Origin of the sequence: Proteus sp. PR00224, from assembly GCF_016238105.1 — a bacterium.
GTDB lineage: Bacteria > Pseudomonadota > Gammaproteobacteria > Enterobacterales > Enterobacteriaceae > Proteus.
In genome coordinates this window covers 519043-576713 of the sequence record NZ_JAEHQU010000001.1, presented here as the reverse complement: position 1 = coordinate 576713, position 57671 = coordinate 519043, and the positions used below count along the sequence as shown (strand labels likewise).

Sequence of the window (57671 nt, the reverse complement as noted above, 5' to 3'; positions counted from 1 at the left end):
ACTGTCTTTCTTTTTGGGCACTTTCTCAAGTGGTAAGAGTTATGCCATTAGGTATTGCTTATGCAATATGGAGTGGATTAGGGATAGTTTTAGTCTCTGTTGCAGCAGTATTTCTTTATCAACAAAAACTCGATTTACCTGCCATTGTTGGTATGACTTTAATTATTGCTGGTGTTTTAGTTATAAATCTACTTTCAAAAAGTGCTTCACACTAATAGGAATAACTGGAATAAATTAGGGTGTCTTTGATGCAAAAGAAATTTAAAACAGCTTGTTATCTTATTATGTTGACTAGCTTTGCTTTTATTGCAGGATGCAGTAATTCAGCGCAGACACAATATTCATCTACACAAATGGTTAGTAAAAGTCGAACGATACCGACAACCAGCCTTGATATTCCCTTAGAAGAATCAGCCAAGGCAACCTGTGTCTTTTCAGGTGGTGTGCCTTCTTTAAACTATGAATTGCATGGCGGTCAAACGCCAGTGTGTCAATTTGCTAATGGTAAGCGTTGTAGTGAACAAGCTTTAATAGAAGGGGCTTGCATTCCAGGTTAAAGCTTATTTGGGGTTGAATGCTGAATCACCATTTCTCTATTATAAAAATAGCCTTTAGTTTATCGCTAAAGGCTATTTTCTTTTTTATTCTTTTGTCTTAAAAGAACTTGTTATTTGGCTCATTAATACTAATAAACCTACAACAAAATAAGCAGAGAAAATAATAAGCATCCATTGTGGCATTTCTAAAGTTAAGAATTGCCATTGGCTGACAGAGCAATCACCGGTTGCTTGGAATACAGAAGGGAACCAATCTTGCAGGGCAAACCAAGAAGGTAAAGTGACAAAGAAATCACAGGTTGCAAAAGGTGATGGATTCAGAATAAGTTGTGTATGCTCCCAAGCTAGTTCAATTCCTCGGTATGCAGAATAAATCCATAAGAAACTACCCGCCATACGCATAAGAGCCATTTTAGGTGCAGATGCCCCAATCAATGCAGCAACTAAGATCCCTAATACTGCGATACGTTGATAGACGCACATTACGCAAGGCATTAATTCCATTCCGTACTGAAAATACAATGCAGCACCTTCAAGACCTATTGCTGTTAATGCAAGCAACAGCCATGAAAAACGGCTTTGTGACCAGTGACGAAGAGAAGTCAGCATAATAATATCCATTTAAATATTAAATAAAATAAGTGCCTATTCTGCCCAAAAATCAAGCGCAAAAAAAGTTAAAACCTGTTATTTCACAAATATTTACATTCAAGCTTATTTTAATGAAAAAAATAGGACTTTTATCAAATAAAAGTCCTATTTATGTGGTGTAACTGTGGATCTATTGTTATGGAATAGCAACTAAACCAATTTCATAAAACCAGTGTGTTGCAGGAACAAGCCAAAATTCAACAGCCAGTAAACCAAGCAATGTCATTACAATTGTATATGGCAGTGCCATTATCACCATACGGCCATATGATAAACGGATAAGTGGTGATAATGCCGATGTTAATAAGAACAGGAATGCGGCTTGACCATTTGGCGTCGCAACAGAAGGTAAGTTTGTACCTGTATTAATAGCAACACCAATATGTTCATATTGTGATTGGCTAATTAATCCATTTTGCAATGCTGTTAAAGCTTCACTGATATAAACCGTACCCACAAACACGTTATCTGAAATAGCAGATAGTAGACCATTAAAGAGGTAAAAAAGAGACAGTTGTGAGGATTCTGAAGCTTGAAGAACAAACTGAATAATAGGGCCAAATAATTGTTGATCAATAATAACAGCAACAATAGAGAAGAAAACAGTCAATAACGCAGTGAAAGGTAAGGCTTCTTCAAATGCTTTACCAAGAGCGTGTTCTTCTGTGATCCCACAAAATGCAGTGGCAAGAATAATAACAGATAAACCGATAATACCGACTTCTGCTAAATGGAGCGCTAAAGCAACAATCAACCAAATACCAATTAATGCTTGGATCATCAGTTGTGCTTTTTCTTGAGAAGTGCGTTTTTCACTGTTTTTCTTATCGTATTCAGTGAGAACTTTACGAACTAAATCAGGTAATTCAGCACCATAACCAAAGAGCTTAAAGCGTTCTACAAGGTAGCACACTGCAAGGCCAGCAAAGAAAACAGGAATAGTGACAGGTGACATTCTGATAAAGAAGGTCACAAAATCCCACTCTAAATGTTTTGCAATAATAAGGTTTTGTGGTTCACCAACCATGGTCATTACGCCACCTAATGCAGTACCAACACCCGCATGCATCATTAAGCTACGTAAAAAAGCACGGAATTGTTCTAAAGTTTGTTTTTTTTCTGCGGTATCAATAAATCCATCATTATTTAATTCTGCACCTGATTGGTTAGAAGCGAAATTATGATAAATAGAATAGAAACCGAGAGAGACACTGATTACAACCGCGATAACGGTTAAAGCATCTAAAAAGGCAGATAAAAATGCACTTGCGAAGCAAAAGGCAATAGACAACATTCGTTTAGAGCGAATGGATAACAGCAGTTTAGTAAAAGCAAACAGTAATAATTGCTTCATAAAATAGATACCTGCAACCATAAAGACAAGAAGCAAAATCACTTCAAGGTTGTTGGCAATTTCATGACCAATCTGTTTTGGGCTAGTCATACCAATGATGACGGCCTCAATAGCAAGTAATCCTCCGGGTTGTAACGGGTAACACTTTAGCGCCATAGCCAGTGTAAAAATAAATTCTACAACTAATAGCCAACCGGCGACAAAAGGGTCAACAAAGAAAAAAATCAGTGGGTTGATAATTAAAAAAGTAAGAATAGCAAGCTTATACCAATCTGGGGAATTCCCCATAAAGTTCTTTAGTAGTGCTTGTCTTATACTCATATCCATTAGGTTTCTCATCCTCCAAATAGAGATTTTAAGCGCAATGATGCGCAATTTAACCATAGTACGCGCTAATCGCTGTGAAATTAAGCGCCTCAGTAATAATAAATTGATAAAGCTACATCAAGTTTTATGATGCCATTCACTATTTAATGATGGTTGAGCTATATCAAAATTACGCATTCTGATATTATCTTTTCCATTATTAGCAGAAAAATCGCTTCGGAAGAAATAAAAATATGGTTATTAAGGCTCAAAGCCCCGCAGGTTTTGCGGAAGAGTATATTGTTGAAAGCATCTGGAATAATCGTTTTCCTCCTGGATCTATTCTTCCAGCGGAACGTGAGCTCTCTGAATTAATCGGTGTTACAAGAACCACATTAAGAGAAGTGTTACAACGCCTTGCTCGTGATGGTTGGTTAACAATTCAACACGGAAAGCCAACGAAGGTAAACAATTTCTGGGAAACATCAGGCCTTAATATCCTTGAAACAGTCGCTCGTCTCGATCATGATCGAGTACCACAGTTAATAGATAACTTATTGGCCGTCAGAACCAATATCTCAGCTATTTTTATACGTACAGCATTTAGAAATAGCCCTGAAAAATGTATTGAAATTTTAAACCATGAGCTTACTACTGAAAATAGCGCTGATGAGTTTAGTGAACTGGATTACAACATTTTCCGTGGATTGGCGTTTGCATCAGGTAACCCAATTTATGGTCTTATCTTAAACGGCTTAAAAGGGCTTTATACGCGCGTAGGTCGTTATTATTTCTCAAATATTCAAGCCAAAGAACTCGCATTAGCATTCTATAAAAAACTGGCTGCATTATGTGAGCAAAAAGATGTCGAGCATGTCATGGAATGTGTCCGTCAATATGGTAAAGACAGTGGTGTTATCTGGCAAAGTTTACAGTCACCATTACCAAGTGACCTAGAAGAAGTAAAACGCTAATTACGTTTGCTGCTTTATCACAATAGAAAAACCAGTATGCATATAATTTGTGATACTGGTTTTTTTATGCTTTTTAAAAAGCCAATGTGTCATTTTTTAGGCAATGCTTTAAATAGGTTATTTTTAGTAAAAAGAGTAACCAAAGTGAGTTAATTTAGGCGTTATCATCTTAAAATAAGCTAATTTTTAGATTTTAATAAAGTTCCAGTTTTCTTTTCCTACACCTTAAAATCCCTTCAATTTAAAATAATTTACTAATCAATATTTTTATAATTTACAGTAAAAATAATATATCATTGATTTTACTGGTTAATTAAATGTTTTTTTTTGAAAATCATCTGTCGAATAACAATCAAATGTGACTTAACTCTAAAATCTATCTTTTTATTGGCTTAGATGATTATTCTATATTGGCTTTTTGTGTATGGAATATTATTCTTATGTTATATCAATGTAAATTATTGGAGTCTTGCCATGAAAGTGATCATCTTAGGTGGCGGCGTTATTGGTGTAACGAGTGCGTGGTATCTTGTGCAACAAGGCCATGAAGTCATTGTTGTTGATAGACAAAATAGTGCAGCTGAAGAGACGAGTGCAGGTAATGCAGGCCAAATATCTCCAGGGTATGCAACGCCTTGGGGCGCGCCAGGTATTCCATTAAAAGCAGTTAAATGGATGTTTCAAAAGCACGCACCATTAGCGATTAAACCCGATGGCTCACTTTTCCAATTACGTTGGATGTGGCAAATGTTACGTAATTGTGATGCGTCACATTACACTATGAATAAAAGCCGCATGGTGCGTATTGCCGAATATAGCCGTGATTGCATTCGTCAGTTACGCCAAGACACTGGCATTGAATATGAAGGTCGCCAAGGCGGCACTCTGCAACTTTTCCGTGATCAAAAGCAATTTGATAATGCAGCCAATGATATTGCTGTATTAAAGCAAGAAGGCGTTGCTTATGAATTGTTAACTGCGGATCAACTAAAATTAGCCGAACCTGCACTTGAGCATGTTAGTCACAAATTGACAGGTGGTTTACGTTTACCAAATGATGAAACGGGTGATTGCCAAACTTTCACGAAAAGACTCGCTAAAATGGCAGAAGATGCAGGTGTTACTTTCTTGTTTAACAAAGAAATCAAACATTTGTTATTTGATGGTGATAAAGTAGCGGGTGTTCAATGTCATGATGGATTATTAACAGCCGATCATTATGTTGTTGCCATGGGCTCTTATTCAACAGAGTTTTTGAAAAACAAAGTCGCTATTCCAGTTTACCCTCTTAAAGGTTATTCACTTACGATGCCGATTATTGATGCTTCAAGAGCACCAACATCCACTATTTTAGATGAAACTTATAAAATCGCAGTAACTCGTTTTGATGAGCGAATTCGTGTTGGCGGAATGGCAGAAGTCGTTGGTTTTAATCTGGATATTTTAAAATCGCGCTGTGAAACATTAAAAATGGTTGTACAAGATCTCTATCAAGGTGGTGGTGATATTGAGAAAGCCACTTTTTGGACAGGTTTAAGACCTATGACACCTGATGGTACACCAATTGTAGGACCTACGGCTTATCGCAATTTATCATTAAATACAGGGCACGGCACATTAGGTTGGACAATGGCATGTGGCTCTGGACAATTATTGGCTGATTTAATTTCAGGGAATAAACCTGCTATTGCCGCTGATGATTTATCTGTGTTTCGGTATATCGATGGCTTTAATACTAAATTGCTCTTACCGGGGCAAAAACTTGATGCAGCTTATTAATTGAGGAAAAAACATGTCCAGACCCACAAAAGTAACCATTAACCTCGATGCATTAAGCCATAATCTATCTGTTATTAAAGAGAGAGTCAGAGGCAGCAAGGTGTGGTCTGTTGTAAAAGCAGATGCTTATGGACATGGATTATCCTGTGTTTGGCCGGCATTAAGTCATACTGATGGTTTTGCATTAATTGAGTTAGACAAAGCTATCATGTTAAGAGAGCAAGGATGGGTTGGTCCCATCCTTTTACTCGAAGGTTTTTTTAAACCAGAAGATGTCTATTTACTCGAGCGCTATTCACTTACCACCGCAGTGCATTCAGATTGGCAATTTGATGCCATAGAAAAAGCACAATTAGAAAGACCTATCAATATTTATCTTAAGCTTAATAGTGGAATGAACCGTTTAGGTTATCGTCCTGATGCTTATCAACAAGCGATTGATCGTGCGAAAAGTATCAAAAATATTGGTTCAATTATCCAAATGTCGCATTTTGCTAATGCAGATACTGGATTGAACATGAATGCACAAAAGGCCGCCATTAATCAGGCAATGGTAAATGAATTACCTCGGTGTTTGGCAAATTCAGCTGCAACGTTATTTGATCCTGAAACTTATCAAGATTGGGTACGCCCAGGTATTATTTTATATGGTGTTTCGCCTTCGGGTGTTTGGCAAGATATTGCTAATTTCGATTTACAACCCGTAATGACATTTAATAGTGAAATATTAGCCATTCAACAAGTCAAAAAAGGTGAGCAGATAGGTTATGGTAGCCGATATACCGCTGAGCGTGATATGCGGATCGGTGTTGTTGCCTGTGGTTATGCTGATGGTTATCCAAGACACGCACCAGACGGTACACCTGTTATTGTTAATGGACATAAAACACAATTGGTAGGGCGCATCTCTATGGATATGCTAACCATTGATGTTACGGATTTTCCTGATGTCAATTACGGTAGTCCAGTTGAATTATGGGGGAAAGAACTTCCTGTTGATGATGTTGCAATGGCATGTGGCACTATTGGTTACGAATTACTGTGTGCAATAGCACCAAGAGTTATTGTTGAAGTGATGATAAATTTACCTAATTCCACTTTTTCTGATCTAAATGAAAGTTGTTGATAATCACTAAACTAGAATAAGATTAAATTTATTTTGATTTGGTGATCCTATGAGTAACGGCATTGCATTGCGTGTGAAAGGAAAGGTTCAAGGCGTTGGATTTCGCCCATTTGTTTGGCAATTAGCTCATCGTTTTGGTTTATTAGGGCAAGTGAGCAATGATAGTTTGGGGGTATTGATACATTTAACGCCTTCACCTAAAAATGCACTCTTTATAGAGGCATTAAAAGCAGAATGCCCACCATTAGCACGTATTGAACGTATAGAAGAATCACCTTATCAATGGGAACAGCTACCTACTGATTTTATTATTGTAAAAAGTGGTGGTGGCGAAATGGATACACAAGTTGTTCCTGATGCAACAACTTGCCAAGCTTGCATTGATGAATTGTTTGACCCACAAAATCGTCGTTATCATTATCCTTTTATTAACTGCACACATTGTGGTCCTCGTTTTACTATTATAAAAAAAATGCCTTATGACAGGCCTTTTACTTCTATGTCTGAATTTCCATTCTGCCCTGAATGTAAACATGAATATGAAGATCCCGCAGATAGACGGTTTCATGCTCAGCCTAATGCATGCCCTGTATGTGGGCCTCATATCTGGCTTGCAGATAATCAGGGTAAAGAGTTAGCAACGAAAGAGCTTGCATTAACCCAAGCTTGTGAAGCATTACTTGCTGGAAAAATTGTTGCAGTTAAAGGTATTGGTGGTTTTCATTTAGTGTGTGATGCACGTAATAATGAGAGCGTTGCATTATTACGCGAACGCAAGTACCGACCCGCAAAGCCATTAGCTGTGATGATCACAGGAATTGATCAAATTAAAGCAGATAAGCAAGATCTCGATTTTCTTCCTACAGCTATCCAAACATTGCAAAGCACCGCAGCCCCAATTGTATTAGTCCCTAAAACTGTTACACCTAAACTTGCGGAGCTTATTGCGCCGGGATTAACTGAAATTGGTGTTATGTTGCCAGCCAATCCACTGCAACATCTATTAGCGCGTGGTACGAACATTCCTCTTGTTATGACATCAGGAAATGCATCAGGCCATACACCAGCATTAAGTAATGAAGATGCCTTAATGCAATTGAAAGATATTGCAGATTTATTCTTAATGCATAATAGAGAAATTATACAAAGGGCGGATGATTCATTAGTTCGTATTGAGGGTAAACAGAGCGTCATGATCCGACGTTCTCGCGGATATGTACCTGATGCGATTTCATTACCTGAAGATTTTGAGGCGCAACCGTCAGTGCTTGCAATGGGGGGCGATCTCAAAAATGTATTTTGCTTATTACGTCAGCATCAAGCCATTATGGGGCCTCATTTAGGGGATCTTGATGATTTAAGCGTGCGACAACAGTTGGTAAAATCGTTGGCTCTCTTCCAACAAATTTATCGCTTCACCCCTAAAGCAATTGCAATAGATGCACATCCTAACTACATCAGTCATCAGTTGGGTAAGCAGTTTGCTCAAGAGCAAAATATTCCGGTTATTGAAGTCTCTCATCATCATGCACATATTGTTTCTTGTCTTGCTGAACATGGTCATACACATCAACAAGGTGCTGTTATTGGTATTGCTCTTGATGGATTAGGTTTGGGACAAGACGGGACTTTATGGGGTGGAGAATGTTTGCTGGTGGATTATCAGAAATCAGAACGGATTGGTGGGCTTCCTGCGGTTGCTATGCCAGGAGGCAATCTTGCCTCAGTTCAACCTTGGCGAAACTGGTTCGCACATTTAGCTACTTTTTCTAAAGATTGGCAAGGTAGTGTTATCGCCAAAATGATACCTAGTAATGATTTGCAAATATTAAGTAAGGCAGTAGAACGTGGTTTAAATTCGCCTAAAGCCTCTTCTTGTGGTCGGTTTTTTGATGCAGTTTCAGCATCATTAGGATTAGCGCCTAAAGAAATAAGTTGGGAAGGTGAAGCTGCATGTTATTTACAAACGGCGGCATTACAGTGTCATCAAGACAAACAAACAGAAATTATTAAGCAATATGGGCATTTGATGCCTGTAAAAAACAACTTGCTTGATCTATCTGTTTTTTGGACACAATGGGAAGATGTTGATCTTAATGTCAGTGAAAAAGCGTGGTTATTTCATTATTTATTAGCTGAAAGTTTAAGCAAAATTGCATTGCAATGTGCGGATGAACATCAGATTGATACCATTGTACTTACGGGGGGTGTGTTAAATAACATGCTACTCAAACACCTGTTTAAGAAAAAATTAAACAATAAAAAAGTATTAACACCTATGATGTTACCTGCTGGTGATGGCGGTATTGCATTAGGGCAAGCATTGATTGCTACACATTTAATGCAAAAATAAAATAATTATAGGTAAAATAATGCCAGTTTTAGTTAGTTGTGACTGAAATAGGTTTTTGGTTGCTACTTTATTAATGATTAATGACAATATGGAAAATCATCGTGAGTAATAAGAAGATTATCGTTTCTTTGGCCGTTATTGCAGGATTAAGCACGCCAGCAGCATTTGCTGGAGAATGGTCAATTGGTGGTTCAGTTTTAGCACAAGTCACTCCTTATAAAGGGGCTAAATCAAAAGATTATTTATTACCAGTACCGCAAGTTAATTACCAATCAGAGAATTTCTATTTCGCAACGTTAGCGGCGGGATATTACCTATGGAATACACCGAAAGATCAACTTTCTGTTGATTTACACTACTATCCTCAAGCCTTTAAACCAAGCGATAGTGACGATGAGCAAATGAAAAAACTGAATCGTCGCCGTGACACTATGATGGGTGGCTTTACTTATAAACACCACGAATCATGGGGTAGCTTAAGAGCGATCGTTTCTGGTGATATGCTAGGCAAAAGTAACGGTATTATCGCTGACGCCGCTTATTTATATCCTTTCGAATTTGGTAACTGGTCTTTACAACCAGGTGCAGGTGTTGTTTGGGAAAACAAAAAGCAAAACCGTTACGCTTATGGTATTACTCACGCAGAATCTCAACGTAGTGGTTTAGCAGAATATACGCCAAATGATAGCTGGAGACCGTATGTAGAGCTATCGGCGAACTATAAGTTTGCTGAAAACTGGAATTTCTTTGCGATGGGACGTGTTGACCATTTGCCAAGTGAAGTGAAAGACAGCCCAATGGTAAATAAATCTGTTACAGCGATTGTGTGGACAGGTGTGACTTACGCATTCTAATTAGCGAAAATCTAACTAGAATTTAGTAAGATTAGCCATAATAAAAAAAGCTTCGATTCAAACTCGAAGCTTTTTTATGGTGGCAAGATATCAGTAATACTTTATTTTTCGGCAATATTTTTGCGAACACGAACTACCAGAGATAAGCGACCAGGATGAACGTTATCTGGTTTTAATGGTTGGTGAATACGAGCGGTTTCTACGCAAGCCATTTTACGATAGCCACCTGTGCTCATATCTTTCATTGAACTTGCGAGTTCTGCACCGGGGTTCCAACATACCACATCACTATGATGGTAATGATGAACCTCAATTGTGCGATCCCAGCCATCATCATGAATAAGATTAAAATCGTCAGGCTCTGTATAAAGCCTGTCAGTGCGTCCATTGAAGCGTAATGAGGTTTCATCAGTGTAAACCTCTTTATCTGCCACGGTGTCAATGTAGTGGCCTCCTAAGCCAGTTACAGAGACATTATCAATGTCACTCACATTAAAATAAGAGTGAAGGGCGGCTGTCGCTTCATAATCACCGTAAGATTCTAATTCAACCTCACAGGTTGCGCCTAATTTAAAGCGAGCAATAACCGTAAACTCATGAGGCCAATATTTCTGCGTCTGCTGGCTCTCTTTTAGTGTCATGGTAATGAGTACGCCATCCTCTTGCTCTGTGTGAGCACTAAATTCCCAAGGAAGAATTCGTGCAAATCCATGGCTTGGTGTACCTGCTGAAGCAAACCAAGGCCAGCAAATAGGAATACCACCACGAATGGCAACACCGGGAGTGAAGAGAGAGGCTTCGCTTACCCAAAATACAGGATGCTCTTGTGCGGGTTGCCAAGCAATTAAATGTGCGCCTTGAAGACTGATAGCTGCGCGTACTTTAGGATGTGAAATAACAAGGATAGGAAGTTCGCCTAATTGCCGACGACTTAAGTAAGGTGATATTTGTTCAATAATCGGCAAAGAAAAAATTTTCTCATTCATTATTTTATGACCTTATGTCACTGACTATTTCAATACAATAAACTGACTGGCTAGAAAATAAAAGAGCCACCGAAAAGGTGGCTCTAAAAGAAATCGTGACTTTCTAAACTCTAATTATTTAGAGATATGAGAAATCAGATCCAGAACTTTGTTTGAATAACCAACTTCGTTATCGTACCAAGCAACTAATTTAACAAAGTTGTCGTTCAGTGCGATACCTGCTTTAGCATCAAATACTGAAGTCAGAACTTCACCGTTGAAGTCAGTTGAAACAACTGCATCTTCAGTGTAGCCCAGAACGCCTTTCAGTTCGCCTTCAGCTGCTGCTTTGATAGCGTCACAGATTTGAGCGTAAGTTGCTGGTTTTTCCAGACGTGCAGTCAGGTCAACAACAGAAACGTTAGGAGTAGGAACACGGAAAGACATACCAGTCAGTTTGCCGTTCAGTTCAGGGATAACTTTACCTACCGCTTTAGCAGCACCAGTTGATGATGGGATGATGTTTTGAGAAGCACCACGACCACCACGCCAGTCTTTTGCAGATGGACCATCAACAGTACGTTGAGTTGCAGTTGTTGCGTGAACAGTAGTCATCAGACCTTCAACGATACCGAAGTTATCGTTGATAACTTTAGCTAAAGGCGCTAAGCAGTTAGTAGTACAAGATGCGTTAGAAACGATATCTTGGCCTGCGTATGATTTATGGTTTACGCCCATTACGAACATTGGTGTGTTGTCTTTTGAAGGACCAGTCAGAACAACTTTTTTCGCACCAGCTTGGATGTGTTTACGAGCGGTTTCATCAGTTAAGAACAGACCAGTTGCTTCTGCAACAACGTCAGCACCGACTTCGTTCCATTTCAGATTTGCTGGATCTCTTTCTGAAGTTACGCGGATGGTTTTACCATTAACAACGAGGTGGCCATCTTTTACTTCAACAGTACCGTTGAAACGGCCATGAGTTGAATCGTATTTCAGCATGTATGCCATGTAGTCTGCGTCTAACAGATCGTTAATACCTACGATTTCGATATCTGAACGTTCTTGAGCAGCACGGAAAACGATGCGGCCGATACGACCAAAACCATTAATACCTACTTTGATAGTCATATGTATTCCACCAGCTTTAATTTAGTGAATTAAAAAGTTGCTTCTAAAGTTACCAAAACCGCGCCAATCGTCAAGCGGAATCGTGTCAATAATTGCAAAAAATCAATTAAAAAAACACTTTTCGCTTAAAGATTGGTCGTTTTAGCCAAATGTTACGCTGTGTATTATCGGGATCAACGCCGATAAATGAAGTTACCTTTGCTCCGTTATGTGAAATTCATCACATTTCAAAAACTAAAGATTACTCTTGATGATTTTAGACCATATTTTCCAGATTTGTTGTTAAATCTTTGTTATTATTCACTGTTGTTTTAAAAAGCATTTTTCTGGGCAAGAGGTCGACATGGCAGATAATGAAAAGAAAGTGAATATTTCAAGTAATAACAATCACCTTGATTTATCAACACTCAACGAAATGCAACGTTATGTAACGCAACAGCAAGGCACAGAACCGCCATTTAGTGGTAAATTATTACACAACCGTCAAACAGGGATTTATCACTGTTTATGTTGTTCTGCTCCTCTGTTTTATTCAGATACAAAATTTGATGCGGGATGTGGTTGGCCAAGCTTTTATCAACCTGTTAGTGATAATGCAATTCGCTATATTGATGATTTTTCTCATAATATGAAAAGAACTGAAATCCGTTGTCAGCAATGTGATGCACATTTAGGTCATGTTTTTAATGATGGCCCAGCTCCAACAGGGGAGCGTTATTGTGTTAATTCAGCATCTCTTTCATTTACGAATAGTGAAACAGGCGAAAAACAAGTCGGTTAACTCAATTAAGTTAACAAAATAATAACAACTGAAAAAACGATTCAGCCATTTCAAATGATTATTTAGCTTATGGAGCAATCAATGGAAGTTAATGAACTTATTTCGATGGTAACCCCTGAAATTTATCAGCGTATTTCAACCGCAGTTGAACTAGGTAAATGGCCTGATGGTGTTGCATTGACCGATGAGCAAAAAGAACATTGCATGCAGATTGTTTTATTATGGCAGGCGAAAAATAACCACACACCTGAGCATATGACGGTAGGCACTAATGGACAAATTACCATGAAGAGCAAACAAGAATTAAAAGCTCAGTTTCAATCTGAACGTTTAGCGACGTTAACGCCAATGGATGATGAATAAAACCTGTGTTGAATGGATAGAATAAATATAAAAAGAGGCTATTTATTAACCGAACTGGTTAAAATTAGCCCCTTTTTCATTTTATGAAGATAAAGAAAATAACGAACTTATTGATTGTTACGATTAAGCCAATGTGCTGAATCAATTAATGCTGCGCCTTTTGCTCTCATCTCTTCTAGTGCTTTTTCGCTATCGTCATCTTGAATATTGACACCGCGACAACCGTCTGTAACAACTGAAACCTGATATCCTAATAACAACGCATCTAGCACTGTAAATTTGACACAGTAATCCGTAGCAATTCCTAAAATATAAAGATGTTTTATATTTAATGTCTGCAAAAGTGTATGCAAGCCTGTTTGGTATTCATGGTCGTTATCAAAAAAAGCACTATAACTATCAATAAGGTGATTTTGCCCTTTGTAAATAATATGATTAATCAGTGCTTGGTTTAATTCAGGATGAAATGCAGCGCCATAAGAATTTTGTACGCAATGTACTGGCCACCAAACTTGTGGTAATCCATTAAGAGTACCTACCTCTCCCACAACTGTGCCTGAATTTTCAGCAAAGCTAAGATGATCGGCTGGATGCCAGTCTAAACTGGCGATAATAGGATTTTTAGATTGCTTGAAACTATGAATAAGTTGATTGGCTGTTTGTATAACTATGTCGCTTTCATTAACAGCTAATGCACCACCTGTACAAAAATCATTTTGTATATCAACTAATAACAGTGCAGAATTTTTCACCACTTTTACCTTTAGATTAAACTTAGTCGTTATCGTCTAATGTCATTTCACCGCGTAGGTTTTGTTGCATTAGTCGGCAGATTTCAGTGTAATTATATTGTTGGCTAAGAAGATAATGCAGTTTAGTTAATGTTGCTTCAAATGTCATATCAAAGCCACTGATCACCCCAACTTCCGCTAATGCTTGACCTGTTGCATAACCTTCCATATTCACTCGGCCAGAAATACATTGTGTAAGGTTGATAACAACAATACCACGCTCTGTTGCTTCACGTAGGGTAGAAAGTAAAGCTGGGTGTGATGGTGCATTACCGACACCATAAGAGCGCAATATTAAGGCTTTCACAGGTTGCATCAGGATGTTTTTAACGACTTCATCGGAAAGACCCGGATAAATTGTGACAACACCGATAGGTTGAGGCGTAATATTATGTGCAGTAAATTCACCATTTCCTTTAGGAAAGGAATTAATTTTAAATTGTTTAATATTAATGCCCGCTTCTAACAGTGGTGCGCTATTTGGCGATGCAAAGGCATTAAAGCCGTCGGCATGTGCTTTTACGGTGCGGTTTCCGCGATACAGCGTGTTATTGAAAAATAGAGCCACTTCATTAATTGGATGATGAGCAGCGAGATAAAGCGCATTTAATAGGTTTGTTTGTCCATCAGACCGTAAGGCTTCTAAAGGAATTTGAGAGCCAGTAACAATAATAGGCTTGCTAAGATTCTCAAACATAAAAGAGAGTGCAGAAGCAGTAAATGCCATTGTATCAGTACCATGAAGAATAACGAATCCATCATAGTTGTGATAATTTTCACTAATATCATCAGCAATAGATTGCCAATCTTCAGGGGTAATATTTGAAGAGTCGATCAGCGGAAGATGCTCTTTGATTGTGAAATCAGGCATTTCTTCGCGATGGAACTCTGGCATTTTGGCTAATTGGCGTTGTAAATGTCCTGATACAGGAATATAGCCGTGTTCAGAATGTTGCATACCAATAGTACCACCCGTGTATACAACGTAGATTGATTTCTTTTGCATCAGACAAAACACTCTTATTAGGCTGTGAGAAATACCTGATTATAGGGAGTTTACAGAATAAAAAAAGGAAAGGATGCTAAAAAAAGAAAATAGAGATTAATGAATATCTGCTTTAAATCATTGTGTTAAAAATACTATTGATAAAAACGGGCAAAAAATAATCGTCAGTATATTATGCTAAACAAAGTCAGGAAAAAAAGAGAAAAACACCTGCTCTGAAAGAGCAGGTGTTGAAACAAAAACGGCTATTGAATATCACCACAAGATAAGCAATACGCATAACGGTTAAGCGGATCATTCATATTGCGATAAAACTCCGTTTGTGATTTTACTTCTCTTAAAACAGGGGCTGGTAAATAAGCTTGTAATGGATCAGGGATAATAGCTTTTGCATTATTTGATAAGCTCATGATTATCTGTTCAGAGAGACTTAATTCTGGCTTCATCCAATCAATAACAGGCTCTTTAATTTTTGCCATTTTAGCAACGGCATCAATGGCATCATCAAAATCACCAAACTCATCGACTAAGCCCACATTTTTTGCATCTATTCCTACCCACACTCGACCTTGAGCAATACGATCAATTTGAGCTGGCGTTTTTTTACGAGATTCAGCCACTAAATTAAGAAATGTTTTATAACCACTTTCGATATTCAGTTGTAACAACTCGGCAAATTCTTCAGGCAACTTATTGGTGACAGATAATCCTGCTAAAGGTGATGTTGTGACACCATCGGTATAAACACCAATAGACTCTAGGCTGTTTTCAAAGGTATTAATAACACCGAAAATACCAATAGAACCCGTTAATGTTGAAGGACTAGCAATAATCTTATTTGCAGGTGTGGAGATCCAATATCCTCCTGATGCTGCTAATCCTCCCATTGAAACAACCACATGTTTTTTCTGTTGTTTAAAGGCTTCAACTTCACTGCGAATTTGTTCTGATGCTGAAACACTACCACCTGGGCTATTTACACGTAATACAAGTGCTCGAATATTAGGATCTAAACGGGCTTGGCGAATTTGATTTGCAATGGTGGAACCGCCTGCGGAGCCCGGAATGCTTTCGCCGTCAATAATGGCGCCTTGAACAACGACTACGGCAATATTACCTTCATCATTTGCAGGTAATGATGAAGTTAACGTATCGGCATAATCATAAATACTGATATTGTTAAATTGCTTGTTCTCTTTATCCCACTGAAAGGTTTCTGTCATATCAGCTTCAAATTGAGCGTATGAGCTGACAGAATCCACTAATTTACGATTTAGCGCATAAGTTGCGTTATCCCCATCTGCATTGCGTAGCTGTGCAATCATCTCTTTTGCACCTGGGAAAACATCTTCTGTGGTAATGCTACGGTTTTCTGCCACTTGAGTTAAATAAGTAGACCACAGCGCATTAACTAAACGTAATGAAGCTTCTCGAGATTCCGCAGACATATCATTGCGCATTAACGGTTCAACCGCAGATTTATACGTTCCTACGCGGAAAATATGAGTACTTACTTTTAAATTTTCTAACAGTGTTTTGTAATAGAGATTTTGAAAGCCAAAACCATAAACACCCACTGCACCTTGAGGTGTGAGATAAATTTTATCTGCATAAGAAGCGAGATAATATTGCGGCTGACTGTAATAGCCACTCACTGCAAAAATCGGTTTGCCTGTTTTTTTAAATTCAGTAAGTGCCTTACCAATATAATTTAGCGAAGGCTGATCTGCGCCGACAAATTCATCAAGTTTAAGCACCATACCTTTAATTTTCGGATCTTGAGAGGCTAGGCGTAGTGTATCGACGACTTCAAATAATGAATTTTCTTGGAGCTGGCTACCCGAAACGCCTAAAAGCTCACGCCCAACTTCCCCTAAAGGATTTTGGGTTGCAGTTTGGTCAACAATCACACCTTTAAGATCAACAAGAAGGGCGCCTTCATAATCCATTGGTTTTTGTGCTTCTTTGCTAATTAAGAAAATACCAATGACCACAAAGAGAAGGAAAAAGAAAATAACGTTTAAGATTAATTTTCTGATAAAGTTAATGGCTTGCCAACTGAATTTTAATATTGCGCCGATTAACTCCATAATTTTATTCATATTATCTCCACATCATGTAAAGCTAAAATTTAATCCTAAACAGTCATGCTAGAATTATTGGTAAGCAGGCTACATCTACATAATCTCATACTATTAAAACAAAAAATGTTGTTATCAATAGAGAGAATAGTAATAACAATAAAGGAATATTCTAATATAGCTCTTATTGAATGTCTGTCATTGATTTTTAGGAAAACACTAATGATAACTTTTTACTTAAGATGTTATTAAGCAAACATTTATCTTACGTAAAAATAGTTAAATAAATTCACACAAAAAGGCATCAAAGTAATATAGAAAATCGTCAAATTAAAAAGAAAAATAGGATCAAAATCAGCTTAAATTAACTTAGTAAGCTAAGATTAATCATTTTATGAACAATAAATTACGATTAAATGACCACATACCTGATTTTTAGAAAAATTCCCGCCTAAATCTGCGGATGGTGGTAATATAACAGTTTGTTATACTGCGAATTGATAAGAACTGTCCATCCCCATAAGAATGGGATCTTGCTAAAATAAAATGCTGACAGGAGAATAAAAATGGATGCATTAACACTGCTTTTGAACCGCCGTTCAGCTTCCCGACTGACTACTCCAGCCCCCGATAGTGAAGCCCTCAATACTATTTTACAAGCCGGTATGCGCGCGCCTGATCATGGTGCACTTAAGCCGTGGCATTTCGTTGTGATGCAAAATGAAGGCATTGAACGTTTTAGCCAATTACTACATAAAGCCGCGGTTGTGGGTAATTTAGGGCCAGAAGTTGAAGAAAAAGCAAAAAATGCACCTTTTCGTGCCCCATTGATCATCACGGTCATTGCGAAAGTGAAAGATCATCCTAAAGTTCCTGAATGGGAGCAAGTTGTTGCAGCCGGTTGTAGCGTACAAGCAATGCAAATGGCCGCTGTTGCTCAAGGATTTGGGGGGATTTGGCGTTCAGGCTCTTGGACTCATGATGCAGTTGTAAGAGAAGGACTTGGCTGTGGTGAACATGACCAGATTATTGGTTTCCTTTATTTAGGCACGCCAGCCCTGAAAGCGCCAATGACGGTTTCTCCTGCTGACTTAACTGATTTTGTGACTTATTTTTAAAAAGGATGGCATGTTATGTCTGAAGCAATTCGTTTAACACAATACAGTCATGGTGCAGGTTGTGGTTGTAAGATCTCGCCAAAAGTTTTAGAAACCATTTTACATAGCGAACAAGCTAAGTTTCATGATCCTCACTTACTTGTAGGTAATGAAACCAAAGATGATGCTGCTGTTTATGATTTAGGAAATGGCACAGGTATTATCAGTACTACTGATTTCTTTATGCCAATCGTTGATAATCCTTATGATTTTGGGCGTATCGCTGCAACGAATGCAATCAGTGATATTTTTGCAATGGGCGGAAAACCTATTATGGCAATCGCTATTTTAGGCTGGCCTATTAGTAAACTGGCACCTGAAATTGCGCGTGAAGTGATTGAGGGTGGTCGAGCTGCTTGCCAAGAAGCAGGCATTTCACTGGCTGGTGGTCACTCAATTGATGCGCCAGAACCTATTTTTGGCCTTGCCGTTACAGGTGTCGTGCCTGTGAGCAAAGTGAAGAAAAACAGTGAAGCTAAAGCAGGATGTCAGCTCTTTTTAACTAAACCTTTGGGTATTGGTGTATTAACAACGGCTGAGAAAAAAGGTTTGTTAAAACCAGAGCACCAAGGTTTAGCAACAGAAATTATGTGCCGTATGAATAAAGCCGGTTCTGATTTTTCTGATATCGAAGGCGTCACTGCAATGACAGACGTTACAGGATTCGGTTTATTAGGGCATTTAAGCGAAATCTGTGATGGCTCTGGTGTACAAGCCACCATTCATTTCTCACAAGTCCCAAGATTGCCAGAAGTAGAGTCTTATATTGAACAAGGCTGTGTTCCTGGTGGTACAGGTCGTAACTTTGAAAGTTATGGTCATTTAATTGGTGAGATCACTGAAATGCAACGTAAATTACTCTGTGATCCGCAAACATCAGGTGGCTTATTATTAGCTGTATTACCTGAAGCCGTGGAACAGGTTAAAGAGGTCGCTGCTCGTTTTGATATTGAACTAACCTCTATCGGTGAGTTAACTGAGCCAGTGGCAGGAAAAGCGTTGATTGAAGTGACTAACTAACGTAATGAGATTATTTATTGCAGAAAAACCCAGCCTTGCTCGCGCTATTGCTGATGTATTGCCAAAGCCCCATAAACGGGGCGATGGCTTTATTCTTTGTGGTGATAACCAGTATGTGACGTGGTGTGTTGGTCACTTACTTGAACAAGCTGAGCCGGATGCATACGACCCGCGGTACGCCCGCTGGTCGTTAGATGATTTGCCCATTATTCCTGAAAAATGGCAACTCAAGCCCCGAGCTGATGTTAAAAAGCAGCTAGAAACCATCAAAACACTACTTAAGCAGGCAAAAGAAGTGATCCACGCGGGGGACCCCGATCGTGAAGGTCAGCTCTTAGTCGATGAAGTACTTAACTATTTAAATATCAGTGAAGAGCAAAGAAAACAGGCGCGTCGTTGCTTAATTAATGACTTAAACCCAGCGGCAGTGACGCGAGCTATTGATAAGCTACGTTATAACCATGAGTTTGTACCATTGTGCGTATCTGCTTTAGCGCGAGCAAGAGCAGATTGGCTTTATGGTATTAACATGACTCGAGCGTATACGCTATTAGGTCAGCGTAATGGTTATCAAGGTGTATTGTCAGTAGGGCGAGTACAAACGCCAGTATTAGGCTTAGTGGTTCGGCGTGATGAAGAAATTGAAAACTTCGTTCCTAAAGATTTTTTTGAAGTTAAAGCACATGTTGTAACACCTGCCGATGAACGCTTTACCGCGATTTGGCAACCAAGTGAACATTGTGAACCTTGGCAAGATGAAGAAGGGCGATTATTAAATCGTAAGCTTGCAGAGCATGTTGTTGAGAGAATTCAAGGCAAGCCAGCGAATGTTACAGATTACCAAGATAAACAAGAGTCTGAAATTGCCCCATTACCCTTTTCGCTTTCAGCGTTACAAATTGAAGCGGCAAAACGTTTTGGTTTAAGCGCACAACAAGTCTTAGATACCTGCCAGCGATTATATGAAACGCATAAATTAATTACTTATCCGCGTTCTGATAGCCGTTATCTTCCTGATGAACATTTTGCTGGCCGCCATGCCGTTATTAATGCGATCAGCACACATGACGCAAGCTTATTACCGCAAGATACTCTAGATATTGATAAAAAGAATCGTTGCTGGGATGATAAAAAAGTTGATGCTCACCATGCAATTATTCCAACGGCAAAAACGGGCAATATCTCATTAAGTGAAAATGAGAAAAATATTTATTATCTCGTGGCTCGCCAATATCTAATGCAATTTATGCCTGATGCTGTCTATCGTAAATGCGTTATTGAACTTGATATTGAGAATGGCAAATTTATCGCTAAAGCGCGTTTTTTAGCGCAAGCAGGATGGCGAGTTTTATTAGGTGCGAAAGAGCAAGATGCTGAAAATGACGGCTCTGCATTGCCAATAGTGGCTAAGGGTGATGAACTGCTGTGTGAAAAGGGAGAGATTGTTGAAAAGCAAACGCAGCCTCCAAGACCTTTTACTGATGCAACATTGCTTTCTGCTATGACTGGAATTGCGCGCTTTGTTCAAGATAAAGAGCTTAAGAAAATCCTAAGAGCAACGGATGGATTAGGCACTGAGGCGACAAGAGCGGGAATTATTGAGCTGTTATTTAAGCGTGGTTTTTTGCAAAAGAAAGGGCGAGCCATTAATTCAACCCCAGCGGGTAGAGCATTAATTCATGTATTGCCAGATATGGCAACTTTACCGGATATGACTGCACATTGGGAATCGATACTCACGCAAATTAGTGAGAAACAATTTAAATATCAAGATTTTATGATGCCATTAAATAACACCTTGATAGAGTTGATTACTCAAGCGAAGCGTCGTCCAAATATTCAAGCTTTCAGAAATCTTCCCGCACCCGCGCATAATAAAAAGCGCAAGACAGCAACTAAAGGAAGTAACAAAGCAAGCCCCGCGAAAAATAAAGCGCAGAGTAAAGAAACAACTACTGATAATTAAGCACAAATAAAAAAGCACTTCCTTTATTATTTAGGGAAGTGCTTTTACTGAATTAAGATTTTATCTGATTAGATTTTAAATTCAGCCCAAACTGGTGCGTGATCAGATGGTTTTTCCATTCCACGGATCTCGTAATCAATTCCTGTTGAAATACAATTATCCGCTAAGCAGCGACTTGCTAGAAGTAAGTCAATGCGTAAGCCTCGGTTATCATCAAACCCTTTAGAACGATAGTCAAACCACGAGAATTTATCATCAGCTTCAGGATGTTGTTGGCGGAATGTATCTGTTAACCCCCAACCCATTAAGGTTGCCAGCCATTCCCGCTCTTCTGGTAGGAAAGAACATTTACCTGTTTTTAACCAACGTTTCATATTATTTTCGCCAATACCAATATCTTTATCTGTTGGGCTAATATTTAAATCACCCATAATAAGTACTGGAGAGGTTGGTTTTAAGCTGGAGGTTAGGTAATTTTGCAGGTCAGCATAGAATTTTTCTTTTGCTGGAAATTTAGTTTCATGATCACGGCTTTCGCCTTGAGGGAAATAACCGTTCATAACTGTTAATAAACCCGCTGGTGTTTCGATATCTGCCATGATCATTCGACGTTGAGCATCATCCTCATCGCCAGGAAAGCCTTTACGTACTGCGACAGGTTTTTCTTTTGTGAGTAAGGCAACTCCATAATGCCCTTTTTGACCATGATAGAAAACATGATAACCCAAGGCACCCACCGTATCTAATGGAAACATATCATCATGAACTTTCGTTTCTTGAAGTCCAATAACATCTGGCTGATGTTTTTCTATGATAGCTTCAAGTTGGTGAGGACGAGCGCGTAAACCATTAATATTGAAAGAGACAAATTTCATGTGACTGTAACCATTTATATATTGAATAATAGGATGTCTTATACTAGCAGGATCATAAAATGAATGTAAGCAAATCACTGAAATGATGGCACAGCTTATCAAGAGAAAGATAAAATGAGATAAAAAATAAAGGCCATTAAATAAAGCGCGCTAATTTAATAAAAATAATTAATTGTATAACAAAAAATATTAATTAAACAAACTAGAAACATAAACTAATCTTTGATAGAAGAATATAAGTATTATTATTCTTTATATGTGAAGAATGATGACATAATAAAAATAATATTGTAGTTATAAATTGTATTCATTAAAAGGAGGTAAAAGAATATTTATATAAGACTGCTTTTATATAAAATTAATTTTTAAATTAATTAATCACTATTTTATTTACATTAAATGAATCAATGAAATTATTTTATTCTACACAGCAAAGGAATGGTGAATTATGTTTTTTTCTCGTAAGTTAGAAGCCTTTATGGCTGTAGTCGAAAACGGCTCGTTAAGTAAAGCGGCGCGGGTGATGAATCGCACGACGCCTCCCGTCGCTAAATCTATCAAAGACTTTGAAGCCGTGTTAGGAAAGCGTTTATTTAAGCGAGAGAAGTTTGGTATGAGTTTAACCCAAGAGGGTCTTGAGCTTTATAATGATTTGAAATCGCTCTATCTTCAGGAAAAAGAGATAACTAAAAAACATATCTCGGGGATTATAAATAATAGCATTCATGTTTATTATGATTGGGGAAAAAGTCAGTATTTAACTCAGTTTTATCAAGCAGCAAATAAAAATTATTCCCATATAAATATAATGCGATTTTCAAGAGAAAACTTTGAAGAAATACCCGACTATGATGGTAATACATTAATATTAAGTTCTGAGAAAATTATTAGTGAAAAATTTAGTCTTCTTCATAAAATAGAAAATAAACACTTGGGTATTTGTTGTCAAAAAACACTCGTGAATAGTGTGAATAATAATATTGATAGGCTTTTAAGTGAAAATATTTGGTTATGTGATCCGGCATTATACAAAACAGCTAAGATAAAAAAATTAGAGAGTGAAATTGGGGATAGAGGAAAGACAGTGTGTGTCAGAATAATGGATGATCTTAATTGCTGTTTACGTTTTATTCAAACGCATCATTCTCTTTTATTAACAGATGAAAACCCATTGAAAAGTGAGTATGAAGCAGATTTATGCTTTATACCATTAATTCAGCCTGAAATTCAGTATAGCTGTTATATCTATAAATCTAAGTATCATTCAAGTGTATTGAATCGATTTTTGGATTTAATTAATAAAATGAAATAAAAAGAATTTTTTGGGGTAAAGCTAAGAGGAGATGGTGGTGGGAGAAGGATTCGAACCTTCGAAGTCTGTGACGGCAGATTTACAGTCTGCTCCCTTTGGCCGCTTGGGTATCCCACCAACATTAAATTGTTTTGCTGTCCGTGACAGCGGGCGCAATAATACCAAATACCTGAGATCTGTAAAGCGCTATTTTACTAAAAACAGACTGACTGCTGTAAAATTGTGCGTATCGTTCGAGCTTTATGCGCTATCGTATTGATTTTAAGCAATATCATCTCTATTAGTAAGAGATAAAAAATAAACCGCGATATGTTTTATATCGCGGTTTACATTTAGATAGTCACACTGTTTGCGTTATTAGTGACAGAAAACTTATAAAATGATTGTTCTGTTACCGTAAACGAAGACACGTTGTGAAAGTACCCAATATAAAGCATGGCTAAGAACATTCTTTTCAACATCTCGACCGGCTCTCATCATATCTTCAGCAGAAAACGTATGGTCAACATTAATCACATTTTGAGTGATGATTGGGCCTTCATCTAAATTATCATTTACGTAGTGTGCTGTTGCACCAATGATTTTCACACCGCGCTCATAAGCCTGATGGTAAGGGCGTGCACCAATAAAGGCAGGTAAGAAAGAGTGGTGAATATTGATAATTTGATTCGGGAAGTTTTGTACAAATGCAGGTGTTAATACACGCATGTATTTTGCGAGTACAACATAATCAGGTTTGTATTGATTAATTTGTGCAATTAACTTTTCATCATGCTGATCACGGGTTAAGCCTTCATGGCTAACAAGATGGAAAGGAATACCAAATTGTTCTACTAGATGTTTTAACGTATCGTGATTACCAATGACGGCGGCAATTTCTACATCCAAATCACCAAATGCACTTTTCATTAATAAGTCACCCAAGCAGTGTGCTTCTTTTGTCACCATAATGACAATGCGACGACGACCTGCGGTATTTAATTCACGTTTTGAGCCTTGTGGTAAGGCATCATCTAAATCTGCAAGAAAGGTTTCATCATTAAAGATACCTTCAAGCTCGGTGCGCATAAAAAAGCGACCTGTACGATGATCAACAAACTCACTATTTTGAACAATATTTAATTGATGTTTGTAGCAAATATTCGTGATTTTAGCGATAAGTCCTTTTGCATCAGGGCAAATAGTACGCAGTATTTTTTTTTGAGTATTTTGGTGTTGCATGTATGGATAAATCCTTTCTTTTACTTCTGTGTTTGCAGTTATTTGATGTTATTTTCACAACATTTTTTGTATTTACGCCCTGAACCACAAGGGCAGGGATCGTTTCGCCCCACTTTCGGTTTCACACCGTCAATATAAAACCAACAGTCATCTATTTTTAGAAAACGAGAGCGTTCATGTAAGTACTGTTTATCATCGGCATTTCTTTCAATAAAGCAAGCCGAGAATTCAACATATGCCTCATTTTTATTTGTGCTTACTTGCGATGAGATAACATTGAGTCCAAGCCATTGTGTATTTGGAAAGCCAGAAACTAATTCATCATGCAAGGAGACAACACGATAAGAGGGATGCCACGTCTTGATTAAGTAATCAGCATTATGTTTAACGAACGCGCTATAACGCGAACGCATCAATGCTTCTGCTGTTGGGGCGTTCTTTTGACCTAAATGGTAAGGCTCACAGCAATTCGAGTAGAATAATTGGCTATTACAGGGGCATAAACTTGACAAAATAATGTCCTAACTCACGTTATCAGTATGACGATTTCCCATAGATTGAAAAAAGTAATGATTGGGAATAATTAACGTCAATGTTGAACTAAACTAATAATGTAGCGCTAATTAATCAGCATGTGAAACGATAGTTACCGGAGTCACCAATGAATAAAGCCTTAGTGGGTAAAAAAATCTTAATAATTGATGATGAGGTCGTTTTTCGCACCATGTTGACGGAATATTTCTCACATGAAAAGGCTTGCGTTTATACAACAGATAACGGTAGCCAAGCATTATCTTTATTAGAAGGGGGATTGCTTCCTGATCTTATTTTATGTGATATCCGTATGCCAGTAATGAATGGTCCCACTTTTTTATGTCATCTTGAACAACGTAAATTGGCTATTCCTGTTATTGCTATTTCATGTACAGATAATATGGCTGAAGTAGATGATATGTTGCGTTTAGGGGCACAAGAGATTTTTCTTAAGCCAATAACACATCTTGAGAAATTAAAACAAAAAGTCATTGAAGTATTATGCCCTGGCTTTTTTGAATCAGTATTAATAGAAGGTATACATTTAGAACCACTTTGGAATAGCTTACGAAAAGATACCCATTATATTCAATCGTTCATAAAACAGATGCAACCACAGGTTAAGCAGATTGTTGCGGGATATTGTGTTAATTATCGTCAATTAAATGATATTGCTAAAATGGGTTTATTATTTGATATTGCGGCTTTATCCGAAGATCAAATTATCTTCTATTGTGTCGATATATCGAGAGATGATGAAAATGGGCTTTTGGTCGCTTTACTCTTACGGGTTGTTTTTAATGATGTATTAAAGTCATCAGAAAAAATACGATCTTTACCAAGTATGTATAATATGTTGAATAAACTAAATAAAATGCTTAATGAGATTGGGGTAAAAGGACAATTTCCTATAACACTAGGATATTATCATACGCAGAAAAAAAATATATTATTAGCCTCAGCAGGTTTAAAAGCTGAAATAAAAACAGAAAGTAAAAAATTTGAATTAAATAGCGGTGTTCCCTTAGGTACATTGCAACTTTTATATATTAATCAAGTAAAATGTGAGGGAACAAATTGGCAATGTAAAATTTGGGATAACACAAACCAGATTAAATTAATGTTTTCCCCTATCTATAAAAGTTAAATTTAGATTAAATAAAAACAGAATATCGTGCATATATTAAACATAAATGAAGAACTATCTCAATTAACGGGTAGGACTCTGTTTATCCTTAGATATTAGCTGGTATACTCTGGCGATTATTTTTAATTGTACCCATTCACATCTGAAAGTAGAACGGTACGAATTGCAGGAGAAGTATAATGTCATCAGCAGTGCGTAAAGTTAGAAAAGCGGTGATCCCTGTTGCTGGATTAGGAACACGAATGCTACCTGCAACCAAGGCAATTCCAAAAGAAATGTTGCCAGTGGTTGATAAGCCTCTTATTCAATATGTGGTGAATGAATGTATTGCCGCAGGTATTAATGAAATTGTACTTGTTACACATTCATCTAAAAATTCAATTGAAAACCATTTTGATACAAGTTTTGAATTAGAAGCAATTTTAGAAAAACGAGTAAAACGCCAGTTATTAGAAGAAGTACAAGGCATTTGCCCAAGCCATGTCACTATTATGCAAACTCGTCAGGGAATAGCGAAAGGATTAGGCCATGCCATTTTATGTGCTAAGCCATTAATTGGTGATGAACCTTTCGCTGTTATCCTGCCTGATGTTATTTTAGACAGATACAGTGCTGATTTAACGAAAGTTAACTTAAAAGAGATGCTTTCTCATTTTGAGCGTTCAGGCGCAAGTCAAATCCTTGTTGAGCCTGTTCCTGAAGATGAAGTCTCTAATTATGGTATTGTTGATTGCATGGGTGAAAACTTATTCCCAGGTGATAGCAAACCAATTACTCGTGTTGTTGAAAAACCTAAGAAAGAAGAAGCACCTTCGAATTTATCTATCGTAGGGCGTTATGTGTTATCTGAAAGTATTTGGCCACTATTAGCGAGAACAGCACCTGGTGCCGGAGATGAAATTCAGTTAACGGATGCGATTGCAATGCTGATTGAAAAAGAAGCTGTTGAAGCTTATCACCTGCAAGGGAAAAGCCACGATTGTGGTAATAAATTAGGGTATATGAAAGCCTTCGTAGAGTACGGAATACAGCACGAAGAGTTCGGTGAAGACTTTGCACAATGGCTAAAATCATTAAAGATACAGTGAAATAAAGCCCATTAATAATCATTTATATGGTTAATCTCATTGTATAATTCTTATAAATGAATGATGCATAATAAGCTGATATTTTATGAGAAAAGCTAGATAAAGTGATTGTAAGAGATTAAGGTATGGCTCAATGCATTTAGTATTGAGCCATGTTGATTTCTGTAATGTATGACGATGTTAAGCGTTATGATGTTTAATCTAGGTGATATTAAGCATGATAGCGTTGACATGAAAAATAAATTATTGGGTTATTGAGTAATAATATGAAAATATTGGTAACAGGTGCTGCGGGTTTTATTGGCTATCATATGAGCCAGCGTTTAATCGAAATGGGTTATCATGTTGTCGGAATAGATAACATGAATGATTATTATGATGTGCGTTTAAAAGAAGCTCGATTAGCTAAATTACAACAGCTAGAAAAATTCCATTTTGAGAAACTTGATATCGTTGACTCAGCAAAAGTGGCTCAATTATTTGCATCACACCAATTTGACCGAGTTATTCATTTAGCTGCTCAACCAGGTGTTCGCTATTCAATTGAAAACCCAATGGCATATATTGATGCGAATATTGTTGGGCATATTAATATATTAGAAGGATGTCGCCATAATAAAGTCGGACATCTTATCTATTCCTCTTCAAGCTCGGTTTATGGTTTAAATCAGAAACAGCCTTTCTCAACAGAAGATAGTGTTGATCACCCAGTTTCATTATATGCGGCAACAAAGAAAGCCAATGAGTTAATGTCTCATAGCTATTCACATTTATATCAATTACCGACAACAGGATTACGTTTCTTTACGGTATATGGTCCTTGGGGACGTCCTGATATGGCATTATTTAAATTTACGAAGGCAATGCTAGTTGGCGAACCTATTGATGTTTATAACAGTGGAAATATGACGCGTGATTTCACTTATGTCGATGATATTGTGGGATCTGTTGTTCGATTAGTTAATGTTGTACCAGAAGCAGATGAAAACTGGACAGTAGAGAAAGGTGAAACGTCTTCAAGTTCTGCTCCTTATAAAATCTATAATGTGGGTAATGGGCAGCCAACCAAATTGATGGCATTCATTGAAGCGATAGAAAAGTCACTAAATATTAAAGCTAAATTGAATTTAATGCCAATGCAAGATGGTGATGTGCTTTCTACTTGTGCTGATTGCCAAGACTTGTTTGAGACAATAGGTTTTTCGCCGAATACCGAAGTAGAATATGGCGTAAAACAGTTTGTTGATTGGTATTTAAGTTATTATAAAAATTAATAATATTAGTTTAATTGGATCAAAGAAAAAAGGAGCTATAAAAGCTCCTTTTTCATTATAAATAAAAATAAATAACGCAGTTATTACATTTTTTATTTTCGCTTACCCACATTTAATACAAACAACATCAGCACATATTAAAATTAAACGCTTGTTTAATTAAATGAGGTAAACAAGAAAATACCCTTTTAATTATTTAAAAGGGTATTTCAAATAGAGTATTGACTTAAATTACAGCAGGAAATCGTCTAATGATTTGCCTTCTTCATCAATAGCACGTTTGATTACTGCTGGTGTACGACCTTGGCCTGTCCAAGTTTTAGTTTCACCATTTTCATCAACGTAAGAGTATTTAGCAGGGCGAGCTGCACGTTTAGCACGGCCTGTTTTATTAACAGCACTTGCTTCAAGTAAGTCTGTTGGATCAATACCGGCTTCTTCTAACATTTCACGGTATTTTTGTAATTTTTGAACACGTTCTTCTTCAGCTGCTTTTTCTAATGAGAATTCTTCACGACGCTCATTAACGACAACTTCGAGTTTCTCCAGCATTTCTTCTAAAGTTTCTAAAGAAGTTTCTCTTGCTTGTGCACGGAGAGTACGGATGTTATTTAATATTTTTAAAGATTCGCTCATTTTCCTGGTCTCAAATAAATGTTGTTGGCTGATGTAATACTAATAATAGATTGCTATTTAAATTTCTGCAATACCTAAATACAAACCTTACGTAAAATTTCTTTTTTTTAAACTAATATCTCAACGAAAAAAATAATAAAAGTTGAGGCATCTTTAGTCAATAAAGGAAATATTAGTAAGGAAATGCATCTTTTAACTGATGATAGCGCTAATGCTAAAGAATAGAAAGCTTTGTTCATTTTTTTATAATAACGGACTTTTTTCTAAAAATGGAATCGGACTAACTTTCATACTTTAATAAAGGTATATCAAGGTGTGTTTTAATATGTTAAGTACTTATTAAAGCTATTTATTTTTTAAGCAAAAATTAGCATTAACAACGAAGTTCATCTTTCGGTAGTATATCTAGAATAGAAATAAAGGTAATAAATACTTGTTATGGATAACTTGTAGAATGTTTATGTTAGACTGTCGCTCGTGAAAATAAACACTATTTAAGGAGTGAGCTGATGGCTCAACTTTATTTTTATTATTCAGCCATGAATGCTGGAAAATCAACATCTTTATTGCAATCCTCTTATAACTATAATGAACGAGGAATGCGTACATTGATTTTCACTGCGGCTATTGATACACGCTTTGCAAAGGGGAAGATTAGCTCAAGAATAGGATTAAGTGCGGATGCATTACTCTTTAGTGATGATATGAATATTCGCGACGTTATTGTTGCTGAGCATAACAAACAGCCTATTCACTGTGTATTGATTGATGAATGCCAATTTTTAAGTAAGGCACATGTCGAACAACTTTGCGAAATAACGGATACCTATGATATTCCCGTTCTCACTTATGGATTAAGAACGGATTTTAGAGGTGAGTTATTTACAGGTAGTGCTTATTTATTAGCATGGGCTGATAAACTGGTAGAACTTAAAACAGTATGTTACTGCGGTAGAAAGGCAAATAAAGTATTACGTTTAGATGATAAAGGAAATGTACTGAGTGATGGTGCTCAAGTTGAAATAGGTGGAAATGAAAAATATGTTTCAGTCTGCCGTAAGCATTATACGCAGGCAACGCTAAAAGGGTGTATTGAACAAGAGTAACCTTTTCAATTTCCCTCTTTTACTAATTTGTCAGAGTGAAAGAGGGGGATGAAATAAGAATTCAAATAAAGTGTTATATTACGTAATACTAAAAAATACTTATATATTTTTAATTTTTAGCCAATTTATTGGCTTTTTTTATATCAAATTGCGGTGAGTTTGATTTTCGTCTGTGACGAGATGTTATTTTTTGATGGGGAAATTTATTTATTTCATTATCATTAATCAAAAAAGACATAATCAAATATACGTAAGGTGTTTGTTTTGTGATGTCGATATTGTTTTTTACAAATGATAAGAGAGATAGACATTTGATGCATTTATATTATTCATAGTTTAATAAAATTGAATAAAGATAGTCATGAAATACTGAAAAAATATTTCTTTGATCTATGGTTTGTATAATGAAACATTTATATCGGGTCTTATAGATGCTGATTATAGGATGCTTAATTTGTTATTGAATAAATAAAGCACTTCACTTTATGCCTGTCAATACGGATAAACAGGCTCCTTTTATACTCCTAAAGGAGTAATTTCTATGTGGAAAGCACAAATAGCGACCTTTATTACGTTCGCCAGCTAGCAAGCCTCATTTCGATAATATTTTATTAAAATTATGTTTTTTATAAATCCAATGTAGCTAGGGATATAAAATATTTATATTTCTATATTTTGATTACTAATTAATAATCAAAATGATGAAGTCTATTTATTTTTATCGGATAAGAAGAAAAGCACGATTGTAAATCGTAAAGCGAACACAATAGCTTCACATATCGTTATAGTCATTTTATGAAGAAAATAAGGTAAGAATGAAATAATTATACCAACTAATGAAAGAGGAAAAGAGTTTGATGCGCCTTGTAATCATCTCTAAGGCATTTTTTATAATATGGTAATGCGATGGTATGACTTGAATGATAAGTTGTTCAGCGTCTTTTTTAGAGCTAATTATGAACGTATAAAGGAAGACACTATTTTTATAGTAAAAACCAAACTTTTTAACTAGGTGTAAATACCTATAATTTATGACTGAATAGTGACTTATCCCGCCTTATTCCTCAATCTCAGAAATCAGTAGCAAAATGCATATAAACAAATGATCAGCCATAAAAAAACCCAGCCATAGGACTGGGTTTCTATTTAAGAACAAATAACCGAAATATCGAGGATCACATTAACACAGTGTGTTTCGATTATTTTTTACTGCTTTTTTTAGCTGGTTTTGCTTCTTCTTTTACTTCAACAACGGGATGCTCATTAAATTCACGACCGTAGTAAGAATCTAATAACAGTTGTTTCAGTTCAGAGATCAGTGGGTAACGTGGGTTAGCACCAGTACATTGATCATCAAACGCATCTTCAGATAATTTATCAACTCTTGCTAAGAAATCACTTTCTTGAACACCAGCTTCACGAATAGAAGATGGAATGCCTAATGAAGATTTCATTTCTTCTAACCAAGCTAACAATTTTTCAATTTTAGCAGCAGTGCGGTCACCTGGTGCTGAAAGTTCTAAGTGATCAGCAATTTCTGCATAACGACGACGTGCTTGAGGACGGTCGTATTGGCTAAATGCAGTTTGTTTTGTTGGGTTGTCATTAGCGTTATAACGAATAACGTTTGAAATTAATAACGCATTAGCTAAACCGTGAGGAATATGGAACTCAGAGCCTAATTTATGCGCCATTGAGTGACAAACACCCAAGAATGCGTTAGCAAAAGCAATACCTGCAATAGTTGCCGCATTATGAACACGCTCACGAGCAACAGGGTTTTTTGCGCCTTCATGATAACTTGCAGGCAGATATTCTTTCAGTAATTTTAATGCTTGCAGTGCTTGCCCATCAGAATATTCGTTCGCTAATACAGAAACATAGGCTTCTAATGCGTGAGTTACAGCGTCTAAACCACCAAATGCACACAGAGATTTAGGCATATTCATAACAAGGTTTGCATCAACGATAGCCATATCTGGGGTTAATGCATAGTCTGCTAATGGATATTTTTGGCCTGTTTCGTCATCAGTTACTACCGCAAATGGTGTTACTTCAGAGCCAGTACCTGATGTTGTTGTGATAGCAACCATTTGTGCTTTCACACCCATTTTCGGGAATTTGTAAATACGTTTACGGATATCCATAAAGCGTAATGCTAATTCTTCGAAATGAGTTTCAGGGTGTTCATACATAACCCACATGATTTTCGCCGCATCCATTGGTGAACCACCACCTAATGCGATGATCACATCAGGTTTAAAGCTGTTCATTTGTTCTGCGCCTTTACGCACAATACTTAATGTAGGATCGGCTTCAACTTCAAAGAAGACTTCTGTTTCAACGCCAAATTTTTTCAGTACGCGAGTGACTTCATCAACATAACCATTGTTGAATAAGAAACTGTCGGTCACGATAAAGGCACGTTTTTTACCGTCAGTCGCAATCTCTTCTAGAGCGATAGGTAAACAACCACGGCGGAAGTAAATAGATTTTGGAAGTTTATGCCACAACATATTTTCTGCTCTTTTCGCCACGGTTTTAGTGTTGATAAGGTGTTTTGGCCCTACGTTTTCAGAAATGGAGTTACCACCCCATGAACCGCAACCTAATGTTAGAGAAGGAGCAAGCTTAAAGTTGTATAAGTCACCAATACCACCTTGAGATGCTGGAGTATTGATTAAAATACGAGATGTTTTCATTTTGTCGCCGAAGTAGGCAACATGTTCAGGACAGTTATCTTGGTCTGTATATAAGCAAGAAGTGTGACCGATACCACCCATCTCAACTAATTTTTCAGCTTTTAGCACCGCATCTTCAAACGATTGAGCATGATACATGGCTAATAGTGGAGATAATTTCTCGTGAGCAAATGGTTCTGCTTCTGTTGTTTCTTTGACTTCACCAATTAAAATTTTGGTATTTACAGGTACTTCAATGCCAGCCATTTCAGCAATTTTTGTTGCAGGTTGACCCACAATAGCTGCGTTTAAGTTACCGTCTTTTAAGATGATGTCTTGAACAGCTTTTAATTCTTTACCTGTCAGCATGTAACCGCCGTGAGTTGAGAAACGCTCACGAACTTGTTTGTAAATGCTGTCAACAACGATAACAGATTGCTCTGATGCACATATTACGCCGTTATCGAAAGTTTTAGACATTAAGATTGAAGCCACTGCACGTTTGATATCAGCAGAATCATCAATAACCACTGGTGTATTACCTGCACCAACACCGATAGCTGGTTTACCAGAACTATACGCTGCTTTAACCATGCCTGGACCACCTGTCGCTAAGATCAGGTTAATATCATCATGGTGCATTAACGCGTTAGATAGGGCAACAGAAGGCTCATCAATCCAACCGATAATATCTTTTGGTGCGCCAGCAGCGATAGCTGCATTTAAGACGATTTCAGCTGCACGGTTTGTCGCTTCTTTTGCACGAGGGTGTGGAGAGAAGATAATACCATTACGTGTTTTTAAGCTAATTAATGCTTTAAAAATCGCAGTAGAAGTTGGGTTAGTTGTTGGTACGATACCACAGATGATCCCAATAGGTTCAGCAATGGTTATTGTGCCGTAAGTCAGATCTTCAGATAAGATACCGCAGGTTTTTTCGTCTTTATACGCATTGTAGATGTACTCAGAAGCAAAGTGGTTTTTAATCACTTTATCTTCAACGATACCCATACCAGACTCTTTAACAGCCAATTTTGCAAGAGGAATACGGGCATCAGCGGCAGCTAATGCAGCAGCACGGAAAATAGCATCAACTTGTTCTTGAGAGAAGTTAGCAAATTCACGTTGAGCTTTTTTTACACGAGCAACCAAATCATTGAGTTCAGTAACGTTAGTTACGGACATAAAGAGACTCCTGATAAAATGTTAAATTTTTTAAGCAAATTAGCCGTTATCGTCATAACTAATAAGAATAGCTTAGATAGATGATAATGTGCTTATTTCAGTAATAATTATAAGAGGGCATAATTTGCTTAAAAAACTTAAAAAAACAATAATAAAGGTAAATATATTTTCGAAGTAACCCTCTTTCTTCGAATGGTAACAGCTTACCATCTTTCTAATTAATTAACGTGATGTATATCACAAAATTAGCAAGCTGACACCTTTCAGCAAGGCTATTTATGAGAATGATTCTTATATGAAATAAATATTCAACGATTTTTTTGTCGTATACTCTATTTCGATATAAAATTAAACCACTAGGTTTTGATCAGTTTACAAGAGAATATTTTAGGTAAAAACTTGTTAACTAATAGAATTAACTGGTTTATTGATTTAAAGTAACGCGCATTTTTTGGAGTTACTCTATCTTTTATAGAATAATTCGCATGTTTATTAGCCAAGAAGGGGCTTTTCATGGGGTCACTGCTGGATTTATCCGGTTATATTAAATTTTTTGTCGGTCTTTTTGCGATTGTAAACCCAATTGGTATTTTGCCTGTCTTTATCAGTATGACGAGTTATCAAACTGATGCAGGGCGTAACAAAACAAACTTAATTGCGAATGGCTCCGTTGCAATTATTTTAGTTTCTTCTCTGTTAATTGGTGATTCTATACTGAGTATTTTTGGTATTTCTATCGACTCGTTTCGTATAGCAGGGGGAATACTGATTGTTACTATTGCAATGACAATGATAAATGGGCGTTTAGGGGAAGATAAACAAAACAATCAAGAACGAAACGAATCCGCAGTACGTAATAGTGTTGCAGTTGTACCTTTAGCATTACCATTAATGGCAGGGCCTGGAGCAATCAGTTCTTGTATTGTGTGGAGCTCTCGCTGGGAAGGCTTTACTAACTTTTTAGGATTAGCCGCAACCAGTATCTTTTTTGCATTCTGTTGTTGGTTACTTTTCCGTAGTGCAACATTATTAGTGAAATATTTAGGGCAAACAGGCATTAACGTCGTTACTCGTATAATGGGCTTATTATTAATGTCGTTAGGTATTGAATTTATTGTGACCGGATTACGTTCTATTTTCCCGGGCTTATTAGTGTAAACACAGCGCAGTGCTATTAAAAGAGCAGTATGAATCACTCAAATACTGCTCTGCTCCTTTCTTCACATCTGTTTTTCTTTTATTTCAATCAAGACGATGTATCCCTTTTGATAAAGCTTCTCGATCATAATGTTGTGTTAACTCACCATTTTCCATGAGTGCGGCTCTATCAGACATATGAGCAATCACATCGGCATCATGGCTTACTAATAAATATGTCATATGATGCTGTTTTTTCAGTGTGTTAAGCAGGTTTAAGATCTCGGCTTGTACTGACATATCTAGTGCTGAAGTTGGCTCGTCTAAAAGTAATAATTGAGGTTGTAATAAAAGGGCTCTCGCAATAGCGACACGTTGGCGCTGTCCACCAGAAAGTTGATGAGGATAACGACTTGTTACATCCGCAGGCAAACCAACTTGGGCTAATGCTTGCTCAATCGTATCTTTGTCAAAAGGAATTTGATGGATTTTTAAAGGCTCAGAAAACGCCCGTTCAATACGGTGTTGAGGGTGTAAAGAGGCGTAGGGATCTTGAAATACCATTTGTATATTACGGCGTAATGTCCCTTGAAAACGTTGTCGAGGTTTAATAGTTTGCCCTAAAAGCGATATATTACCTTGCCAATGGGGCAATAACCCAGCAATTACACGTAAAACAGTCGACTTTCCACAGCCAGAACGACCTATTAAGCTAAAGGTTTCACCTTGTTGAACATGTAAATTAATTCCTTTTACAACGTGCTTGGCTTGTTTACCTTGCTCAAATTGAACATGTAAATCATGAATATCAATTAGCATGATGTATTCCCTTGAAATTAAGCATTCTATCTAATACGGGCAATTGAGTGCCATAAGTGCTTGCATTGGGTCTACATGTCCAAAGTGTACGTGTATAAGGATGCGTGGCGGTAGGTAAGTCTTTGGCACTAAGTTCATCGACTTGTTCGCCTTGGTACATCACCATGACACGTTCGCAATATTCGGCAACAAGGGGCAAGTCATGGCTAATTAGCAATAAGCCCATATTACGTTGTTCACACTGTGTGGTGATCAGTTCAAGGATTTGATGACGAAGCTGAGCATCAAGTGCCGATGTCGGTTCATCGGCAATTAAAATAGTAGGGTTATTAATTAGCGCAATAGCTATCATTGCTCGTTGCCCCATACCACCTGATAATTCACCGGGATAGCGATAAATATTCTGTTCAGGTAAACCAACAGATAGCAGTGTATCGATGATAAGTTGGCGTCTATCTTGGCGCGAAAGTTTTTGATGCTGTTTTACGGTTTCTTCTACTTGTTGATAAATGGTTTTTACAGGATTTAAGGCGTAACGAGGATCTTGTAGTACCATTGAAATTGTATTACCTCGAATGTTATTCCATTGGCGAGACGAGAAATCCAATAGATTACTTCCTTGCAAGCTTAGTTTATCTGCGCTGACTTTTCCCGGCTGACGAACTAATCCCATTAATGCACGAGCGGTCATTGACTTGCCTGAGCCTGATTCGCCAACAACTGCCAAACGCTCTTGCCCTAAAGTGAAAGAGACATTATTGACCACTCTTGCCTTTGGGAAATCAATACAGAGGTTATTTACTTCAATTAATGGTGTTTTATTCATGGGTATCTCCCAATACATCGCGTAATCCATCACCCAATAAATTAAATGCCAGACTGCTGATTAAAATTGCTGTACCCGGAATAGCGGCAACCCACCATTGATCAAAAATAACAGGCATGCCTTCTGCGATCATTGCTCCCCATTCCGCCATCGGTGGGCGAGCGCCTAATCCCAGAAAACCCAATCCTGCTGCCGCGAGGATTATCACTGCTAAGTTCAGCGCTAAACGAACAATGGCTGAAGGTAAACACAGGGGTAAAATATGTCCCCATAACAGTCGGATACCCTTAATTCCCATCATTTCAGCCGCAGCAAGATAATCACTATTGCGTAAATGTTGAATTTCACTGCGCGATTGTCGCGCATAAGCTGGCCATGCAGTTAAAGCCAGTGCTAATGCACCATTGAGTAGGCCAGGGCCTAACATTGCGACAAAAGCGAAAGCGAGAATAAGGGAAGGCATTGACATCACAATATCGGTGAAGCGCATTAAAATACGTTCAGTCCAACCACCGTAATATCCAGATAAAATCCCAATCAATAATCCTAAAGGTAACGTAATAAGCGCCACCAGTCCCACTAAGCCTAGCATGGGGCGAGTACCATAGATAAGGCGAGAAAGAATATCGCGCCCATAATTATCTGTGCCTAACCAATGTTCAGCATTGGGCGCTAATAAACGTTGGGCTGCATGTTGCCAATTTGGATCATAAGGGGCTAGCCAAGGTGCAAAAATCGCAATAATTAACAGTAAAATGAGCAACGATAAACCGATAAATGCGGAAGGCGAACGCGCTATTTTTCTTAAAAATGAGGATGACATTAGCGGAGCCTCGGATCAGTCAAACGAATAACGATATCGGTCATATTATTAATAAAGACAAAGCATAAACCGATAATTAAAGTACCGCCCATAATGGCTGTGGTATCACCCGCAAAAAGCGCTGTTGTGAGATATCGCCCAATTCCTGGCCAAGAAAAGACCGTTTCTGTCAATACGGCACCTTCTAACATGCCAGTGTAAGACAGGGCGATAATAGTCATTAAAACACCACGAATATTAGGCAGTACGTGATAAAAAAGAATACGCAACTCGCCAATACCTTTTGCTCTTGCTAACGTGACATACTCTTTATTCATCTCGTTTAAGCAGGCTGAGCGAGTTAAGCGAGTGATAGAAGCTAAGGCAAAATACGCTAATAGAGAAACTGGTAAAATAAGGTGCGATAACGCATTAAAAAAAGCATCTTTATCGCCAGCTAATAATGTATCAATTAATGCAAAACCCGTTATGGGTTCAATGGTGAATTGATAGATATCGTCTAATCGTCCGGGACCAGCAGTCCATTGCAATGTGGCGTAGAAGATCAATAACAAAATCAAACCTAGCCAGAAAATAGGGACTGAACTACCTAATAACGTCAGAATTCGCAAAATAAAATCGAGGGGAGTTCCCACAAATCGCGCACATAAAACGCCGAATAAAATTCCGAGACTGGCACCAATCAGTAATGCAACAGTTGCTAATTCCAATGTCGCGGGGAAAGTCGCTAACAAATCATCAAGAACAGGCTGGCCTGTTGATGTCGCGGTACCTAAATGTCCTTGCAGCAGTGCTTCCACATAGTGAAAAAACTGCATGTAGATAGGTAAATCCAGCCCTAACTCATGTTTTACTTGGTTGTAGGTTTCGAGGCTTGCGTGATCACCGACAATTTGTAAAACAGGGTCGACGGGGGAAAGTGCAGAAAGCGTAAAAGTGATGACAAGAAGCCCTAAAAGAGTCAGCACCAGTGTCAATATTCCTTGAGCAAAGGTAATTAACTGACCTTTTAGACGAAAAGGTAACGTCATAGCAGTATTCATACAGCAATAGCCTAGTGAAATGACAAAAAATAGACCATCCACAGTAACATGACTGTGGATGGTTTCAGAAAAAATATTACTTAGTTACTTTGTCATAATAGACCATATCTGCATTTAGACCTTGCGCATAACCTTTGACGTTATCGCGCATGACGATTTGGTTTTTACCTTGGTCGATAAACACATAAGGTGAGCTACGTTGTAACTCTTTTTGCATTTCAGTATAGAGCGATTGACGTTTTGTTTTGTCCGCTTCATTAAGTGCTGCCAATGTTTGCTGACTTAATTCAGGAATTTTCCAGCCATTTAACCAAGCAACAGTGTTGGATTGTCCGTCATTATAAGCAAAGGCACTGGCATTTGAGTGAGCATCAAAATAATCAGGGATCCAAAAGCGGATCGCTGCTTGATGTTGTTTAGCGCGCACACGACTATACACTTGGCTACCCGCAGCAGGTAATAAATCAACTTGTACACCTGCTTGAGCAAAACTTGCTTGAATGGATTGCGCCACAGTAATGTAAGGGACTTTATTTTCTACATCTAACGTAAAGCGTGCATTGGTAATGCCTGCCTTAGCTAAAATTGCTTTGGCTTTTTCTGGATCAAACGTAAATGGATTATCTTTTAATGCGCCCGGTAAACCTACAGGTAAAAAACTTTGGTGAATAAAATACTGACCACGCATTAAGTCTTCAGTAATACCTTTGTAGTCAATTAAATAGCGCGAAGCTTCCCAAAAAGCAGGGTTACTCAGTGCAGGATTTCCACTGGCAGTATTAAACGCCATATACACTTGTTCAGCAGAAGGGATATCTAAAATTTTGATCCCTGCTTTGCCTGCTAATGCAGCAGTCTGGTCTGTGCCTAATTCGCGTGCAATATCTGCATCGCCTTTTTCAATTAGTAAGCGACGAGATGCGGGATCAGGCACGTTTTTAATAATAATATTTGCCATTTTAGGCGCGCCAGTTGGCGAAAGTGGGTTAGCTTCTAACACAATGGCTTGACGCGGTTGATAAGCGCGCATTTTGTATGCACCACTTCCTGCTGAATTCATTTTTAGCCAGCTATTACCAAAGTCATTATTTTTAACATGAGCAGAAACCAGCTTTTCATCAACAATAGAAGCAATCGGGGTTGAAAGGATATTTAGCACAACATCAGGGCTGACATCGGCAGCCCAACGTACTTCCAATTCGTTATCACTGATTTTTTTTAGCAACGAATTGATGTTATCTGTTTTCCAACCCAAGACATTTAGAATAAAGGCAGGTGATTTATTCATGGTGATCGCACGCTGATAAGAGAAGATAATATCTTCAGGACGCACAGCGTTGCCCGATGCAAATTTTGCGTTGGGTTTAATTTTAAATACGATTGTTTTTTGTTCAGGATTTGCTTGCCAACTTTCAACTAAAATGGGTTCATTAATTTCTGGATTATCACGATTAGGTTGAACAATACGTTGGTATAAACTCGGTACAGTCTGAATACTCGATAACTCATTACTTTCAGCAGGATCAAGGCTGACAATATCATCAAGCCCTTGTACCACAATTAATGTATTAGCAGGTGTTGCTGCAAATGCCGGTACGGAAAGGGCACCCACAACGAATAATGATAATAATTTTGCTTTCATGAGACGCTCCCTGAAACGGTGTAGCTAAAGTCGTTATGTCAATAACTTATTAGTTATTACTTTGTGAAATTAACTTAGGCAAAACGTGACCAATGCGCAAAGTTTTAATTACGCTTACATATAACTCTTCGTTATAAGTGGCTAAAATTAATTATGGTAGAAGAATAATTAACCGCAAGAATAGGATGATGAAATACTCCTTTAGTAGTAACCCATTGACTATTAAGTTGTAGTAGCTGAATTGATTAAGCTGTATTTGATATTCATCAATATCCCTTATGAGTAGTTTCGTATTTTAGCCTTAGAAATCTTTAAATCTGAGGCAAAAATGAGCAAGAAAACACTCGCAATCATCGGTAATGGTATGGTGGGGCACCGTTATATCGAAGAGTTGATTGATAAAGGTGGCAATGAAGAATTTAATATTGTCGTCTTTTGTGAAGAACCTCGCGTTGCATATGATAGAGTCCATCTCTCCTCTTATTTCTCCCATCACACCGCAGAAGAACTCTCTTTAGTTAAACAAGGCTATTACGAAAAACACCAAATAGAAGTATTAATTGGTGAGCGTGTTATTACCATTAATCGTGACGAAAAAGTGGTACACACTAATACGGGGCGTTGTGTTAGTTACGATAAGTTAGTGATGGCAACGGGCTCTTATCCATGGGTTCCTCCAATTAAGGGAAATAACTCATCAGATTGCTTTGTCTATCGGACTATTGAAGATTTAAATGCAATCGAATCTTGCGCACGTATTAGTCGTAAAGGGGCGGTGATTGGTGGAGGACTTTTAGGTTTAGAAGCCGCTGGTGCGTTAAAAAGTTTGGGTATTGAAACTCACGTTATCGAGTTTGCACCAACACTAATGGCAGAACAGCTTGATGCATTAGGTGGTGAGCAACTTAAGCGAAAAATAGAGCGTATGGGTGTAAAAGTGCATACGTCTAAAAATACACAAGAAATATTATCGACGGGAGAAAGCGCACGTAAGACACTGCAATTTGCAGATGGTACTTCTCTTGAAGTTGACTTTATTGTGTTCTCCACAGGTATTCGCCCAAAAGATAAATTAGCTCGCCAATGTGATTTAGATATCGCACCAAGAGGCGGTATTGTTATTAATGATTATTGCCAAACAACCGATCCTGATATTTACGCCATTGGTGAATGTGCATCTTGGCAAAATAAAACATTCGGCTTAGTTGCACCGGGCTACAAAATGGCGCAAGTAGCGGTTGATAATCTATTAGGTCATCACTCTGTATTCCAAGGCGCCGATTTAAGCGCAAAATTAAAACTTCTTGGTGTTGATGTGGGCGGTATCGGTGATGCTCACGGTCGTCAAGAAGGGTGTCGTAGTTATATTTATCTCGATGAAGGCAAAGAAATTTATAAACGCCTGATTGTCAGTGAAGATAACAAATACCTACTAGGCGCAGTATTAGTAGGCGATACAGAAGATTATGGCAATCTTTTGCAACTATCACTGAACACTATTGAATTACCAGAGCATCCAGACTCCTTAATTTTGCCTGCACATGCAGGAAGTAAGCCAGCAATTGGTGTTGATTCCTTGCCTGAAACTGCACAAATCTGCTCTTGTTTTGATGTGACAAAAGGCGACATTATTCAAGCAATTGAACGAGGATGTCATACAGTCGCTGCTATTAAGGCAGAAACCAAAGCGGGCACAGGGTGTGGTGGCTGTATTCCATTGGTGACTCAAGTTTTAAATGCAGAATTAGCAAAACAAGGTATCGAAGTTAATCACCATCTTTGTGAGCATTTTCACTATTCTCGCCAAGAGCTTTATCATCTTATTCGCGTAGAAGGGCTGAAAAGTTTTGATGAATTGTTGAAAAAACATGGTCAAGGTTATGGCTGTGAAATATGTAAACCAACAGTGGGTTCATTGCTTGCTTCATGTTGGAACGATTATATCTTGCGTGATGATTTAGTTGCTCTGCAAGATACTAATGATAACTTCCTTGCGAATATGCAAAAAGATGGGACTTATTCCATTATTCCTCGCTCTCCAGGTGGTGAAATTACACCCGCAGGCATTATTGCTATTGGGCAAATTGCTCAAGAATATAATCTATATACCAAAATTACTGGCTCGCAACGCATGGCGATGTTCGGTGCGCATAAACAGGATTTACCCGCTATTTGGGAAAAACTGATTGCTGCGGGTTTTGAAACAGGTCATGCCTATGCGAAAGCACTGCGCATGGTAAAAACGTGTGTGGGTAGCAGTTGGTGTCGTTTTGGCGTCGGTGATAGTGTCGGTTTGGGGGTTGCGTTAGAGCATCGCTATAAAGGCATTAGAACACCTCATAAGATGAAATTTGGTGTCTCAGGTTGCACCCGTGAATGTTCTGAAGCGCAAGGAAAAGATGTGGGGATTATCGCCACAGATAAAGGTTGGAACCTCTATTTTGGTGGAAATGGCGGTATGAAACCACGCCATGGTGATCTCTTTGCATCTGATCTCGATGAAGAAACTTTAGTACATTATATCGACCGTTTTATGATGTTTTATATTCGCACCGCCGATAAACTGCAACGCACTTCAGTGTGGCTAGATAATTTAGAAGGCGGTATTGAATATTTACGTGATGTCATTATTAACGACAAATTAGGCTTAAATGCACAGTTAGAAAAAGAACTGAAAGCCTTACAAGAACGTGTCGCTTGTGAATGGAAAGAAACAGTTGATTCTCCAAAAGCATTAAAACGTTTTGCCCACTTTATTAATAATCCAATGCCTGATCCGACTGTACAAACGGTAAAAGAACGTTTTCAACACCGTCCCGCACGTTTACATGAACGTATTGATATCAAAATGATCACTGAGGAGGCGCAATCATGAGCCAATGGATAGCTGTTTGCCAATTAGATGACATTACGCCAGGAACAGGTGTTTGTGCGCTGGTGGAACAAGATCACGTTGCCATATTTCGCCCTTATTCTGATGCACGTTTATATGCGTTAAGCAATATAGATCCCTTTGCACATTCGAGTGTTTTATCTCGAGGGCTGATCGCTGAACATGAAAATGAGTTGTATATCGTCAGTCCGCTGAAAAAACAGCATTTTCGTTTAACGGATGGTTTTTGCCTTGAAGATGAGAGTTTCTCGATCACCCATTTTGACGTCAAGGTTGAAGGCAATACTGTCAGCGTACGTAGCCGTAATGAATCATCTCAATAAATAGGGGAATGAATATGGATTACTTTCCAATATTCTGTCAGCTTAAAGATAAACCTTGTTTATTAGTGGGAGGGGGTGAGATAGCTGAACGTAAAGCCCGATTGCTTATGGAGGCGGGTGCTATTATTTCTGTTATCGCACCTTCGTTTACAGAGCAGTTTATACAGTGGCATTCTGAGCAAAAATTAAACTGCATCACTGGTGTATTTACTGCGGATCATCTATCAAGTAAGTGGCTTGTTATTGCGGCAACAGATAGTGAGCAAGTGAATCAACAGGTTTTTCAATCCGCGACAGAGAAACAGATATTTTGTAATGTGGTTGATTCACCAGAACAAGCCAGCTTTATTATGCCTTCTGTTATCGATCGTTCTCCTATTGTGGTGGCTATTTCATCGGGCGGAAAAGCCCCTGTGCTAGCGCGTATTTTGCGAGAAAAAATTGAGCAACTACTCCCAAATTATCTCGGTGCATTAGCGAAACTTGCGGGAAAATTAAGAGAAGAAGTAAAACAACGTTTTTCATCCATAAGTGCAAGACGTTATTTCTGGGAGCAATTTTTTGCAGATAAATCATTACAAGCTGAAATTGAAGCACAAAGAGACGGCGATATTGAGCAACGTATTAGCGCGCTATTATCTGAAAATCAGCAACCTCAAGGCAGTGTTGTTTTAGTCGGAGCAGGGCCGGGTGATGCTGGGCTAATGACTATTAAAGGGTTACAGCAGTGTCAACAAGCTGATGTGGTGGTTTACGATAGATTAGTATCTGATGAGGTAATGGCATTAGTCCGCAGAGATGCACAGCGTATTTATGTTGGTAAGCAAGCGGGTTTTCATTGTGTTCCTCAAGATGAAATCAATCAAATTTTAATCAAAGAAGCCGTAGCAGGAAAACGGGTGGTGAGATTAAAAGGAGGTGATCCCTTTATTTTTGGTCGAGGTAGCGAAGAGCTAGAAGCCTTGATTGAACATCATATTCCCTTTTCAGTGATCCCCGGTATTACCGCGGCTTCAGGCTGTACAACATATGCGGGTATTCCTTTAACGCATCGAGATTATGCACAAAGTGTCCGCTTTATTACTGGGCATGGCAAAGGATTAAACGAGGCTGAATGGCAATGTATTGCACAAGAAAACCAAACGTTAGTCTTTTATATGGGATTAAGTAAAGCCCGTTATATTCAGCAAATGCTACTTAGCCAAAATATGCGCGCAACCATGCCGATTGCGATTATTGAAAAGGGCACTTTAACCACACAAAAAGTGATTGTTGGTCAATTACGCCAACTGGCAGAGATGGCAGAAACAATGGAAAGCCCTGCACTGATTATTGTGGGGGAGGTTGTCACACTGAATGAGAAGCTACAATGGTTTCAATCCAAATCGGCTAAATAGCTGAAAAGAATTGATGATATCATTTTAAAATTAAAAACCTCTTTAATATTCGATATGTATATTAAAGAGGTTTTTTTATCTAACACATAGAAATATAAATGAAAAATTGTTTAATTACATTTCAATTAAACATTTAGATTAAAAATTAAAAACAAATAATAAAATTGAATATTTAATAATCTATAAATATGTTTAGACTAGAATCGTTATTCAGTCTAAAGATGAATTTATTGTTATTTTTAATTAATTTCAAAGAGAAACTCTTTACAAACAAAGCATCATAAAGTTCTGCAAGTCGGATAAAACCCATCCTAATTATATTAATTTTGTGAGCTAAGTAGGTTTTCTATCTATAAAACTTGCATGATGTTAATTTAATGTTTATTTGTTGTTTTGCTTCTCTCGATATATATTTTTTATTTTCTCAGGATAGAACTCTAGAGGGCTCAATAAAGTTAAGTGATAAGAATACCGCATTAATTGACAAAATTTACGATAAGTGTAAAAAAGAAGAGTGTTGGTATCATTTTTATCTTATTAATATCTTTAAACGTTTGAGAGCCACAAATATTACAATCAAAATTTAACAACGATACATATCGTTAATTGAGCGACCCCGCTATAAATTATTGTTTATTAGGAGAGGTACCCATGAAAAATAAAGTTACGTTAAAAATAGTGTTTCCACTCAGTATTATGTCACTTGTATTAACCTCCTTTTTTTCTCATGCCGTCACTCTTCCTGAAGGTACTATTCTGGCAAAACAACAGAATATTGTGATTAATAACGGTACTGAAGTTTCATCACTTGATCCGCACAAAGTAGAAGGCGCACCAGAAACTAATATTATTTTAAATTTATTAGAGGGACTGACCTACGTTGGACCTAATGGTGAAAGCATGCCTGGCGTTGCACAACGCTGGGAAACTAATGATAACAAGGTGTGGACATTCTATTTGCGAGAAGACGCAAAGTGGAGTGATGGCACACCAGTTACAGCTGAAGACTTTGTTTATAGCTGGCGTCGAGTAGTAGATCCTAAAACAGGATCGCCTTATGCCAGTTATCTCGAATATGCTTATGTTGAAAATGTTGCAGATATTCTTAGTGGCAAAAAATCCCCTGAAACATTAGGTGTGAAAGCGATAGACGCTCACACTTTGCAAGTCAATTTAACCAAGCCAATCCCTTATTTAGTCGATATGGTCAGCCACACTCCGTTAAAGCCAGTTAAAAAAGAGATTGTTGAAAAATATGGCGTGAATTGGACTCGTCCTGAAAACTTTGTCGGTAATGGTGCTTATGTTATTGAAAATTGGGTGGTGAATGAAAAGGTGACTTTAAAACGAAATCCACTTTATTGGGATAATAAAAACACCATTATTGAGCAAGCCACATTTTTACCAATTAGTTCAGAAACCAGTGATATAAATCGCTACCGTAGCGGTGAAATAGATATCACTAATAGCGCTATTCCTCCTGTTCTTTATAGAAAAATGAAGCAAGAGCAGCCAGAGAATTTACATGTCACACCATATTTATGTACTTTCTATTATGAATTAAATAATAAAAAAGCCCCTTTTGATGATCCTCGTGTTCGAGAAGCCGTGAAATTGACTCTTGATAGAGAAGTCATTGCTGAAAAAATAATGGGACAAGGACAAATACCGGCTTATTCTTTTACTCCCTCTTTTATTGGCAATGGTAATTTTAAACCGCCTAAATGGGCTTATTGGACACAACAGCAACGTAATGAAAGGGCGCGTGAATTATTAAAAGAAGCGGGGTTTGATGGTCAAAATCCTCTGACTTTTACCTTGCTCTACAATACGTCAGATCAAAATAAACAGCAGGCAATAGCGGCCGCATCAATGTGGAAAAAAAGTATTGGTGCCAATGTGACGTTGCAAAACCAAGAGTGGAAAACGGCATTAGAAAACCGTAACCAAGGAAATTACCAAGTCGCGAGAGCAACATGGTGTGCAGATTACAATGAACCAACCTCGTTTTTAAACTCGTTTCTTTCCACAAGTAGCCTGAATACCGTTTTTTATGAAAATAATGATTACGATGATGCATTAAATAATGCCTCAATTGCTGTTGATAAAGGGGCTCGCCATCAACTCTATCAGCGCGCTGAAGCCTTGCTAGACAAGGACTCCGCGATAGTACCTGTCTATTATCGAGTCAGTGTTAGATTAGTTAGTCCAAAAGTAGGTGGATTTACAGGCAAAGACCCCTTTGATTATACGGACTTAAAGCGCTATTTTATAAAGGCAGATAACTAAAACTGGTAAATTATCGATATTCTATAGTTATGTGTGATTTGAATTATTAAAAGTGACTTAAAAAGTAGTTAACCAATAAAAAGCTACACAAAAAAGATAGCGGCATAAAAAATTATAATGCTATCAGGCAATTAAGCACTGATAGCAAATAAGCAAGATTGATTTATTTTTTTGTAAAAACAATAAGTTGTGTAAACCGTTCTAAAACACAACTGAACATCACAGAATGGTTGTCTAACAACCAGCTCACTAACTGGGAGTATTTTATAAGATGAGTAATTTAACTAAAAAGAGTGCGTTGGCGATTGCAATAAGCGCAATCTTTGGATTGTCAGCGCTAACGGCTAATGCCGCTGTTGTTCCAGACGGGGTAAAATTAGCTGAAAAACAAGTGCTCGTACGTAATAATGGCTCTGAACCACAATCACTTGATCCTCATAAAATCGAAGGTGTACCTGAGTCTGCATTAGCGCGTGATCTTTTCGAAGGCGTTACTATTGTTGGTCCAAATGGGGAAATTTTACCTGGCTCTGCAACCAGCTGGGAAAATAAAGATTTTACTGTTTGGACATTCAAAATTCGTGAAGGCGCTAAATGGTCAAATGGTGAACCTGTTACAGCACAAGATTTCGTTTATAGCTGGCAACGTTTAGCGGATCCTAATACTGCATCTCCTTATGAAAGCTATCTGCAATATGCGCATATCGTGAATATTGACGATATTATTGCAGGTAAGAAAAAAGCCACAGAATTAGGTGTTAAGGCATTAGATAACAACACATTAGAAATCACTTTATCTGAAGCAGTGCCTTATTTACCAAAATTATTAGCTCACTCCTCCATGTCGCCAGTTAACCAAAAAGTAATTGAAAAATTTGGTGAAAAATGGACACAACCTGCTAACTTCGTCGGCAACGGCGCTTATAATTTAAAAGACTGGACCGTCAACGAACGTATTGTTTTAGAACGTAGCCCAACTTATTGGGATAACAAAAATACTGTTATTGATAAAGTTACGTTCTTACCTATCTCATCAGAAGTCACTGACGTAAACCGCTATCGTGCGGGTGAAATCGACATGACATATAGCAATTTACCGATCGAACTTTTCCAAAAACTGAAAAAAGAGATCCCAGATGAATTGCGTATAAGCCCATATTTATGTACTTATTATTATGAAATTAATAATGAGAAAGCACCGTTTAATGATCCTCGTGTTCGTGAAGCGCTGAAACTGTCAATGGACAGAGATATCATCACTTATAAAGTGAAAAACCAAGGTGATATTCCCGCTTACGGTTTTACTCCGCCATTTACAGACGGAATTAAAGAGAGTAAACCAGAATGGTTTGCGACTTGGACACAAGAACAGCGCAATGAAAAAGCACGTCAATTGTTAGAAGAGGCGGGCTATAACAAAGCAAACCCACTGAAATTTAAACTTCTGTACAATACTTCAGATCTTCATAAAAAAGTGGCAATTGCTGCTTCTTCAATTTGGAAGAAAAACTTAGGTGCAGATGTGTCTCTTGAAAACCAAGAGTGGAAAACGTTCTTAGATACACGTCACCAAGGAACTTATGATGTTGCGCGTGCGGGCTGGTGTGCAGATTATAACGAACCTTCTTCATTCCTGAACATGATGCTGTCTTACAGCAGTAATAATACTGTTCACTATAAAAACACAGAGTTTGACGCATTGATCAAAGAATCTTTACGTGTGAAATCTGATGACGAACGTGCCGCTATTTATCAAAAAGCTGAAGGCGTATTAGATAAAGATTCGGCCATTGTTCCACTTTACTACTATGTAAACACCCGTTTAGTTAAACCTTATGTGGGTGGTTATTCAGGTAAAGATCCATTAGATAATTTACATACTAAAGACTTGTACATTATTGCTAAGTAATCGGGCGAGACCTTGTCTTTTTTAAGGCAAGGTCTTTTTATCGTCACGCCTGAATAGGTTTGTGTTATAGGAACGGGCAATGCTCAAATTTATTTTTCGTCGCTTTTTAGAAGCGATACCGACTCTATTTATTCTAATAACAATTTCGTTTTTTATGATGCGCTTAGCACCTGGTAGCCCTTTTACAGGGGAAAGGAAACTTCCACCAGAGGTCATGGCAAATATTGAAGCGAAATATCACTTAAATGATCCCATTTATAAACAATACTTCGATTATTTAATTCAATTGTCGAAAGGGGATTTAGGGCCTTCTTTTAAATATAAAGACTACAGTGTAAACACCTTAGTCGGTAAAGCATTCCCTGTTTCAGCTAAATTAGGGCTGTCGGCATTTATTTTTGCCGTGATTTTAGGTGTGGGGGCAGGCGTGATAGCCGCACTGAATCAAAACACCAAATGGGATTATACCGTCATGACTTTTGCCATGACGGGGGTTGTAATACCGAGTTTCGTTGTTGCACCACTGCTTGTACTTATTTTTGCCATTACCTTAAGGTGGCTACCAGCTGGTGGCTGGAATGGCGGTGCGGTGCAATATATGTTGCTACCAATGATTGCACTGTCGCTTTCTTATATTGCCAGTATCTCGCGTATTACCCGTAGTTCAATGATTGAAGTATTACACTCAAACTTTATCAGAACGGCAAAAGCGAAAGGCTTGCCGATGAAAAGAATTGTGCTGCGTCATGCTTTAAAACCTGCGTTGCTACCTGTTATCTCTTATATGGGGCCTGCATTCGTCGGTATTATTACGGGCTCAATGGTTATTGAAACCATCTTTGGATTGCCAGGTATCGGACAATTATTCGTTAATGGTGCTTTAAACCGAGATTACTCATTGGTATTAAGCTTAACCATTATCGTAGGTGCATTAACAATTTTCTTTAATGCGATTGTCGATATTTTATATGCCGTTATTGATCCGAAAATTCGTTACTAATAGATACTGGAGCGCGTTATGTTATCACTGAAGGAAAACAGCGAAGCTCTGGGGAATTTCTCGGAGCAGCTAGATATTGAAGGCCGTAGTTTATGGCAAGACGCTCGTCGTCGTTTTATGCACAATAAAGCGGCAATTACGAGCCTTATATTACTTTTCTTTATTTTATTATTTGTCATTTTTGCCCCAATGTTATCGCCTTTTGTCTATGACGATACCGATTGGGAGATGATGTCAATGGCACCTGATTTTGCCTCTTCTCACTATTTTGGTACTGACTCATCTGGGCGTGACTTATTAGTCCGTGTTGCGATTGGTGGACGTATTTCATTAATGGTCGGTATAGCGGCTGCTTTTGTTGCCGTTATTGTTGGTACACTGTATGGCGCAATGGCGGGCTATATTGGTGGACGTGTTGACTCTGTGATGATGCGTTTACTGGAAATCCTAAACTCATTTCCATTTATGTTCTTTGTTATCTTATTAGTGACATTCTTTGGTCAAAATATCTTACTGATTTTCGTTGCTATCGGGATGGTATCTTGGCTCGATATGGCACGTATTGTAAGAGGACAAACCTTAAGTTTAAAACGTAAAGAGTTTATTGAAGCTGCATTAGTTTGTGGTGTGTCATCACGCAATATCGTGTTAAGACATATCGTACCTAACGTACTGGGTGTCGTTGTGGTTTATGCCTCTTTATTAGTCCCTAGTATGATTTTATTTGAATCCTTCTTAAGCTTCTTAGGTTTAGGAACACAAGAACCATTAAGTAGTTGGGGAGCACTATTAAGTGATGGTGCAAACTCAATGGAAGTTTCTCCTTGGTTGTTACTTTTCCCGGCTTCGTTCTTAGTTGTCACACTGTTTTGCTTTAACTTTATCGGTGATGGCTTACGTGACGCATTAGACCCGAAAGATCGTTAAGGAGAACAAAATGACAAATACAACAAACAAGTCGTTATTAAGTGTTAAAGATCTCTGTGTGACTTTCGGTACACCGGATGGTGATGTTACCGCAGTTAATAAGCTCAACTTTGAATTATCCGCAGGTGAAACCCTCGGGATCGTTGGTGAATCTGGCTCAGGTAAATCCCAAACGGCATTCGCATTAATGGGATTATTAGCGAAAAATGGTCGCACAGCGGGTAGCGCAAACTTTAATGGTCGTGAGATCTTAAACCTTCGCCAAAGTGAATTAAATAAAATGCGCGCTGAAGAAATATCTATGATATTTCAAGATCCAATGACTTCATTAAACCCGTATATGAAAGTTGGTTCGCAGCTTATTGAAGTATTAATGCTTCATAAAGGCATGAGTAAGAATGATGCTTATGCAGAATCAGTACGCATGTTAGATGCAGTAAAAATGCCAGAAGCTCATAAACGAATGAGTATGTATCCTCATGAGTTTTCAGGCGGTATGCGCCAACGAGTCATGATTGCAATGGCATTGCTGTGTAAGCCTAAACTTTTAATTGCTGATGAACCGACAACCGCACTTGATGTGACGGTTCAAGCGCAAATCATGACCTTACTCAATGAGCTTAAGAATGATTTAAATACTGCGATTATTATGATCACCCATGACTTGGGGGTTGTTGCGGGTATCTGCGATAAAGTGTTGGTGATGTACGCAGGACGTACCATGGAGTACGGTAAAGCGCGTGATATCTTCTATCAACCATCACATCCATATTCTATCGGATTGTTACAGGCTGTTCCTCGCTTAGACGGTGAAGATGAACGACTCGCAACCATTCCGGGAAATCCGCCTAATTTATTACGTTTACCAAAAGGCTGCCCATTCCAACCTCGTTGCCAGTATGCAACAGAGCAATGCTTAACGAGTGAACCTCAATTAGAGCAATTCGCACAAGGCCGACTACGTGCCTGTTTTAAAGCGGTGGAGGAATTGGTATGACTCAAGCAATGTTACAAGATAGAAAAGTTATTCTTGAAGTGAATGACTTAAAAGTTTATTTCGATGTTCAAGATAATAAACAGTGGTTTTGGAAAGCGAAAAAAAGCCTAAAAGCCGTTGATGGTGTCACACTACGCTTATATGAAGGTGAAACATTAGGGGTTGTTGGTGAATCTGGTTGTGGTAAATCGACTTTTGCTCGCGCCATTATTGGTTTAGTTAAAGCCTCTGGTGGTACAGTCTCTTGGTTAGGCAATAATTTATTGGGAATGGGAAATAAACAATGGCGCGATATTCGCCAAGATATCCAGATGATTTTCCAAGATCCGCTGGCTTCCTTAAACCCAAGAATGACCATTGGTGATATTATTGCGGAGCCGCTTAAAACCTATCACCCTAAAATGAAACAGGCTGAAGTTGTTGAAAAAGTGAAAGCAATGATGATGCGAGTCGGATTATTGCCAAACTTAATCAACCGTTACCCACATGAATTCTCAGGTGGACAATGCCAACGTATCGGTATTGCTCGCGCGTTAATTTTAGAACCTAAATTAGTGATTTGTGACGAACCCGTTTCAGCATTAGACGTATCGATTCAGGCTCAAGTGGTTAACTTGCTGAAAGATATTCAAAAAGAGATGGGATTATCTTTAATCTTTATTGCCCATGATCTAGCGGTGGTAAAACATATTTCAGATCGTGTATTGGTGATGTATTTAGGGCATGCAGTGGAGTTAGGAACGTATGATGAAGTTTATCATCATCCATTACACCCTTATACCAAAGCGTTGATGTCAGCGGTGCCTATTCCTGATCCTGATAAAGAGCGCAATAAGCATATTGATTTATTGGAAGGAGAATTGCCTTCTCCGATTAATCCACCATCAGGCTGTATATTCCGTACACGTTGTCCGATGGCAGATGAAGAATGTGCCAAAACACGCCCTTTATTAGAAGGGAGCTTTCGCCATGCAGTCTCTTGCTTAAAAGTCGATCCGCTTTAAGGCGATTGAATGATTAAGTAAAGTAGAAAAAATGCCCTTGAAGTTTTATTTTCAAGGGCATTCTATTTATTAACGGATCGAAAGATCACCAAATCAGATTAAATCCAACCTTTAGTTCTAAAGGCTTTTAATGTAGAAACAAAATAGCTCATCTCTTCTGGTGTGCCTAACGTTAAACGGCTCCAACCCAAAGCAGGTGGAAACTCACGACCAACCATAATATTCGCTTCTTTCATTCTGTTTTGATAGGTTTTTACATCGCCTTTCACTTTATGGAATATAAAGTTCGCATAAGAAGGTGCATATTCAATATCCAGCTCTTTTAAGACATCAACAACCATTTGACGAGAAACATCAATCGATTTACGGCTATATTCCACATAAGCTTTATCTTTTAATGAGGCTAATGCAGCCACTGCGCCCGCGGTGTTGGTATTATCAATGGAAACAAACACATCAACATTGGCAATAACCTCAGGTACAGCAACACCATAACCCACACGAAGCCCTGCTAATGCGTAAATTTTTGAGAAAGTACGTGCAACAATTAGGTTTTTATAACCCGCTTCAACTAATGTAATCGCACTGGTAAATTCAGGCGTTGAAGCGAATTCCGCATAAGCTTCATCAATAATAAAAAAGACATTTTCTTTGGCTGATTTTATCCAATTCGTCAATGAAGCCGTCGGCGTTAACATCGCTGTTGGGTTATTCGGATTGCATAAATATACCATGCTAATACCATCAAACTCTTGCGCTTTTTTCTGCATGGTTGCTAAATCAAACGCCAGTGTTTTATCAACGGGTACTTTAACGATTTTTACGCCTAAAGGTTCTGCATAAAGTTCGGCATAGTTAAATGTTGGATCAGGAACAATAAGTTGAACCGCTTTACCTTCTTTTTGTGCTTTATTTGCCACAAACTGTACGGCTGCTTGAATTGTCTCAGATGAGCCATTTCCCAAGGTGATGTGCTTATCTGAAAGTTTAAATTCTTTCCCTAATTCGCTAATTAATGAGCTACGCGCATCGTCTGGATATCTAAAGGCATTAGGTAAAGCATCAATAATAGCCTGTTTCGCTTTTTGCGACATACCAAGTGAATTTTCATTAAAATTTAGCAGTAACGGATTTTCTGCATTAAATACCAATTTATTTTTTAGTGTTTCATTGGCATAGGCAGAGCTAACAAATGAACTTAATGAAAGACCACCAATCACTAAGCTGGATGAAGTTAAAAATGACCGACGATTCATGTTATGTTTCCCAAGTAAATTATTCTATGTTTTATTAGTTCTTATAGATTACTAAAAAAAAGATAGAAGTAAATAATTATGTTGTATTTGTGAGTATAAATTCACTTTTGGGGTTGGGGGGGAAAGTTCTGTCATTGAAAAAAAGAATGAGTAGGGAGTAAACTTGTCAGTTATCAATTTAAAATAAAAAGAAAAATTATTGATAATGATAAGCCATACTGAATTATGTCAATTCTGAACATTTAATGTAGCGGACTAAATCGCGAATATGGGCATCATCATTTATGCGTGTATCTAATCATTTTAAAATCATTGTGCATCTTTGTAGCTTTCTCATTGTTCTTTATAGCTTAACAATGATACCGCCTATGTTGGTTGCGCTATATGAAAAAGAGCAAAGTCTATTTTCTTTTGCATTGTGTTTTTTTATCTTTTTTTGTGGAGGTTTATTTATTTGGCTGAAAACAAAAATAAAAGATATTCAGCTGAAAACACGAGATGGATTTATTATTATTGCCTTGTTTTGGTTGTTATTTTCTTTAATTAGCACATTACCTTTATGGCTGAATGAGCAACTTAATATGCGCTTTGTTGATGCGCTTTTTGAAGGGGTGTCAGGGATAACAACCACAGGCGCTTCTGTTTTTCACAATGTGACTGATTTACCTAAATCTATTCTTTACTATCGCGCACAGTTAAATTTTGTTGGAGGATTAGGTGTTATTGTACTGGCTGTTGCCGTTCTTCCCTTATTAGGCATTGGGGGCATGAAATTATATCAATCTGAAATGCCTGGGCCATTTAAAGAAGAAAAGTTAACGCCTCGCTTAGCAAGTACAGCTCGTAATTTATGGTTTACTTATATTCTGCTAGGTAGTTTATGTATTATCGCGTTTAAAATAGCGGGAATGTCTTTTTTTGATGCGCTTTGTCATGGTTTATCGACTGTGTCTTTAGGCGGATTTTCAACATATAGCGAAAGCATTGGCTATTTTAATAGCGCAAAAATTGAATTTGTTGCAGGGCTATTTTCACTCCTTTCAGCCGTCAATTTTACCCTCTATTTTGCATCCTTAGCTAAATTTAGTTTACGACCATTATTAACCAATCCAGAGTTTCGTTTTTTTATTACAGTGGCATTGCTAGTTATCGGTTTGATCACATTTGAAACATGGCGCAGTAATATGTATTCATTCCCAGATGCTTTTATTCATTCTTTTTTTCTAACCAGTTCGATGATCACTGACAACGGGCTTGCAACAGCAGATTATGCTCAATGGCCACAACATATTATTGTTCTCTTACTATTTTCTAGTTTTTTTGGTGGTTGTGTTGGTTCGACGTGTGGTGGAATTAAAGCTATTCGATTTTTAATTCTCTATAAACAGAGTCGCCAAGAAATTCATCAATTAATTCATCCAAAATCAGTGAGTTCCGTTCGTGTCGGCGACAGTATTATAACTTCTCGACTCCTTAATTCCGTTTGGAGTTTCTTTTTTCTTTATACACTCTGCGCTTGTTTTTTTATTTGGTGTTTAAGCATGATGGGCTACGATTTAATTACAGCTTTTGCTACGGTGGCAGCATGTTTAAATAATATGGGATTGGGATTTGGTGAAACAGTTGCTGGTTTTGGTGAAATTACCGACAGTGCAAAATATTTAATGTGTCTTGCTATGTTACTTGGTCGATTAGAAATTTATACGCTACTTGTTTTATTATCTGCTTCCTTTTGGCGTAATTAAAATATGACTAAAATAAACGTTATGATTTAAAAATGAACATGGTTTAAAAGATAAAGAATATTATCATTAATTTCTCTAAAGAAATTCTTTCTTAAAAATCCATTCTATAAAATTAGATAACTTCAAATACAATAACGATTTTTCTCCTATTTTTGTGATAAACATCAACTCTCCTTAAATGAAGCGTTCCATTAATTATAATAAACAGACAACGAAAACGTTTGCATAATATTTTTATATAGATAGAATTCGTCAGATTTTTTTGGCTAGGTGAAATGAATAGGAGGTTAAAGTGTCTCAGGACAACAATTATAGTCAGGGCCCTGTGCCCATATCCGCAAGAAAGGGTGGATTGGCGTTAACCTTTGTGATGTTGGGATTAACGTTTTTTTCAGCCAGTATGTGGACTGGCGGCGCTCTTGGTACTGGTCTTTCCTTCAATGATTTCTTCCTCGCAGTTCTAATTGGTAATCTTCTTCTTGGTATCTACACCGCATTTCTTGGTTTTATTGGTTCAAAAACAGGTCTTACTACTCATCTCCTCGCGCGTTACTCTTTCGGTATTAAAGGTTCTTGGCTTCCCTCATTTTTACTCGGTGGTACTCAAGTTGGTTGGTTTGGTGTGGGTGTGGCAATGTTTGCCATCCCGGTAGGAAAAGCCACTGGTATTGATATTAATCTCCTCATCGCCGTTTCCGGCATTTTAATGACCATCACTGTATTCTTCGGTATTTCCGCTCTCACCGTTCTCTCTATCATTGCTGTTCCAGCAATCGCCATCCTTGGCAGTTACTCTGTTTATCTTGCCATACATGATATGGGCGGGCTTTCAACGTTAATGGGTGTTAAACCAACTCAGCCATTAGATTTCAATTTAGCGCTGGCGATGGTTGTCGGATCGTTTATTAGTGCGGGAACGCTTACAGCTGACTTTGTCCGTTTTGGACGAAACCCTAAAGTTGCAGTAGTTGTCGCAATTGTTGCGTTCTTTTTAGGCAATACATTGATGTTTGTCTTTGGTGCAGCAGGTGCCGCTTCATTGGGAATGGCAGATATTTCTGATGTGATGATTGCGCAAGGATTATTACTTCCAGCGATTGTCGTATTAGGCTTAAATATTTGGACAACCAATGATAATGCGTTATATGCCTCTGGATTAGGATTTGCCAATATTACAGGCTTATCAAGCAAAAAGCTTTCAGTGATAAATGGCATTGTCGGTACACTGTGTGCATTATGGCTCTATAATAACTTTGTTGGCTGGTTAACCTTTTTATCTGCCGCAATTCCACCAGTAGGTGGTGTTATCATTGCAGATTATCTGATGAATAAAGATCGTTATAGCACCTTCAATGCAGATAAAATGC

Annotated in this window: 47 protein-coding genes and 1 tRNA gene (2 of these 48 only partly in view); 29 read left to right on the top strand and 19 right to left on the bottom strand. The window is 37.9% G+C overall.

The annotated features are described in order from the left end of the window. Both JEP71_RS02680 and JEP71_RS02675 read left to right on the top strand, forming a co-directional pair. Positions 1-215 carry the 3' portion of an SMR family transporter gene (locus tag JEP71_RS02680; protein WP_023581949.1) on the top strand. It extends 118 nt beyond the left edge of the window, so 215 of the gene's 333 nt are visible here — the last part of the coding sequence; its start codon lies off the left edge, out of view; its stop codon occupies positions 213-215. Positions 216-248: 33 nt separating this feature from the next. Beyond that, complete coding sequence (locus JEP71_RS02675) at positions 249-557, top strand: putative hemolysin (protein WP_198619915.1); 309 nt, start codon at positions 249-251, stop codon at positions 555-557. 84 nt (positions 558-641) lie between these two features. Here the strand turns inward: JEP71_RS02675 and dsbB are convergent, their stop codons facing one another. Together dsbB and nhaB are read right to left on the bottom strand one after the other, a co-directional pair. After that, complete coding sequence (gene dsbB, locus JEP71_RS02670) at positions 642-1166, bottom strand: disulfide bond formation protein DsbB (protein WP_109373574.1); 525 nt, start codon at positions 1164-1166, stop codon at positions 642-644. A gap of 178 nt (positions 1167-1344) precedes the next feature. Beyond that, on the bottom strand, positions 1345-2889 hold the full coding sequence (nhaB, locus tag JEP71_RS02665; protein ID WP_109373573.1) for a sodium/proton antiporter NhaB: 1545 nt from the start codon (positions 2887-2889) through the stop codon (positions 1345-1347). 233 nt (positions 2890-3122) lie between these two features. Between nhaB and fadR the strand changes: the two genes are divergently transcribed. The 5 genes from fadR to JEP71_RS02640 all read left to right on the top strand — a co-directional run bounded on the left by fadR (position 3123) and on the right by JEP71_RS02640 (position 9954). Next, the gene (gene fadR, locus JEP71_RS02660) at positions 3123-3842 is read left to right on the top strand and encodes a fatty acid metabolism transcriptional regulator FadR (protein WP_109373572.1); all 720 of its coding nucleotides are present in this window, start codon (positions 3123-3125) and stop codon (positions 3840-3842) included. A 474-nt stretch (positions 3843-4316) separates the two neighbouring features. Further along, positions 4317-5621, top strand: a complete 1305-nt coding sequence (locus tag JEP71_RS02655; protein ID WP_109373571.1) for a D-amino acid dehydrogenase — start codon at positions 4317-4319, stop codon at positions 5619-5621. A gap of 13 nt (positions 5622-5634) precedes the next feature. Continuing rightward, positions 5635-6747, top strand: coding sequence for an alanine racemase (alr, locus tag JEP71_RS02650; RefSeq protein ID WP_198619916.1), 1113 nt, complete (start codon positions 5635-5637; stop codon positions 6745-6747). Between the two features lie 49 nt (positions 6748-6796). Continuing rightward, on the top strand, positions 6797-9100 hold the full coding sequence (gene hypF, locus JEP71_RS02645; RefSeq protein ID WP_198625707.1) for a carbamoyltransferase HypF: 2304 nt from the start codon (positions 6797-6799) through the stop codon (positions 9098-9100). A 101-nt stretch (positions 9101-9201) separates the two neighbouring features. Continuing rightward, on the top strand, positions 9202-9954 hold the full coding sequence (locus JEP71_RS02640) for a MipA/OmpV family protein (protein ID WP_198619918.1): 753 nt from the start codon (positions 9202-9204) through the stop codon (positions 9952-9954). Between the two features lie 101 nt (positions 9955-10055). Here the strand turns inward: JEP71_RS02640 and JEP71_RS02635 are convergent, their stop codons facing one another. Continuing rightward, positions 10056-10940 carry a D-hexose-6-phosphate mutarotase gene (locus tag JEP71_RS02635; protein ID WP_196532547.1) on the bottom strand — a complete coding sequence of 295 codons (885 nt, stop codon included), beginning with the start codon at positions 10938-10940 and terminating at the stop codon, positions 10056-10058. Positions 10941-11054: 114 nt separating this feature from the next. Beyond that, positions 11055-12050, bottom strand: a complete 996-nt coding sequence (gene gapA / locus JEP71_RS02630; RefSeq protein WP_109372088.1) for a glyceraldehyde-3-phosphate dehydrogenase — start codon at positions 12048-12050, stop codon at positions 11055-11057. Between the two features lie 343 nt (positions 12051-12393). On the opposite strand from gapA, the gene msrB reads away from it, so the two are divergent. Together msrB and JEP71_RS02620 are read left to right on the top strand one after the other, a co-directional pair. Then, entirely contained in the window at positions 12394-12831 is a 438-nt protein-coding gene (gene msrB, locus JEP71_RS02625) for a peptide-methionine (R)-S-oxide reductase MsrB (protein WP_196532548.1), read from the top strand. Between the two features lie 81 nt (positions 12832-12912). Then, on the top strand, positions 12913-13194 hold the full coding sequence (locus JEP71_RS02620; RefSeq protein ID WP_100160296.1) for a YeaC family protein: 282 nt from the start codon (positions 12913-12915) through the stop codon (positions 13192-13194). A 107-nt stretch (positions 13195-13301) separates the two neighbouring features. Here JEP71_RS02620 and pncA read toward each other — a convergent pair whose 3' ends face one another. The 3 genes from pncA to sppA all read right to left on the bottom strand — a co-directional run bounded on the left by pncA (position 13302) and on the right by sppA (position 17093). Further along, positions 13302-13946, bottom strand: coding sequence for a bifunctional nicotinamidase/pyrazinamidase (gene pncA, locus JEP71_RS02615; protein ID WP_198625706.1), 645 nt, complete (start codon positions 13944-13946; stop codon positions 13302-13304). 22 nt (positions 13947-13968) lie between these two features. Further along, entirely contained in the window at positions 13969-14991 is a 1023-nt protein-coding gene (ansA, locus tag JEP71_RS02610) for an asparaginase (RefSeq protein ID WP_109372094.1), read from the bottom strand. Between the two features lie 245 nt (positions 14992-15236). Further along, positions 15237-17093, bottom strand: a complete 1857-nt coding sequence (gene sppA, locus JEP71_RS02605) for a signal peptide peptidase SppA (RefSeq protein WP_198625705.1) — start codon at positions 17091-17093, stop codon at positions 15237-15239. 545 nt (positions 17094-17638) lie between these two features. Between sppA and JEP71_RS02600 the strand changes: the two genes are divergently transcribed. The 3 genes from JEP71_RS02600 to JEP71_RS02590 are packed head-to-tail and all read left to right on the top strand — an operon-like array spanning position 17639 to position 21215. Beyond that, positions 17639-18190: an NAD(P)H nitroreductase gene (locus JEP71_RS02600; protein ID WP_023581966.1), complete on the top strand. Its 552-nt coding sequence runs from the start codon at positions 17639-17641 to the stop codon at positions 18188-18190. 15 nt (positions 18191-18205) lie between these two features. After that, complete coding sequence (gene selD / locus JEP71_RS02595; RefSeq protein ID WP_109372098.1) at positions 18206-19249, top strand: selenide, water dikinase SelD; 1044 nt, start codon at positions 18206-18208, stop codon at positions 19247-19249. Between the two features lie 4 nt (positions 19250-19253). Next, positions 19254-21215, top strand: a complete 1962-nt coding sequence (locus JEP71_RS02590; RefSeq protein ID WP_198619924.1) for a DNA topoisomerase III — start codon at positions 19254-19256, stop codon at positions 21213-21215. 68 nt (positions 21216-21283) lie between these two features. Here JEP71_RS02590 and xthA read toward each other — a convergent pair whose 3' ends face one another. Continuing rightward, complete coding sequence (gene xthA / locus JEP71_RS02585) at positions 21284-22090, bottom strand: exodeoxyribonuclease III (protein ID WP_198625704.1); 807 nt, start codon at positions 22088-22090, stop codon at positions 21284-21286. 448 nt (positions 22091-22538) lie between these two features. Here xthA and JEP71_RS02580 point away from each other — a divergent pair, with 448 nt between their 5' ends. After that, positions 22539-23402: a LysR family transcriptional regulator gene (locus JEP71_RS02580; RefSeq protein WP_198619926.1), complete on the top strand. Its 864-nt coding sequence runs from the start codon at positions 22539-22541 to the stop codon at positions 23400-23402. A 32-nt stretch (positions 23403-23434) separates the two neighbouring features. Here the strand turns inward: JEP71_RS02580 and JEP71_RS02575 are convergent. From JEP71_RS02575 to JEP71_RS02565, 3 genes are all read right to left on the bottom strand, one after another. Beyond that, positions 23435-23519: transfer RNA gene (locus JEP71_RS02575), tRNA-Tyr, on the bottom strand. 255 nt (positions 23520-23774) lie between these two features. Beyond that, positions 23775-24623: a formyltetrahydrofolate deformylase gene (gene purU, locus JEP71_RS02570; RefSeq protein ID WP_069368973.1), complete on the bottom strand. Its 849-nt coding sequence runs from the start codon at positions 24621-24623 to the stop codon at positions 23775-23777. 38 nt (positions 24624-24661) lie between these two features. Next, a complete protein-coding gene (locus JEP71_RS02565) occupies positions 24662-25135 on the bottom strand; it encodes a YchJ family protein (RefSeq protein WP_198625703.1) in 474 nt (157 codons plus the stop codon). A gap of 149 nt (positions 25136-25284) precedes the next feature. On the opposite strand from JEP71_RS02565, the gene rssB reads away from it, so the two are divergent. The 3 genes from rssB (at position 25285) to JEP71_RS02550 (ending at position 28666) form a co-directional block, all read left to right on the top strand. After that, positions 25285-26304, top strand: a complete 1020-nt coding sequence (gene rssB / locus JEP71_RS02560) for a two-component system response regulator RssB (protein ID WP_109372108.1) — start codon at positions 25285-25287, stop codon at positions 26302-26304. A 179-nt stretch (positions 26305-26483) separates the two neighbouring features. Beyond that, complete coding sequence (gene galU / locus JEP71_RS02555) at positions 26484-27392, top strand: UTP--glucose-1-phosphate uridylyltransferase GalU (protein ID WP_198619929.1); 909 nt, start codon at positions 26484-26486, stop codon at positions 27390-27392. Positions 27393-27658: 266 nt separating this feature from the next. Continuing rightward, positions 27659-28666, top strand: coding sequence for an NAD-dependent epimerase (locus tag JEP71_RS02550; protein WP_198625702.1), 1008 nt, complete (start codon positions 27659-27661; stop codon positions 28664-28666). Positions 28667-28897: 231 nt separating this feature from the next. On the opposite strand, the gene hns is transcribed toward JEP71_RS02550, so the two are convergent. After that, the gene (gene hns / locus JEP71_RS02545) at positions 28898-29302 is read right to left on the bottom strand and encodes a histone-like nucleoid-structuring protein H-NS (protein ID WP_088495367.1); all 405 of its coding nucleotides are present in this window, start codon (positions 29300-29302) and stop codon (positions 28898-28900) included. Positions 29303-29811: 509 nt separating this feature from the next. On the opposite strand from hns, the gene JEP71_RS02540 reads away from it, so the two are divergent. Continuing rightward, positions 29812-30408: a thymidine kinase gene (locus JEP71_RS02540; protein WP_023581977.1), complete on the top strand. Its 597-nt coding sequence runs from the start codon at positions 29812-29814 to the stop codon at positions 30406-30408. Between the two features lie 1199 nt (positions 30409-31607). Here the strand turns inward: JEP71_RS02540 and adhE are convergent. After that, positions 31608-34274: a bifunctional acetaldehyde-CoA/alcohol dehydrogenase gene (gene adhE / locus JEP71_RS02535; RefSeq protein WP_109372116.1), complete on the bottom strand. Its 2667-nt coding sequence runs from the start codon at positions 34272-34274 to the stop codon at positions 31608-31610. Positions 34275-34787: 513 nt separating this feature from the next. On the opposite strand from adhE, the gene JEP71_RS02530 reads away from it, so the two are divergent. Beyond that, positions 34788-35432 carry a YchE family NAAT transporter gene (locus tag JEP71_RS02530; RefSeq protein ID WP_109372118.1) on the top strand — a complete coding sequence of 215 codons (645 nt, stop codon included), beginning with the start codon at positions 34788-34790 and terminating at the stop codon, positions 35430-35432. Between the two features lie 84 nt (positions 35433-35516). Here JEP71_RS02530 and JEP71_RS02525 read toward each other — a convergent pair whose 3' ends face one another. The 5 genes from JEP71_RS02525 to JEP71_RS02505 form a co-directional block, all read right to left on the bottom strand. Further along, positions 35517-36233, bottom strand: coding sequence for an ABC transporter ATP-binding protein (locus JEP71_RS02525; RefSeq protein WP_198625764.1), 717 nt, complete (start codon positions 36231-36233; stop codon positions 35517-35519). Next, on the bottom strand, positions 36220-37056 hold the full coding sequence (locus tag JEP71_RS02520; protein ID WP_198619931.1) for an ABC transporter ATP-binding protein: 837 nt from the start codon (positions 37054-37056) through the stop codon (positions 36220-36222). Before JEP71_RS02520 ends, JEP71_RS02525 begins: the two co-directional genes overlap by 14 nt. After that, entirely contained in the window at positions 37049-37879 is an 831-nt protein-coding gene (locus JEP71_RS02515; protein ID WP_100160281.1) for an ABC transporter permease, read from the bottom strand. Before JEP71_RS02515 ends, JEP71_RS02520 begins: the two co-directional genes overlap by 8 nt. After that, positions 37879-38922 (bottom strand): ABC transporter permease, encoded by a 1044-nt coding sequence (locus JEP71_RS02510; protein ID WP_196532557.1) that lies wholly within the window; start codon positions 38920-38922, stop codon positions 37879-37881. Before JEP71_RS02510 ends, JEP71_RS02515 begins: the two co-directional genes overlap by 1 nt. Before the next feature lie 76 nt (positions 38923-38998). Further along, positions 38999-40564, bottom strand: a complete 1566-nt coding sequence (locus JEP71_RS02505; protein ID WP_198625701.1) for an ABC transporter substrate-binding protein — start codon at positions 40562-40564, stop codon at positions 38999-39001. A gap of 328 nt (positions 40565-40892) precedes the next feature. On the opposite strand from JEP71_RS02505, the gene nirB reads away from it, so the two are divergent. From nirB to oppF, 9 genes are all read left to right on the top strand, one after another. After that, positions 40893-43439, top strand: coding sequence for a nitrite reductase large subunit NirB (gene nirB / locus JEP71_RS02500; protein ID WP_198619933.1), 2547 nt, complete (start codon positions 40893-40895; stop codon positions 43437-43439). Beyond that, positions 43436-43780, top strand: coding sequence for a nitrite reductase small subunit NirD (gene nirD, locus JEP71_RS02495; RefSeq protein ID WP_198619934.1), 345 nt, complete (start codon positions 43436-43438; stop codon positions 43778-43780). Before nirB ends, nirD begins: the two co-directional genes overlap by 4 nt. Positions 43781-43794: 14 nt before the next feature. Further along, positions 43795-45177: a siroheme synthase CysG gene (gene cysG, locus JEP71_RS02490; protein ID WP_198625700.1), complete on the top strand. Its 1383-nt coding sequence runs from the start codon at positions 43795-43797 to the stop codon at positions 45175-45177. A gap of 651 nt (positions 45178-45828) precedes the next feature. Next, a complete protein-coding gene (locus JEP71_RS02485) occupies positions 45829-47466 on the top strand; it encodes an ABC transporter substrate-binding protein (protein ID WP_198625699.1) in 1638 nt (545 codons plus the stop codon). A gap of 271 nt (positions 47467-47737) precedes the next feature. Further along, positions 47738-49375, top strand: coding sequence for an oligopeptide ABC transporter substrate-binding protein OppA (oppA, locus tag JEP71_RS02480; protein ID WP_109372137.1), 1638 nt, complete (start codon positions 47738-47740; stop codon positions 49373-49375). A gap of 79 nt (positions 49376-49454) precedes the next feature. Then, positions 49455-50375: an oligopeptide ABC transporter permease OppB gene (gene oppB, locus JEP71_RS02475; protein ID WP_023581988.1), complete on the top strand. Its 921-nt coding sequence runs from the start codon at positions 49455-49457 to the stop codon at positions 50373-50375. Between the two features lie 18 nt (positions 50376-50393). Further along, positions 50394-51302 (top strand): oligopeptide ABC transporter permease OppC, encoded by a 909-nt coding sequence (gene oppC, locus JEP71_RS02470; protein ID WP_100160272.1) that lies wholly within the window; start codon positions 50394-50396, stop codon positions 51300-51302. Positions 51303-51312: 10 nt separating this feature from the next. Next, positions 51313-52299 (top strand): ABC transporter ATP-binding protein, encoded by a 987-nt coding sequence (locus JEP71_RS02465; RefSeq protein WP_198619937.1) that lies wholly within the window; start codon positions 51313-51315, stop codon positions 52297-52299. After that, the gene (gene oppF, locus JEP71_RS02460) at positions 52296-53303 is read left to right on the top strand and encodes a murein tripeptide/oligopeptide ABC transporter ATP binding protein OppF (protein WP_109372141.1); all 1008 of its coding nucleotides are present in this window, start codon (positions 52296-52298) and stop codon (positions 53301-53303) included. Before JEP71_RS02465 ends, oppF begins: the two co-directional genes overlap by 4 nt. A 98-nt stretch (positions 53304-53401) precedes the next feature. Here oppF and JEP71_RS02455 read toward each other — a convergent pair whose 3' ends face one another. Continuing rightward, entirely contained in the window at positions 53402-54559 is a 1158-nt protein-coding gene (locus tag JEP71_RS02455) for a pyridoxal phosphate-dependent aminotransferase (RefSeq protein ID WP_198625698.1), read from the bottom strand. A gap of 284 nt (positions 54560-54843) precedes the next feature. Between JEP71_RS02455 and JEP71_RS02450 the strand changes: the two genes are divergently transcribed. Further along, positions 54844-56304, top strand: coding sequence for a TrkH family potassium uptake protein (locus tag JEP71_RS02450; protein ID WP_198619940.1), 1461 nt, complete (start codon positions 54844-54846; stop codon positions 56302-56304). A 292-nt stretch (positions 56305-56596) separates the two neighbouring features. Beyond that, positions 56597-57671, top strand: partial view of a cytosine permease gene (codB, locus tag JEP71_RS02445; protein ID WP_198619941.1) — the 5' portion only. It continues 176 nt past the right edge of the window; only the first 1075 of its 1251 coding nucleotides appear in the window; its start codon is at positions 56597-56599; the stop codon falls past the right edge of the window.

Bases quoted from the DNA above. Each gene is read 5' to 3' on its own strand.
- JEP71_RS02675 (WP_198619915.1), top strand. From the start codon at position 249: ATGCAAAAGAAATTTAAAACAGCTTGTTATCTTATTATGTTGACTAGC.
- galU (WP_198619929.1), top strand. From the start codon at position 26,484: ATGTCATCAGCAGTGCGTAAAGTTAGAAAAGCGGTGATCCCTGTTGCT.
- nirB (WP_198619933.1), top strand. From the start codon at position 40,893: ATGAGCAAGAAAACACTCGCAATCATCGGTAATGGTATGGTGGGGCAC.
- oppB (WP_023581988.1), top strand. From the start codon at position 49,455: ATGCTCAAATTTATTTTTCGTCGCTTTTTAGAAGCGATACCGACTCTA.
- JEP71_RS02505 (WP_198625701.1), bottom strand. From the start codon at position 40,564: ATGAAAGCAAAATTATTATCATTATTCGTTGTGGGTGCCCTTTCCGTA.
- JEP71_RS02655 (WP_109373571.1), top strand. From the start codon at position 4,317: ATGAAAGTGATCATCTTAGGTGGCGGCGTTATTGGTGTAACGAGTGCG.
- JEP71_RS02600 (WP_023581966.1), top strand. From the start codon at position 17,639: ATGGATGCATTAACACTGCTTTTGAACCGCCGTTCAGCTTCCCGACTG.
- oppA (WP_109372137.1), top strand. From the start codon at position 47,738: ATGAGTAATTTAACTAAAAAGAGTGCGTTGGCGATTGCAATAAGCGCA.
- dsbB (WP_109373574.1), bottom strand. From the start codon at position 1,166: ATGCTGACTTCTCTTCGTCACTGGTCACAAAGCCGTTTTTCATGGCTG.
- oppC (WP_100160272.1), top strand. From the start codon at position 50,394: ATGTTATCACTGAAGGAAAACAGCGAAGCTCTGGGGAATTTCTCGGAG.
- rssB (WP_109372108.1), top strand. From the start codon at position 25,285: ATGAATAAAGCCTTAGTGGGTAAAAAAATCTTAATAATTGATGATGAG.
- JEP71_RS02520 (WP_198619931.1), bottom strand. From the start codon at position 37,056: ATGAATAAAACACCATTAATTGAAGTAAATAACCTCTGTATTGATTTC.
- sppA (WP_198625705.1), bottom strand. From the start codon at position 17,093: ATGAATAAAATTATGGAGTTAATCGGCGCAATATTAAAATTCAGTTGG.
- JEP71_RS02580 (WP_198619926.1), top strand. From the start codon at position 22,539: ATGTTTTTTTCTCGTAAGTTAGAAGCCTTTATGGCTGTAGTCGAAAAC.
- oppF (WP_109372141.1), top strand. From the start codon at position 52,296: ATGACTCAAGCAATGTTACAAGATAGAAAAGTTATTCTTGAAGTGAAT.
- JEP71_RS02450 (WP_198619940.1), top strand. From the start codon at position 54,844: ATGCGTGTATCTAATCATTTTAAAATCATTGTGCATCTTTGTAGCTTT.
- nirD (WP_198619934.1), top strand. From the start codon at position 43,436: ATGAGCCAATGGATAGCTGTTTGCCAATTAGATGACATTACGCCAGGA.
- purU (WP_069368973.1), bottom strand. From the start codon at position 24,623: ATGCAACACCAAAATACTCAAAAAAAAATACTGCGTACTATTTGCCCT.
- nhaB (WP_109373573.1), bottom strand. From the start codon at position 2,889: ATGGATATGAGTATAAGACAAGCACTACTAAAGAACTTTATGGGGAAT.
- JEP71_RS02455 (WP_198625698.1), bottom strand. From the start codon at position 54,559: ATGAATCGTCGGTCATTTTTAACTTCATCCAGCTTAGTGATTGGTGGT.
- JEP71_RS02530 (WP_109372118.1), top strand. From the start codon at position 34,788: ATGGGGTCACTGCTGGATTTATCCGGTTATATTAAATTTTTTGTCGGT.
- JEP71_RS02620 (WP_100160296.1), top strand. From the start codon at position 12,913: ATGGAAGTTAATGAACTTATTTCGATGGTAACCCCTGAAATTTATCAG.
- gapA (WP_109372088.1), bottom strand. From the start codon at position 12,050: ATGACTATCAAAGTAGGTATTAATGGTTTTGGTCGTATCGGCCGCATC.
- adhE (WP_109372116.1), bottom strand. From the start codon at position 34,274: ATGTCCGTAACTAACGTTACTGAACTCAATGATTTGGTTGCTCGTGTA.
- fadR (WP_109373572.1), top strand. From the start codon at position 3,123: ATGGTTATTAAGGCTCAAAGCCCCGCAGGTTTTGCGGAAGAGTATATT.
- ansA (WP_109372094.1), bottom strand. From the start codon at position 14,991: ATGCAAAAGAAATCAATCTACGTTGTATACACGGGTGGTACTATTGGT.
- JEP71_RS02465 (WP_198619937.1), top strand. From the start codon at position 51,313: ATGACAAATACAACAAACAAGTCGTTATTAAGTGTTAAAGATCTCTGT.
- selD (WP_109372098.1), top strand. From the start codon at position 18,206: ATGTCTGAAGCAATTCGTTTAACACAATACAGTCATGGTGCAGGTTGT.
- JEP71_RS02550 (WP_198625702.1), top strand. From the start codon at position 27,659: ATGAAAATATTGGTAACAGGTGCTGCGGGTTTTATTGGCTATCATATG.
- JEP71_RS02510 (WP_196532557.1), bottom strand. From the start codon at position 38,922: ATGAATACTGCTATGACGTTACCTTTTCGTCTAAAAGGTCAGTTAATT.
- JEP71_RS02540 (WP_023581977.1), top strand. From the start codon at position 29,812: ATGGCTCAACTTTATTTTTATTATTCAGCCATGAATGCTGGAAAATCA.
- alr (WP_198619916.1), top strand. From the start codon at position 5,635: ATGTCCAGACCCACAAAAGTAACCATTAACCTCGATGCATTAAGCCAT.
- JEP71_RS02590 (WP_198619924.1), top strand. From the start codon at position 19,254: ATGAGATTATTTATTGCAGAAAAACCCAGCCTTGCTCGCGCTATTGCT.
- hns (WP_088495367.1), bottom strand. From the start codon at position 29,302: ATGAGCGAATCTTTAAAAATATTAAATAACATCCGTACTCTCCGTGCA.
- JEP71_RS02635 (WP_196532547.1), bottom strand. From the start codon at position 10,940: ATGAATGAGAAAATTTTTTCTTTGCCGATTATTGAACAAATATCACCT.
- JEP71_RS02515 (WP_100160281.1), bottom strand. From the start codon at position 37,879: ATGTCATCCTCATTTTTAAGAAAAATAGCGCGTTCGCCTTCCGCATTT.
- hypF (WP_198625707.1), top strand. From the start codon at position 6,797: ATGAGTAACGGCATTGCATTGCGTGTGAAAGGAAAGGTTCAAGGCGTT.
- cysG (WP_198625700.1), top strand. From the start codon at position 43,795: ATGGATTACTTTCCAATATTCTGTCAGCTTAAAGATAAACCTTGTTTA.
- xthA (WP_198625704.1), bottom strand. From the start codon at position 22,090: ATGAAATTTGTCTCTTTCAATATTAATGGTTTACGCGCTCGTCCTCAC.
- msrB (WP_196532548.1), top strand. From the start codon at position 12,394: ATGGCAGATAATGAAAAGAAAGTGAATATTTCAAGTAATAACAATCAC.
- JEP71_RS02485 (WP_198625699.1), top strand. From the start codon at position 45,829: ATGAAAAATAAAGTTACGTTAAAAATAGTGTTTCCACTCAGTATTATG.